The organism is Bacillus sp. PAMC26543 (assembly GCF_014250375.1).
Lineage (GTDB): Bacteria > Bacillota > Bacilli > Bacillales > Bacillaceae > Bacillus > Bacillus halotolerans.
Map to the genome: position 1 here is coordinate 2,713,606 of NZ_CP060193.1, position 56,455 is coordinate 2,770,060.

Sequence of the window (56,455 nt, forward strand, 5' to 3'; positions counted from 1 at the left end):
GTCAAATTCACTGCATACAGCGTTTTATGGCCGGTCTGCTCGTATGTTTCTTTCAAAATTTGTTTTCCCTCTGTAATTCTTGTTTCAAAAGGTGCTAAACCCGTCTCAAAGAAAATTTCATCGTCTTTGATTAAGTCAACCCCGCCTAGCGCCTGCTGCCTGAGCTGTTCTTTAATATCACTCAGGTCCCTTCCGATGACCCCTTTAAAAATGCTCATTAACAGCGGTCTTTCAAACTCTCCAAGCATCTTCCGGATGCCGTATACGCCAAACTTCGGGCCCGGAAGTGTTCGCTTAAACGCTTCAGAAAATTCGAGATCTATTAACTTGATTTTTCCGTCCAGCGACAGCTTGCCAAACACAGTTGTCAGCAATGCCGGAATATCCTGTGAGAAATTTACCTCGGGATAGGCAATTGTGATAACCGCTTGTTTTCCTGATGCAAGATGTCCCTCTCTCTCCTCGACCTTTACAACCCGTCCCTTATGCTTTTGCATCTGCTCCTGCTTCACCAGAGGCAGATCAGTCCAAGAGCCCACCGTCAATCCTGTTGCGATTTGTTCTGCTTTTTTCTCCGTGTCGGCTCCCGGCTCGGTCAGGAGATATGTTGCTAATAATTCACTCATGCCAGAGCTCCTTTCATTTTTTAACCCATATAAAAAACCTCTTCAAACAGCAATGCGTCTAAAGAGGTTTCGTTTCTCGTCCGAATCTTATCTCTCAGCCGCCAGCTGCAAGAATTAGCACCGTGCTTTACAAGTCGGTTGCCGGGCTTCATCGGGCTCGTCCCTCTGCCTGCTCTTGATAAGAAAATATAGATTTTATAAATTATTTTGAATTATCCCACCGTTAAAGAATCTTGTCAATGCTTTTTTGGGTAAACAGGTTTAGTTTGCCAATTCGATGAGCTGCTTCTTTAAGCCTAGCTTCACTCGTTAAGAGCCCCACTCTGACATACCCCTCGCCATATTTACCAAAGCCGTTTCCTGCTGCAACCGCCACATTCGCTTTTTCAAGCAAGAGATCTGAGAATTGCTCAGAGCTATAGCCTTCAGGCACCGGCAGCCACGCAAAAAATGAACCCGCAGGCGCTGTTACATCCCAGCCAATTTCCCTGCATGCTGCTATCCAAGCGTTGCGCCTGCTTTCATACCGGGCATTTTGCTCCGCTACGCATGTCTGCTCAGATAAAAGTGCCGCCTCGGCAGCCTGCTGGGTTGCTTTGAAAAGACTGACAAACATATGGTCTTGATAAAGATTGATCGCTTCTATGACCGAGGCGTTACCAACTGCAAAACCGACCCGCCAGCCTGCCATATTATATGTTTTGGACAGCGTGTAAATTTCTATTCCGATATCCTTAGCGCCTTCAGTCTGCAAAAAGCTTAAAGGCTTGTGTCCGTCAAAGCCCACTGCACCGTAAGCAAAATCATGGACCACACAGATTTCGTTTTCTTTCGCAAAACTCACCGTTTCTCTAAAAAATGCTGCGGTAGCGACGGCTCCAGTCGGATTATTCGGATAATTCAAGTACATCAGTTTCGCTTGTTCTCTTACGTCAGGGGAAATGCTTGCGTATTCAGGAAGAAACGCATTTTCCTTAGTGAGCGGCATCATTTCCATATTCGCTTTCGCAAGCGTGACACCGGACCAATAATCTGGATAGCCAGGGTCAGGAACCAAAATCGTATCCCCCGGATTTAGCAGGCATTGCGGCAGCTCGACAAGGCCGGCTTTCCCGCCGAATAATACGGCTACTTCAGTTTCCGGATCAAGCTGAACGCCGTATTCTCTTTTATAAAATGCAGCCGCTGCTGATTTAAGACTGTGCGAACCTCGAAATGAGGAGTATTTATGATTTTCAGGCTGAGCAACGGCTCGCTTCATTTCCTCAACAATATGCTCGGGCGTCGGCTGATCCGGATTCCCCTGCCCCAAATTGATGACATCATGTCCTTCCTTCAGCTTTAGGTTCACTTTCTGCACAAGAGAAGCAAAGAATTGTTTAGGCAGTTCCTGCAGCACTTGAGAATGTTCAAATTTCATCTGTTTTCACCTTCTAAAAAAATCTTGAAATGATAGTCCAGTATCATATATGGTTAAAAGAAAAAAGTAAAGAAAAATATGGGGTGTTATAAAATGAAATGGACCATATCTTGTCTTCAATTTGATATTTCATACGGAAAACCTTCAGAAAATATAAAAAAGGCTGAATCTTTAATTGAAAAAGAGAGTAAAAATGCTGACGTTCTTGTTCTCCCTGAATTATGGACGACTGGTTACGACCTTGCCAAACTTGATCAGCTTGCTGATGAAGACGGGCTCACTGCTCAAAGCTGGCTGCAAAAAACCGCAAAAAAACACGGGGTTCATATTGTCGCAGGATCTGTTGCTGTCAGAAAGGGTTCTGATGTTTATAATACAATGTTCATCGCAGATAAGGAAGGACGAATCATTAAAGAGTACAGCAAAGCCCATCTTTTTCAGCTGATGGATGAGCATGAGTATTTATCAGCCGGTTCCGAGGACGGATACTTCGAGCTTGAAGGCGTCAAAAGCTCAGGACTGATCTGTTATGATATCCGTTTTCCGGAATGGATCAGAAAACATACGACTAAAGGCGCTAACGTGCTGTTCATTTCTGCGGAATGGCCTCTGCCCCGTCTTGATCATTGGAAAAGCCTGCTTATTGCGAGGGCTATTGAGAATCAATGCTTTGTCGCTGCCTGCAATTGCACAGGATCTAATCCCGATAATGAATTCGCCGGGCACAGCATGATTATTGACCCTTGGGGACGCATATTGGCCGAGGGCGGCCGTGAAGAAGGCATTGTCAGAGCGGAAATTGACCTTCAAGAAAGCGTTGAGGTGCGGGGAAAAATTCCTGTTTTCGATGATATCAGAAAAGATTTATATTAAAAAATATATTGACAATTCAATCACACACCTGTTACTATGTTCATCAACTGATAAATTAGAATTGTTTAACAAATGAATATATTCTCTTATCGAGAGTTGGGCGAGGGATTGGCCTTTTGACCCCAACAGCAACCGACCGTAATTCCATTGTGAAATGGGGCGCATCTTCTTGGCGCCGAGACTGAGGTCTCGTAAGGCACGGTGCTAATTCCATCAGATTTGATCTGAGAGATAAGAGAGGCGGGACATGATTGTTAAGCCTCCTTCTCTCTGAGAAGGAGGCTTTTTTACGGCCATTCGCGGCACACATAACAAGATATTACATAACTGGAGGTAATGACGATGGCAGTCACAAAAACACCTTTATACGAAACGTTAAATGAAAGCTCCGCTGTCGCACTGGCGGTGAAACTCGGCTTATTTCAAAGCAAAAGCACGCTGACATGCCAGGAGATCGGCGACGGAAATTTAAACTACGTCTTTCATATTTATGACCAAGAAAATGACAGGGCTTTGATCATTAAACAGGCGGTTCCTTATGCAAAAGTTGTCGGGGAAAGCTGGCCGCTGACAATCGATCGGGCAAGAATCGAAAGCAGCGCACTGATCCGGCAGGGTGAACACGTCCCTCATCTCGTACCGAGAGTTTACTATTCAGATACTGAATTGGCGGTTACGGTCATGGAGGATCTTTCACATATGAAGATCGCTAGAAAAGGACTTCTTGAAGGTGAAAATTATCCAAATCTGTCACGAGACATTGGCGAATTTTTAGGAAAAACGCTTTTTTACTCTTCTGATTACGCACTTGAGCCTAAGGTAAAAAAACAGCTTGTTAAACAATTTACAAATCCTGAGCTCTGCGATATTACCGAAAGACTCGTATTTACAGATCCTTTCTTTGATCATGATACAAATGAATTTGAGGAAGAGCTTCGTCCATATGTTGAAAAGCTTTGGAAAAATGACAAGGTCAAAGTTGAAGCGGCTAAGCTGAAAAAGTCATTTTTAACATCTGCCGAAACGCTGATTCATGGCGATCTGCATACAGGAAGCATTTTTGCCAGCGAGCTTGAGACAAAGGTGATTGATCCTGAATTCGCTTTTTACGGACCAATCGGTTTTGATGTTGGTCAATTTATCGCCAACTTATTGTTAAATGCACTCAGCCGTGACGGTGCTGATCGAGAGCCATTATATGAACATGTAAAACAAGTGTGGGACACGTTTCAAACAACATTCAGTGAAGCCTGGGAGAAACACAGTCTCGATGTGTATGCCAAAATCGACGGTTATCTCGCTGATACACTCAGCCATATTTTTGAAGAGACAATTGGGTTTGCCGGCTGCGAACTGATACGCCGCACCGTTGGTCTTGCCCATGTGGCAGATCTGGATACAATCGTACCGTTTGATAAGCGAATCGAAAGAAAACGGCTGGCGCTGGAAACCGGTACTGCCTTCATCGAAAAACGTTCACAATTAAAAACCATAACGGATGTTATTGAATGTTTTAAGTTACTTGTAAAGGAATGATTCACCCATGACCAATTCATTTGCTGTTCCGCGTTCTGTTGAATGGAAAGAAACAGCCATTAAGATTTTAAATCAGCAAAAGCTTCCTGATGTTACGGAATATTTGGAGCTGACAACGAAAGAAGAAGTATTTGACGCGATTGTCTCACTTAAAGTTAGAGGAGCCCCGGCGATCGGCATTACGGCAGCATTTGGGCTCGCGCTGGCGGCAAAAAACATCGAAACTGATAATGTGGCGGAATTCCGCTGCGAATTGGATAACATCAAAAATTATTTGAACAGTTCAAGGCCGACAGCAATCAATTTATCATGGGCGCTCGAGAGACTAAGCCATTCAATTCAAAACGCCATTTCTGTAAATGAAGCAAAAACCACTCTTGTCCATGAAGCGATTCAGATTCAAGTCGAGGATGAAGAAACGTGCCGTATGATCGGCCAAAACGCGCTTCAGCTTTTCAAAAAAGGCGACAAGATTATGACAATCTGCAATGCCGGTTCTATCGCCACAAGCCGCTATGGAACCGCGCTTGCCCCGTTTTATTTGGCGAAACAAAAGGATTTGGGGCTTCATATTTATGCTTGTGAAACCAGACCGGTTCTTCAAGGGTCACGGCTTACTGCTTGGGAACTGATGCAGGGCGGTATTGACGTCACTCTGATTACGGACAGCATGGCAGCCCATACGATGAAAGAAAAACAAATTTCTGCCGTCATCGTTGGCGCGGACCGAATTGCAAAGAACGGAGATACCGCGAATAAAATTGGCACTTACGGACTTGCTATTTTAGCAAACGCCTTCGATATTCCGTTTTTTGTAGCAGCACCTTTATCTACTTTTGACACAAAAGTAAAAAGCGGGGCTGATATCCCGATAGAGGAACGGGACCCCGAAGAAGTCAGGAACATTTCCGGCGTCCGAACCGCTCCGGCTGAAGTGCCTGTCTTTAATCCTGCTTTTGATATTACACCACACCATCTTATTTCTGGGATCATCACTGAAAAAGGGATTATGACCGGTTCCTATGAAGAAGAAATTGAACAGCTGTTTACAGGCGAAAAGGTTCATTAAAAAACCGCTGAAGACTTTGCTCATATTGGGCCGAGTCAGCGGTTTTTTTTGTTTGCTCATATTCATATCGATTATTTCATCTTTTTGAGCGCTGGATAAGATATGCAGTTTTACAAGCAGCTCGGCAAAAACGGCAATTTTCTCAGAGCGGCTCGGCTTCAATTGCTTTGTCCTCCTCTTTCATCAGACCAACTTTTTTAACTTAGTAAAATCATATGTCGGCGGCGAAAAAAGGGAACGTGCCATATGTTTTATTTTTCTTTATAGGAGATTTGCTCGATGCTAAGCAAATAAGCTTTGATGTCAGTTTTACTTCCGGCATACCCTGTTAACGTGCTGTTTTTGCCGATCACTCTGTGGCACGGGACAAATATCGGCAGGTCATTTCGTTTATTTGCCTGTCCGACAGCGCGTACTGCTTTCGGACTTCCGACCGCTACGGCAATGTCAGCATAGCTTCGTGATTCGCCATACGGAATCATGGCAAGCGCCTCCCATACTTTTTGCTGAAAAGGCGTGCCCTTTTGGCTCAATGGCAGTGAGAATATCTTTCTTTCTCCCGCAAAATATTCGTGAAGCTGCTTTTTCGCTTCTGCCAAAAAAGCCGTCTCCAACTGCTCCGTATTCTCAACAGATTCTTTCCACTGCATCAAATCTTCCTTACTGAGGAAGAGACGGGTGATGCTGCCTTCTTCCTCGACAATCGCGAGCTCCCCGAGCGGCGTTTCCGCTGTCGTATAGTAATTCATTCGTCTAACCTTCTTTCTTCAAAATTCTGCCTGACGGGAAGTGTAAGATGGAAAACAGTCCCCTTTCCTTCTTCACTTTCCACCATTATTTTACCTTGATGTTCTTCAATAATTTTATAGCTTACCATAAGCCCGAGTCCAGTTCCCCGTTCCTTTGTTGTATAAAATGGTTCTCCTAGACGCTTTAATTTATCCTCTGTGATTCCGACTCCTTCGTCTTTCAAAGATATAAGAATATGATCTTGATCAGCTTTTTTGATCGTCACATAAATATTGCCGCCATCAGGCATGACTTCGATGGCGTTCTTTAATATATTGATAAAAACCTGTTTCAGCTGATTCGGTTCACAGTATATCGGCGGAATGTCTCCGACTAAATCCAGATGCATTTGTACGTTGCTGAGATTGGCTTGCGCGTTAAGAAGATCTAATGTGTCTTTCATAATTTGTGTCACATGTTTTTCCTCATACATGATAGCCTGGGGCTTGGCTAAAATTAAAAACTCTGTGATGATGGATTCGATGCGCTTTAATTCTGAGGTGATGACGTTGAAGTAAAGAGAATAGTCTCCCTCCACACTCCCTTTCAGGAGCTGAATGAAGCCTTTAAGAGCTGTCATTGGATTTCTGATTTCGTGAGCGATGCCGGCAGCAAGTTCTCCAACGACATGGAGAGTATCAGATTTGCGAAGACGCTCTTCCAGTTCTTTTCGCTCTGTGACATCTTTAAAGATAGCCAGGTTCATATTTTGAATAATATTTCGTTTAAACGAAAATTCTAGTTTTCGATTATCATTGCTGCTCAGCAAAAATGGAATCTCATTGTCCATTTCATCGAAATTAATCTGCCTTGCCGGCGATGCCAGATTTTCTATTTCATAGGAAGAAATAATATCAAGCAGGCTGTGTTTTTTCAGTTCTTCATGCGGCAGGCCCAAAATATTGCTCGCTAACGGGTTGGCGTCGATGATTCGGTACTGATTGTCGAATAATACGTTGCCGTCCATTGAGCCGTTGAACACTTTTCTGAATTTGAGCTCGCTTTCCCGAAGCTCCTTTTCCATCCGCTTTCGGTCACTGACATTTCTTAAAATTGTTAAGTGCTGGTTTTCAAGTATTGTCCGCTTTGAAGTGAATTCAAGCTCTTTGAACTGCCCGTTGCCCATTTGAAACAGCATCTCTTCTCTGATCTCACCGTATTTTGCATATTTTCTCTTCGTCAAGCTGTATTTCTGCTGAGAGTCTACGAGAAAATCACACAGCTTTCTTTTTAACAGCAAATTCATCGGCAGCTCAAAAATTTTACAGGCTGACTGATTGGCCTTAACGATTCTTCCGTCATTCGACCAGATGATAATGGCGTCCATGGCGTTTTCAAAAATTTCTCTGAAGCGCTCCTCACTTTTAAATAGCTGGAGCTCCATGGACCTCTTCTCTGTGATATCCCGCATAATCGACATATAAAAACCGCTGATGATATTAGACGTAATCGTAAATTCAAACAGCTTCTGATCTCCTGAACGAAGCCTGACAGGCAGCTCGCCTTTTGCTTTTCCCTTTCGATAAAGCGTGTGCCAAGTATTATCGAAATCTTTTCGCGATCCGCTGTCTATGAATTGATACAGCGACAAATGTGACAGCTCATTCTGGTCGATTTCAAAGCTTTTGCAAAAGGACAGATTGGCATCAATAAAGCCGCCGTCTTTATCAAATAAGACGATTCCGTCGACAGCTCTGTCAAACAAGTCCTTAAAAAGCTGTTCATTCATGGAAAATTCCCGCTCCAAAATTTTCTTTGAAGAAATGTCTCTCATAACGACAAAAAAGAAATCCTCGCCAATCCCTCTTTTGGCAAGAAACTCAATATATTTTGTCGCTCCGCTGTCCAGCCTGATCGGAACCTCCTTCCACAGAAAACCTTTCTTAAAAAACTTCTTCACGGAAAGGTCCAGCTCATCCTTTGGAATAGAAAACAAAAAATCAAAAACGGAACGCTTTTTCAAACCTTCCGCATCTACTTGAAGCATTCTCGCTGTTGCTTCATTTGCCTGCACGATTTTCATTTCATTATCACATATAAAAATAGCATCGAGCGTATTGTTCACAATCACTTGATGCTGATGTAATTCCTTTTTCAGCCGATCATTTTCTTGTTTGAGGCGCTTCAGTTCCTCTTTCAGATCTGAATTTGTCTCGACATCGAGAGTTTCCATGCGTAAACACTCCTTCTTCAAAACCTATCCCTCAATATTTCTACATATTGCATGAACTTCCTTCATTCGCCCTATACATTTCAGAAAATTTCAGCGTGATTACATAAAGAAGACATTTTCAACGATCCTTACCGTCACTTTACATCGTCCTAACAATCAGACGTTTTTTCAAATCCTTTTTGATCTTTTATTTTAAAATAAATACCAACAGGGAATAATCTTTTAGTGACTGATTTAAAGAGAAGGTGATGCTATGAGTAAATCGCGAGACAGTTATTTTGACAATGCAAAATTCTTATTGATATTCCTTGTTGTTTTCGGTCATATTCTTCGATCTTTTATTCATGATAACAATTTTATGCTCTACCTCTACAAGTTCATTTACACGTTCCACATGCCTGCCTTTATTCTTGTATCCGGTTATTTCGCCAAAGGTTTTAAACGCGCCGGATATGTGAAAAAGCTGGCGGTCAAGCTGATTATTCCATATTTGATTTTCCAAAGCATCTATTCCGTCTTTTATTACATTATTCAAGACGAAAGCATGACAAATGTGAATCCGATTGATCCGCAATGGTCGTTATGGTTTCTGGTAAGCTTATTTTTCTGGAATATCCTGCTCTATCCTTTTTCAAAGCTTTCTAAGCATTGGGCGCTGTTTGTCAGCTGCGGCATCGCCGTGCTGATCGGCTATCTCGACTTTGTCAGCAGCACACTGAGCCTGTCTCGGACATTTGTATTCTTGCCGATGTTCCTTGTCGGATTTTACTCGAATAAACATCACTTTGATTTACTGAGATCAAAACGAGGCAAACAGATTGCGCTCGGTGTGCTCGCCGCCGTATTTGTCATCTGCTGGGGCATCGATTTTGACTATTCATGGCTGTTCGGCTCTAAGCCGTACTCATCATTTGGCGATGTCACCTTGGCAAGCGGCCTCTCCCGAATCGGCTGGTATGTACTTGCCTTTGCGGCAACCTTTAGCTTTTTAGCGCTTGTTCCGCAAAAACGCTATTTCTTTACTAAGTGGGGAACAAGGACATTTTACGTATACCTGCTCCATGGATTTATCATTAAAACACTCAGGCAGGTCGGGCTTGAGGATGGACTCACTGACTATCAAAACTTAGTCATCCTGCTGCTCTTAACTGCAGCCCTTACCTCCATTCTCTCAAGCAATTTCGTCAAAACGGTTGCTCAGCCGTTCATTGAACTGAGAATGACTGGCTTGCTGCAGCTAGTCAGAGGAAGCAGCAAAAATGCCTATTTAAAATAGCATAACACCTCTTAAGCGGCATGCCGCCTAAGAGGTGTTTTTTATTTTTGTTTTTTCTCTTTTTTCTTTTTCGGCTTTGTTACTTCAAGGGTTTCAATGATTTTCCCGGCGTTATAATCCCCAAGCTCACTTGAGAATTCTTCCTCAAGCACCTTCTTATTCATCGGCTTTTTATGATTCTGCATGTCTTTGCTATGCTGGTTCTTTTTCATGATCACGCGCCTCCTTGCTGACCTTGTTTGGAATTGCGATTGGCCCCTCGGAAATTCGGGTCGTCGTGATATTGAGTCTTATATGCATTTCTGTCCATACTCTCAGTCGGTGTATTGTTATTTTTTATGGCTTCATTGACCTCAGCCTTACGTTTCATAGAAATCCTCCTCGCCAGTATTTTCTAATTTTTATTTCGCTTGAAAATGCAGGCCAGCTATTAACTGCAGCTGTTTATGTTAGGTTCTCCAACTGGTCCCGGGTCACACATCTTTTTTTTGGCAATAAAAAAACACCGCAAATGCGGTGTTTAATTATCCGATAATCACTCTTTCCTTCGGATAATGGTAATTTGCTTCAATTTCTTTTCTTCCGATCAGATAAAGGAAAGTCAATATTCCGATCCGCCCGATAAACATTACGATCATAATGACACATTTTCCTACGTTGCTCAAATCAGCGGTAATGCCAAGGGACAGACCAGTCGTTCCAAAGGCCGAACATACCTCAAACAAAAGCTCCAGCAGAGAATGCTTTTCTGTCACTGTTAGGATCAGTGTCGCTCCAAAAACGAGCAAAATCGCCATCATTGTGACAACAAGAGACTTCATCAGATCTGCTGGGTGCAGCTCCCGTTTGAATACTTTTACCGCTTTATTGCCGCGTGCAAAATGAAACAGCGCAAGCAGATTCAAGGCAAAAGTTGTTGTCCTTATGCCTCCCCCGACTGAGCTTGGTGACGCACCGATAAACATCAGCGCGCACATAAAAAACAACGTGGGATCCGACAGCTGGCTGATATCAATTGTTGCAAGACCGCCGCTTCGGGTAGCTGTTGATTGAAACAAGGATAGAAACAAAATATCATGCCATGCCTTTCCTGCAAACGAGTGGCTTGCTTCCAGCGCATAGATGCCGATGGCGCCAAACACTACGAGTGAGCCAAACATAATGGTCGTGATTTTTGTAAAAAGCGTAAACGGATATCTCCGATGCTTTGAAAACAAGAAGTCCTTTACTTCGACAAGCACCGGAAAGCCGATCGCTCCGAATATGATCAAAAGCATCGTAATAAACTGCACAAAATAATCATGGCGGAATGGAACCATGGAATTTCCTGTTATATCAAACCCGCCATTTGTGGTAGCGCTGACACTTGCAAAAAACCCGTGTAAATAAGCTTCCTGAAAGGAATCATAGTAGGTTAAAAAATAAGTGCCAAGTATGATTCCTCCAAAAAATTCAATCCACAATATAAGAAAAAGAACCTGCTTCATTAAATTGACAATACCCGAAAACTGGGATTGGTTTTGGTCTACCATAATCAATTTCCGTTCTTTAAGGCCGATTCTTTTTCCCATGATCAGCCAAATAAACGTTCCGAGCGTCATAATCCCGATTCCGCCAAATTGCAGAACGAATGCCAAAATAAAAATGCCTGTAGTGCTGAATGTATCAGCTGTATCCACAACCGTCAGCCCCGTGACGCTGACTGAACTGACAGCCGTAAAAAGCGCGTCAATAAAAGTCCAATCCGCTCCCTGCTTATGGGCAGCCGGCAGGCTCAGCAATATCAGGGCCACAGTTACTGCGAGAAAGTAATATAATGCAATCAGCTGGGCCGGAGATAATGCCTGTATCAATTTTCCAAGCTTTACTCTCATGTGAAATCCTTCTGCCTCTCTTTTAAAGTACGGTAATTATTCTAAAGATATTAGATCCATTTTTAAAGGCTTTTGCGAAACATTTTCTTAACTTGCATATTTTTTTATTATTTTAGTCAAAGTGAAACAGAAAAAAAACCTCTGAGGGTTCTCAGAGGAAGGATGTTTTTATTTTATTTTGCTTCTAATCGTCTGATTCTTTCATCTAAATCAGGGTGAGTAGAGAAAAGCGATGACCGCTTCTTGCCATTAATCTTTAGTGTTTGGACAGCTGTCTGATCTTCTTCCATGATGCGGGAAGAATAGCTCTTAAGCGTTCGAAGAGCATGAATCATCTTATCCTTGCCGGCAAGATCCGCTCCTCCCCGGTCAGCATGGAATTCACGGTGGCGTGAATACGCAAAAACAACGAGGCTTCCGAGAATTGAAAAGACAATCTGAAATACAATCATTGCGATAAAATGAACAATCGGAGCAAGATCTTCCTTAACAAAGCGGCTCGCGATCCATGCAGCGATCCGTGATAAAAAGACGACAAAGGTATTCACAATACCTTGTAAAAGTGTCATTGTTACCATATCACCATTTGCAATATGAGCGACCTCATGGGCAAGCACGCCTTCAACCGCAGCATCATCCATTTGATCAAGCAGGCCTGACGACACAGCGACAAGAGAGCGGCGTTTTGAAGGGCCAGTCGCAAACGCGTTCACTTCGGATGAGCGGTAAATTCCGACCTCCGGCATCTTCGTTAAGCCGGCAGAGCGGCTTAATCTATAAATACGGTCAACCAATTGCTGCTCTTCATGGCTAAGTGTATGTTTCTCCGGATTCAGCACTCTGACGCCCATCATTGTCTTTGCCATCCATCTCGACATCGCAAGAGACGTAAAGGAACCGACAAAACCGACGACTAAACTGAATACAAGAAGCGCAATAGGATCTATACCGCCATCAGCTGTAAAGTACGTCCCAACTCCAGTGACAGAGCTTATGACAGATAAAACAATTCCGATCGTTGTAAGCACCAAAATATTCGTTAAAATAAACAGAAAAATTCTTTTCGCCATAATAACCTCCGTTATTTTTAAGATCAAATGAACCTGTATATTTAAATTATAAAACATCTGTTTGAAAATGCAAGGATTTAGACGTATGATGTTAATGTATTGCTGACGCTTTAATAGTGCATTTATACATAGAGATTATATCCGCGTCAAATTGTCTTGAAGAGGTGAACAATGAATATTTTTAAACTCACTCGAATTGAGATGGTACGGCTGCTCTATTCCCTTAAAGGCCTGGGAGACATTAGCCCGCTCGACATCCTCGTTAAATCGGCAAATATGTCAGCGGAAGAAGCGGCAAGCCATCTTCAAATTCCAGAATTTCTTACAAGATATGAACGAAAAAAACAGAAAAAAGAATACGGCCTGTCAACCAACGAAATCGTTGAGCTTGGCAATTTATGCGAGCTGACTTCGTTAAAGTCAACCGCGATTCAAAATTGGGTGAAACGCGATATCAAAGACCTCATTGGCCATCCTGAGCTGGGTAAAAAGTATTCAGTTGAACAGGCAGTGATTCTTTTAATTGTACGTGACCTAAAATCCATTTATGACTTTGAACACATACGAGCTATCTTAAAAGTTGCTTTTAACACCATCTCAGACAGATCGGATGATGTCATCAGCCCGTTAGCGTACTATGAAAGCTGCGCGCATGTGCTGCATGCCATTTATCACCAAGATACTCCTTCCATGAAGGAATCAAACCTCCAGCAGATTGTCGAACAGGAAACAGACCTTCTTCGTCACCATTTTGAAGAGCTGAGTGACGCCCAATGGGTCAAAATCAGGCAGATTATTGCCATTACAGTTCTCTCCATTTTGACGTTCCATATTCAGGCGACCGCGAACAAAATGACCGCTGACATACTGTAATCAGGAGGTACCCCCGGCAAATTGCCGGGGGTTTCTTATTCCCCCACAACAATTGCCAGCATAAATAAACCTCGTACATTTCAAACTAAATACGCGTTAAGAATTTCTTAATAGAAAAAGGAGATGAAAAAAGATGGCGAGCAGAAATAAACTCGTTGTTCCAGGGGTGGAGCAGGCACTAGACCAATTTAAACTTGAAGTGGCTCAAGAATTCGGTGTGAACCTTGGTTCTGATACAGTTTCACGCGCTAACGGCTCTGTAGGCGGGGAAATGACAAAGCGTCTGGTTCAGCAGGCACAATCACAGCTAAATGGCACAAATAAATAAACTCAGGACTCTATTCGCCGGGGGCACTCGGCGAATCTTCTGTTTGAGCTGATTCATTATTGCTGCTGTAGCCATTTGGGTTACGGTGGTAAGAAGCATTATCCCGATTAGATGAGGAATGATCCTTTCCTTTTTCACCGTTATTCCAATTTTTGCGATTTTTGCTATTCTGTTCACCATTGTCTTCTTCTTCATTTCCGTTATCTTGAGGAACTTGTGTAGGGGTTTGCTCAGTATCCCCATCTTTTTCAACTTTCGTGTTTTCATCTGATTCCTTTACATCTTTATTCTGTTCACTATCATCATTCTGCGTGTCAGTTGTATCTTCTTTCTGTGAATCCGTATCATCCAGCTGTTCATTTTCTCCTTGTTTGCTGTCCTGATCGTCTGTCTGATTCGTGTTTTCTTCCTCGTTGCCGGTATTTTTTTGATCCTCTTCCCCGGATTTTTGGGAATCTTCATTTGGATCTTTCATGTTATTCTTTTCATTCGATTTTATGTAGCTGCCTGTTGATACGCCTTCCTTTTTTGCTTTTTCTCTCGTTTTCATATCTGTTTCGAGAGATTCCATGCGGTATGTCGTTTTATATTTTTCCGTTACATCATTCAGCTGTTTTTTTACTCCTGATTTATATGTATCGTCATCCGTATTTTCATAAACAGTGGAAATCAATATTTCTTTCGATTCCTTTACATATCCATGCTCGCTGCAATCCGTAATAATATCGTCTATCACCTTTTTAAAATCAGTCTCCTCCCAATCATCGATGTCACTGATAACCTTCTTGCCGTCATCATTTAAGGGCGTCAGTTCGATCACTTCGTAATCGCTGTTTAACGCCATTTCGAAGCTTGGATTGATATCTATTGTCATATACGCATAGGCCTTGTCATTAGAGAAAACGGGGAGAATAATAAAAATAAAAAGCATAATAGCAGTCATCGAAAAAATCCCCATTTTGAAAGGGCGCAGTCTTAAAACATCAAAAAAGCTGGCCCTTCTGCCCATGCGTGTCTCACTCGGAAGCATGATTTCTTCTCCGATTTCATATGTTTGGCGATCATTTTTTGCTTTTAAAAATTGTCCGTCAGGGGTCAGCAACGTGACGAATTTTTTATTTTTCTCTACTATGATCCCTCTTCTCATGAGTGCAGCACCCCTTTAAGATAATCTTTTAAATAAATATAATCACCGGTAATGATAATGCACATTGCAATGATATATTTTCTGTTTCGCTCAATCGTTTTTCTGCTTACTGAAACGAGCTGTTCGAGCTGTTTAACAGGAAGCTGTTTCTTCGTATAAAGAATCGCAGCTAATTCTTCATGCTCGACAAGGGTGAGCGCCACCTTTATGGCGTTTTGCCTTGCGTCCGCATGCTTTGGAGAATGTTCAAGCAGCTCTTGAAATGAAAGACCGTAGTCTCTGAGCTGCTTTTGAAAATACAGAATTTCCTCCCGCCTCTGTTCCTGTTCTATCTGGCGGCGGTATTCATCAATAGAAAGCTCGGCTTCAATCAGGCTTTGAGAGGATTCCTGATCGTCACCCTCCTGTAAATCCATATTAATATTTTGAGCGGTTCTTGCTTCTTTTCTAATGTAATCAATGACTTTTCTTTTTATAATAAGCTCTGCGAATGCGAGCAGCGAATTTCCTTTTTCAGGTGAGTACTTTTCAATAGCTTCGTTAAATGCAATCAGTCCGATGCTGAACTCATCGTCTTTTTCATCTATATATCGTTTACAAACGGATGAAACCGTTTTTGCGATAAATGGCTTATATTGCTGTATCAACTCGTTTTGCAGATCTTTATTGCCTTTTTGTATGCTTTCAACAGATTTTTCAAGCGTTTGCTTCTTTTTTCCCAATTTAAACAAAAGGCTAAGCACTGGTTTCACCTCAGTTTCTCCCTATAACTACTCATTAATGATAGCTAATTTGATAGGGAATCGCAAAGGAGAAAAAGAAATATTGATTTCCAATGTCTCAATTATGACAATCCATTCTCACGTACTATACAGGATTTCGTGCCTTTAAAGAGAATTTTGGGGGTTTTAAAAGAGGTTTTTGTAACAAAGCTGTTATAAAAATGTTATTTTATTTCGTCTGTGAAAACGCTTCAAACATGAAAAGACTCTGCTTTTCAGCAGAGTCTTTATGATTAAGCCCTTTCTTGGCTTCTGTTATTTTGTTCGTTTTGTGCGTCTTCTGCCTGTTTTTTTGAGCCTGACATAAACCAGCCGCAAACTGCGATCGCCGCTAAGACACCCCAGAAAATCAGCTTCCATGTCCCTGAGTGGATAAAGTGCGAGGACACTAAGGCGATGTCATCATGTGCGAGTGTATATAAAGCAAGCTTTACCCCGACCCATCCGACAATAACAAAAGCTGCTGTTTCTAGGCTTGGACGTTCCTTTAAAAGCTTAACAAACATCGATGCCGCAAACCGCATAATCACCAGTCCGATAATGCCTCCGGCCAAAATAACGAAGAATTGTCCTCCATCAAGTCCGCCGATCTTTGGAAGTGAAGTTCCCGGCAGCGTAACGGCCAGAGCGACTGCCGCTAAGATGGAGTCAACAGCAAAAGCGATATCTGCCAGTTCAACCTTTAATACAGTCGGCCAAAATCCGCTTTGCTTCGTCACCTTATGATTGTCTTCTTTCTTAAATACATATCTTTTGAGCAAGTGGCTTGCTGCAATATACAGCAAGTAGATCGCGCCAATGGCTTGAACCTGCCATACGTTCACCAAAAAAGAAATAGCGAATAAAGAGCCAAATCGCAGAACAAAGGCGCCTGCCAGCCCATAAAACAATGCCTTCTTTCTTTGCTCCTCCGGCAAATGTTTTACCATAACCGCCATCACTAAAGCGTTATCGGCGGCTAAAATACCTTCCAGCCCGATCAAGACGAGAAGAACCCAACCATACTCCAATAATAATGCTGCATCCATAAATGATACCCTCCCAAAAAAGTTGTTTTCTTTCTCTTCATCCGATCTTATGCCGGCCGGACATGCAAAAAAGACCTTTGCCGACATAAGGCAAAGGTCTTGCTAGACATGAATTCAGGCATGCCAACAAAGCCGATGGATATCACTATCCATGAAATGACGACTTTGTTTCCGGAACATTCCGGACGCTACTCCCCTTTGGGATTTCAAGAAATATCATATTATATGTCAATGATATGCGGAGCGAGCTTATTTGTCAACGCTTATTTTTTAAAAAAACTGAAAAATGTTCAGACTGCATTCGTTTTTTCCTCTTCTTTATCAGTAAATAAAGAACAAACAAGATCAAAATGGCGATCCCGATCGGAAGCATATATTGGTCTAGAATAGAGCCAACGTCTTTCCAATTTTCTCCGAGCTTCACACCGAGATATACATAAACAAATGTGATCGGCAGCATGGCGATAAACGTGTAGAGAGAAAACACCCAGACATTCATTTTTGCGATGCCGCATGGTATGGAAATCAGTGTGCGGATCCCTGGCAGGAAGCGGCCGCTGAAAGCGACAAAACCGCCATGCTTTTTAAAAAAATCATCCGATTTGTCAAGAGCCTCAGGCTTTATAAAGAGGTACTTTCCGAAACGTTCAAGGAACGGCCTGCCTCCATAACGCCCGATCCAATACAGGGTGAGCGGACCGGCGACTCCTCCTAATGATCCTGCCAGAACAGCGCCGGCAAGCGTCATGTCACCTTTCGATACCCAATAACCTGCAAGCGGAAGGACAATTTCGGCCGGAATAAATTCAATACAGAGCGCCAGAAAAATTCCGAAATAAGATAAGCTTTTAAATGCTTCTATCCAGGACATAACCAATTCTTCGATCATCTTCACTTCCCTTTTCCCTGATCTATGTATACACATTTTTGTTTTTCACTCAAAACATCAAAATGATTTTAACATATTTTTGACGGTCAGCAGAACTAAAAACAGAGAATCTTCATTTCAAGCGTTTTTCTGACAATTTCTCCAGGCATATAGACTGAAATTCTTTAGCTGACAGCCGATATTAAGGAGAGTCAACAAGACTGGAACACACGGGGGAATCTCCATATGGAATTACACGCAACGTATAATACAACACTCATATGTTTATCTATTCTTATTGCTTGCGCAGCATCGTTCACCTCCCTTGAACTTTCAAGAAAAGTCACCATTCATACAGGATTAAAAAGCAAGGTATGGCTGATTGCAGGCTCTATCATTATGGGCTTTGGGATTTGGTCCATGCATTTTATCGGCATGATGGCTGTTCATACGGAGATGCCGATGCATTATGAACTGGCGCCTTTAGTTGCCTCGATTGCAGCTGCTGTTTCTGGATCATTTGTTTCTTTATATATCGTCAGCCGTTATATCCTAACCTTTTACAGGCTGCTTACAGGATCGGTGGTGCTGGGTGCATCGATTTCGTCTATGCATTATATCGGAATGTCTTCCATTTCCCGGGTAATGATGATGTATGAACCGCTGCTTTTTACATTATCCATTGTCATTGCCATTGGAGCTTCTTTCGTCTCACTAAAGATTTTCTTTGACTTGTCCATAAAAAAACCTGCAGACCATTTGCTGATTTATAAAATAATCAGTGCCTTAATAATGGGAATTGGCATATCGGGAATGCATTATACAGGAATGATGGCCGCTACATTTTATGAGGATGTTGCACCTCCCGACCATCATATGGAAGTCCATACATTCGATTGGTCTATTCTGATTGCCTTAATCGTCTTCTGTATTCAAACGTTATTATTATTCAGTTCTCATGCTGATCGAAAATTCATGAAACAAAATGAACGCATGAAGGATAACGAACAGCGGTTTCAATCTTTAATCATTCATAATATTGATGCGATCTTTATCCTGTCATTAAAAGGAGATATTATTTCTTCTAATCATGCTGGTGAGGATATGATGAATAATTTCGGCCTAAACCATCAAAATTGGAATCATTATATGTCGCCAAAAATCAATGCGCTTTTTAAGCAGGTCAAAAGCGAAAAACAAGCCATTAACAGCGATACCAATCTTATGACGGACAAAGGCCAGTTTCATTTGAATATTACGTTTATTCCTGTTGAGGTGAACCAAGAACTGGACAGCATATATGTCATCTGTAAAGATGTGACAAAACAGTACAGGGCCGAAAAAAAAATCCATAGAATGGCTCATTACGACTCACTTACAGATTTACCCAACAGAAGACATGCGATCTCCCATTTAACAAAGGTCTTGAATCGCGAGCATGCCTTGGATTATAACACCGTGGTATTTTTCTTAGATTTGAACCGGTTTAAGGTGATAAATGACGCATTAGGCCATAATGTGGGCGATCAGCTGCTCCAGCTCGCGGCTAAACGGCTTTCATCCGTTATACCGGATAATGGATTTATCGCACGGCTTGGGGGTGACGAATTCATTATTATTATGACTGACGCCAATACCGGAACGGGAGAAGCCGATGTGTTGGCTAAAAAAATCATTCAGCAATTCAAAAAGCCATTTAAAATTCAGGAACACACCCTTATTACATCCGTCAGCATCGGAATTGCGATTTCTCCTAAAGACGGAACAGACGGCCCTGAATTGATGAAAAAAGCAGATATGGCAATGTATGCGGCCAAAGAGCGAAACAAAAGCAAATACAGATACTACTCTTTCTCAATCGGCAATAAAGAAACCGTCAAGCTTAATCAAGAAATGGAGCTGAGGGAAGCGATTGATAACAAAAGATTTGTCTTGCACTATCAGCCGCAATTCAGTACAAGAGATCAAAAAATGACAGGTGCTGAAGCGCTCATACGCCTTGTCACTCCCGACGGCAATCTGCGTCCGCCTGGAGAATTCATCGGTGTTGCCGAAGAAACTGGCCTTATTATTGATATTGGAAAGTGGATTATTGATGAGGCGTGCAGGCAGGCAAAAGTGTGGCACGACAAAGGATTTGATCTTTCTGTCGCCATTAATATTTCCGCCAGACAGTTTCAATCGGAGGAACTGATTCCGCTCATCAAAAATACACTTTCTAAATACATGCTTCCCCCTCGCCTTCTTGAAGTTGAAGTAACAGAAAGCATGACTATGGATAATCTTGACCACTCCAAAAAGGTTCTATCTTCTTTAACCAAATTAGGCATCAGGATCAGCATTGACGATTTTGGCACGGGGCATAGTTCTCTAAGTTATTTAAAGGACTTTCCGATCCACAGGCTGAAAATCGATAAATCATTCATCGATGATATTCAGACACACCCAAAATCAGAACAAATTACAGGTGCCATTATTGCCATGGGCCATCAGCTGTCTTTACAAGTCATTGCCGAAGGCGTGGAAAACTCCGGTCAAAAACAGCTGCTTGACGAAAAAGGCTGTGACCATTTACAGGGCTTCTTTTTCAGCAGGCCGATACCGCCCGAACAGCTTGAACACTTGATATTGAACCAGCCGCCGCGTTAACAGCGCTGGCTGTTTTTTTATACCCATAAGTTACTACACATGAATCCCCCTTCTCATCTCCACAATAATGAAAAAAAGGGGTTCATCGATATGCATACAATGTGGAAGGGATCCATCAGCTTCGGTTTGGTGAATATCCCCATCAAGCTTTATGCCGCCACAGAAGACAAAGACATCAAACTGCGAAGCCTTCATAAAGAAGATCATGCGCCAATTAAATATGAAAAAATGTGCACCAACTGCGAAAAAACGCTCAGCCCTGACGAAATTGTGAAGGGATATGAATACGTAAAAGGAAAATATGTCGTGCTGACTGATGAAGATTTAAAAAGCTTAAAGCAGGAGCATGAAGAGAAAGCGGTTGAAATTGTCGATTTTGTTCAGCTGCAGGAAATTGACCCGATATATTTTAACCGCTCCTACTTTGTCGGACCCGGAGATAACGGCACGAAAGCCTATACTCTTCTTCGCGAGGCGCTTCGATCCACCGGAAAGATCGGTATCGCCAATATGACGATCAGGTCGAAACAGCAGCTTGCCATTCTCCGCGTATATGAAAATTGCATCGTAATGGAATCCATCCATTATCCCGATGAGGTCCGTAGTGCTGCCCACGTACCCGGAGTGCCTGATCAATCAAATGTAAATGATAAAGAATTGCAAACCGCCATTACTCTGATAGATGAGCTGACAACTGAATTTCAGCCGGAACAATATGAGGACACGTATCGAAAAGCCTTGCTGCAAAGAGTCAATGATAAGCTGGAAAATAAAGAAACAGCCGTCACTCCTGACAAAGCGCCTCCTCGTGAGGATGTGATCGACCTGGTCAGCGCACTTCAAGCCAGCATCGATCGAACCAAAAGGCCGAATCGGGAAAAACCAGCGGCAGCACCAGCCGAAGGCGGAGAACCGAAAGGAGCCGGAGAAAAAAAGCAGAAAACCACTAGAAAAAAAGTCTCCGGCACATCATAACCAATGGCGTTTACCATGCAGCCCGTCCTTACTGCGTCACCTCCAAAAGGAGCGGAATGGCGTTACGAAGTAAAATATGACGGGTTTCGCTGTATTCTCCGCATTAATACGTCAGGCGTGACATTAACGAGCAGAAATGGCTTAGAGCTTAACAGCACCTTCCCTGAAATTGCTAACTTTGCCGAAACTGCTTTTCAGCATATAGAAAAGGAACTTCCATTAACACTTGACGGAGAAATCGTGTTTTTGGCGAATCCATTCCGTTCAGATTTTGAACATATTCAAGTGCGGGGACGTTTGAAAAGGCCGGATAAGATACAGGAATCCGCAAACTCTCGGCCTTGCTGCTTTCTCGCATTTGACCTTTTGGAACGAAGCGGACAAGATGTATCGACTTATTCCTATACTGACCGAAAAACATCGCTGCATGAGCTGATGTCTGCTGCAAAGCTTCCGGCTGAGCCAAATCCTTATGCAAAGGAAACCATTCAGTATATCCCCCCCTACCAGCACTTCGATCCGATTTGGGAGAAGGTAATAAAGTATGACGGAGAGGGAATTGTAGCAAAAAAAATCAACAGCAAATGGCTCGAAAAAAAACGGTCATCTGATTGGCTGAAATATAAAAACTTTAAACATGCCGATGTTTGTATCACAGGATTTAATCCTCACAATGGATTTCTGACGGTTTCTGTGTTAAAAAACGGTGTAATGACGCCTGTCGCCTCTGTATCACATGGGATGAGCGAGGAAGAAAAAAATGCAATACGCGCGATTATGGAACAGCACGGACATAAAACAGCATCAGGTGAATATACGCTCGAACCATCGATCTGCGCTACTGTCCAGTACTTAACGATTTTACAAGGCACGCTTCGAGAGGTTTCGTTTGTCAAATTTCAATTTCAAATGGACTGGACCGACTGCACCTTTGCACAGCTTGTGCGCCGCTCAAAGCCGGTTCATCCAAAACTGCAGTTTACAAGCCTGGATAAAATCATATTTGAAAAGCATAAAAAAACAAAAGAAGATTTCATCCAGTATATGATTGAAATCAGCGACTACCTGTTCCCGTTTCTCAAAGACCGTGCTGTCACGGTTATTCGCTATCCGCACGGATCAAGGGGCGAATCCTTTTTCCAAAAAAATAAGCCGGATTATACACCGGACTTTGTCCAATCCTTTTTTGACGGTAGCCATGAACATATTGTCTGTAAGGACCTGTCCACCTTATTGTGGCTTGCCAATCAGCTCGCTTTAGAGTTTCATGTTCCTTTTCAAACGATTGCAAGCAGAAGGCCGGCAGAGATTGTCATTGATTTAGATCCCCCGTCCCGAGATGACTTTCTGATGGCTGTTCAGGCAGCAAATGAACTCAAACGGCTCTTTGAATCCTTCGGCATCACATCGTATCCGAAGCTTTCCGGCAACAAGGGGATTCAGCTTTACATTCCCTTGTCACCAGAAGCATTTACGTACGAGGACACACGCCAATTTACACAGCTGATTGCCGAATATTGTACCAATGCATTTCCAGACCTATTTACAACCGAACGCCTGATCAAAAACAGGCATGGAAAATTGTATCTCGATTATTTGCAGCATGCTGAAGGAAAAACGATTATCTGCCCCTATTCCACCAGGGGAAACGAGCTTGGCACCGTAGCGGCGCCGCTGTATTGGCACGAGGTGCAGCCATCTTTGACACCGGCGATGTATACAATCGATACCGTCGTTGACCGGGTCAAGAAACACGGATGCCCGTTTTATGAATTTTACCGCATTCCGCAGGATGAACCTCTTGCCGCTATTTTGAATCAGCTGAAGAAAAAGAGCTGACTTATCCGGTCAGCTCTTTTTGTTGTTTCAACTGTATTTTTTCTCCAAACGCTCACTTTCCTGGCGCTGCAGCGGGCTCAAGGGTTCATTATACAAATCGATATCCACCGCATATTTCGGCCGTCTTTTCACTTCAGAGAAAATCGTTCCGATATATTCGCCGATAATCCCGATTCCCATGAGCTGCAATCCGCCCAGAAACCAAATAGAGATGATGAGAGACGCCCAGCCCGCATTTGTGTGGCCAAGCATTTTTTGAATGACTGCGCCAATCCCCGCCATGGCGCTTACCAAAAATAATAGAAAACCCAAAAGCGTAAAAAAGCGAATCGGGGCCACACTGAAGGATGTGATTCCGTTAAATGCGAATGAAAGCATTTTTTTCAGCGGATATTTCGTTTTTTCCGGCAAAACGTTCTTTGCGGTCATACAAAACTTCGGCTGACCTGAAGCCGATCATAGGAACGATGCCCCTTAAAAACAAATTGGCTTCCGGATAGCGCGCGAGTTCTTCAAGCGCCCTTTTATTCATTAAGCGAAAATCGGCATGATTGTAAATTAACTTAATCCCAAGCTTATTCATGAGCCGGTAAAACCCTATAGCGGTCGTCCGCTTAAAAAAGGTATCGGTTTTCCGGCTGCGGCGCACGCCGTACACGATTTCAAAACCATCGTGATATCTCAGCATAAATTCTCTGATAACAGAGATATCATCCTGCAGATCGGCATCAATCGAAATCACGCAGTCTGATTTTTGCTTTGCTTTATGCAGACCTGCTAAAAGCGCTTTTTGATGTCCGACATTGCAGGCTAATTTTAATCCGGTTACCTTCTTGTTTTTCACACTTTCCATGGCAATCAAAGACCAGGTGCGGTCTTTGCTGCCGTCATCAACAAATAAAATTTTACTGTCTTCGGATATCATTTTTTCTTCCATTAAGCTGTTTACAACCTCCGTCAGCTGACGGCTTGTCTCTTTAAATACTTCCTCTTCATTGAAACACGGAACGACGATGGTTAACACTGGCTGTGGCTGTTTCAATCGATATCCTCCTTATTTTGTTTCGTATAAATAAATGCGCCAGGCGGAATCTTTATGGTCAAATGTTTTCACGAGCGCCAGGTGGTTTTGGTCAGCGTTCATGATGGGAACCGAAGAAAAAATATATTGTCCGCCCATTTGTTGAAACACATCTGTATTTAATTCAAGATGATTGATTGTTTTTTTCGAATTCTTTTTAAAGTCATATCGTTTGCCAAGCTCATCGACGAACAGATAGCAGCGGCTCCCCCATTCATCAAAGTATCGTTTCAATTGGGCGTTTTTTTCTAGCTCTTTTTCAATGATTTTTCTAAATTCATATTTATATGAGAGCGGGTACAGGTTGTTATATGTATCTAAGGTGTAAAAACCGTTGTATTGGGCAATAGACGGATGCAGACCGATACTCGCCACCCTGTACGAATCTTGCGGGCGCCCGATATACTCCTTAATTTCTTTAAATTGGTCAGACGCGTAAAATTCACGAAACGTCGGCGCGTTGTAGTGAACGCCATACGTATACTCCTCATTAAAAGGCGCAAGGACCATCAGCTGCGCAGTAACTGCCGCATACACAAGCCATCGCCACTTTTTCCCCATCCGCCAGATGAGGTACAAAGCGAGCGCAAAACTCATGTAGATCACCAGCGGGCGCAAAAAATGAAAACGGGCAAAATTAAATTCGGCTAAAAATGCAAATTTCTGCTTTGGAACAGCCCATATTTTGTTGAACCAAAACGCATACCACAGTGACAGCGCATAATTCAGCACGCAGAGAAAAAGATAAACGTTTTCTTCCCTTGTCCGATTTCGTTTGAACAGCACAGCAAAAAAGACGAGTAATAAGATTGGAAGAATCACAACGGTATGAACTGTCATGACATGGTTATGTCCGTAGACAAAGTTTTTGACGGACAAACGCAGAGAGTGCCAAACATCATGCCTTGAAGAAATAAATTCAATCCGGTGCATCGGCGCGTGTGAAATCAACATCGAATAGACAAGCCGGTACTCGACAAATAGATAAATACTTGTCATAAAAGCGATGCTGCCTAAGAAAATGAAATTCCATTTTCTTTTTGTGATGACATCATACAGCCAGAAGCATGCCATCCCAGCCAAGAAAAAGAAGAAGCCTAATACAAAGCTTGAATACAACGGCAGCAAACCGAGCGTCAGCCATTCTCTCCATGAGATATCCCCTTTTCGGATATTCAAAAAAGCCCACAGCGCCAAAGGGTATCCAAGCGTGCTCAGCATTCCAGAAGGCCAAAAAGGCGTTAAAGCAAATGCGAGCGATACGCCAATTCGGATCAATGCCGCTTTCTGTTCGGGAATCACATGTTTCTTCAGCAGCACATACATTCCGAAGAAAGCGACAACTCTCGTAATGGTCTGGCTTACCGCATAGGCGGTCATAGAAGAAAACAACGCGTGCAGCCAAACAATTCCGCTCCACTCAGTGCCGAACGCATCCCGTGGCAGTCCGTTAATGATTTGCGGAATGGCAGCATCAACTTTGCCGATGATTTCTCCGCTGTCGGCCAGCACCTTGTACCAAGCGATATTGGAATCCAAATTATCGTGTACGCGAATATGGGCGTCTTCCTTCAAAATAAAAAGCGGGGAGACATACAGCAAAAGGAGAAATAAAGCCATCAAAAGATAATATGTTTCTTTTTTGTGTTGTCTTAATCGTAACATCCCTAACACATCCATCTGTTATTCTGACTTCTATTGGGCATGATCTGCCTCACCTGTCAAAATTTATTATCCCTTTTCCCTTCTAAAACATTCATCAAATGACAATCCTTTCTGCATTTTTCAAACTGGTCTTCAACCCATTAATTCCCGCTATCCATAAGGCTGGATCACTTACTATACTGGTAGAAGGGAGGGGATACATGTGTTCATCTTACTTTCATTGGTCATACTTGCTGTTATGCCATTTATATATAAAGCAAACCGCAACACAAAAGATGTGAAGGTCAACACGATTTCAATTGATCAGCAAGACGGCCTTCCAGCAAGAAAAAAACTGAATATCCTTCATTTATCGGATCTTCATTTAGAAAACATTTCTGTATCGCCTGATGAGCTGTATCGTTTAACAAATAATCAACCTGTAGACATCATTGCGCTGACCGGAGATTTTCTTGACCGGAAACGAAATATTCCAAAGCTTGCCGGCTACTTGCAGGCACTGCAACAACTGAAGCCTGCTTATGGCATGTACGCGGTGTTTGGCAATCATGATTATGTATTAAAAGATAAGGACTTTCAAAGATTAAAGCGAGTGCTGGAGGAAAATGGCTGCATTACGCTGCAAAATGAACATGTTCACATCAATACTGATGCAGGGCCTGTTAATATTATCGGAATTGACGATTACAGTACGAATCGCAGTAAAATCACAAACTCTTATAAAGGCCTTCAGAATGGCTATTACCTTGTATTGACACATGATCCAAACATTATTTTAGAGATGCAGGATATTCATTTTGACTACCTGTTATCAGGCCATTTTCACGGAGGGCAAATCCACTGGCCAAAGCCGTATCATTTGGTGAAAATGGGCAAGCTTGTACGCATGAATATGATTAAAGGGCTTCATTATCATCACGATAAACCGTTTTATATCAGTGAAGGTTTAGGACAAACTGGCGTTAATATCCGTGTAGGAAGCCGCCCCGAAGTGACTTTCCATCAAATTTAAAAAGACTGTGCTGACCATGGCATCAGTCTTTTTTTTGATAGGTGTGCTGAAGCTTTTCTTTCGAGATAAACAAATAGGATGAATTCGGCAGATTTCGCAAGCTCACTGGCTTTGACGTTAAATATAAAATCGGCATATGAGTGATTTTTTTAAAGGATCTGTAAAAAGGATTGACCGGGGTTACCACGTCAAAGCCGAGCCTTTCTACCCCTTTATCAAGCATTGTAATGCCAATGATTCCTTTGATTTTTTCGCTTTTTTTATGATTGTTGATATACTCCAGCAGCATCGGCATGGATTGATATACTTTTTGATAAATAATGATTCCTTTTCTGACTGCGCTCTCAATGCTTTGCAGTTCCCTGATCAGCTTGATGTTGTGCAGATGGATTTTAACGAGCACATCGTTTTTTCTTATATGCGTTCCGTCACTCAGCACGACATGATGCCCTTTGTATTTCGTCAGTCTGACTCGCAAGACGCATTTTCGCTCATCTTCAATCAAAGTCAGCCTCGAAAAAAAGAAATAAATCGGGTCAATCACTCTCCAAATGGAAAGGAAACAGGTTTTCATCTCTTCACCTTCCTTATCATCAAAAAAACACCCTTATATTTTGTGATGATTCTCCTCAAAATATAGTTGCCATATTTTTAAGGAGGACGGACATGACAAACATTCTTATTTTTCCTTTTTTAAGCATTTCCACCGGGCATCATCATGTTGCTGATGCCCTAAAGGCTGATCTGGAATCTAAAGGGCTGCATTCAGAAAAAATTGATATCTTTTCACATACGTATAAACACTTAGAACAACTGTCCTCCTCAGCTTATTTAAAATGGATTCAATATTTCCCGAAAACGTACAGCGGAATATACAAGCTTCTCGCTTGCGGAGAGTGTAAAAATGTCAAACGCTATGCCATGTATGAATGGCTGTTTATGCAAAGCATGAGACAGATTCTCAAAGAAAAACAGCCTGATATCGCCTTCTGCACACACGCCCTGCCTTCTTACCTGCTAAACCGGCTGAAACCGGAATATCCAAACATGGCCATTGTAAATGTCTACACGGATTTTTTTGTGAATCAGGTATGGGGGCGGAAGAACATTGACTACCACTTTGTCCCGATCATGGATATCAAGAAGCAGCTCATGACCGAAGGAATCAGCCAGGAAAAAATATTTTTGACCGGCATTCCCGTTCACCGGGCTTATGAAACAGGAACCGCAGACCCCTGTCAGCATCGTCCGCCTTATACCGTCATGATTACAGGCGGCAGTATGGGAGTCGGAGGTATTTTTAAGCTGGTCCAGGAGCTGTCGCCAGGCGGAAACATCTTATACAAAATATTATGCGGCAGAAACGAAAAGCTCTACCGCTATGTCAAAAGTTTACAACATCCTTTTATCGAAGCGATCCCATACCTTCACAGCAAAGCAGAAATGAACAGTTTGTACGCACAAGCCTCAGGCGTCATGACAAAGCCAGGAGGCGTAACCATCAGTGAATGCTTAAAGAAAAGGCTTCCGGTTTTTATCTATCATGCGCTGCCGGGACAGGAGGAAATGAATGTGAACCTGTTAAAAGAACGGCAGCTTGTCACAGATATAAGAAACTGGGATATGAAGCGGGCAGAGGAACGCATTTCCGCATTTTTTCAATCGAATGAACGGGCAGCAGCAGAGAAGCAAGTCAGGGAGTATCTTGGCCAAATGTGTGACCGGGAGATTGGGGAGGTTTTAAAAAGGATATTAGATGAATGTGAACATAAAAAAACACCCTCCTGAAAAGAGAGTGTGGAATGACTAACGAAACAGTAAATGCTGGCTGTGAATACCTGCTTTCTTCAGCAGGAGGATCAGCTGGTCCTGCTCATCAGACGAAAGGCCTGAAAACGCTCTCGCTATACGGAGCGCATGGATTGGATAAATTTTATCCAAATACTCATTCCCTTTATCCGTGAGATGCGCGTAAACGGAGCGTTTATCTTTCGGGTCCTGCTCCCTGACTAAAAACCCGTTTCTTTCTAGCTTGTCAATGACATATGTGACGTTTCCGCTTACAAGCAGAAGTCGCGACCCAATTTGCTGTAATTTTTGCGGGCCTCTCGTATACAAAAGTTCCAGTACGGCAAATTCTGTGGGATTAAAGCCGTGCTCTTTGCTGTCACGGATGCTGTGTTCAGACACACTTTTGAAAGCCCTTGCAAAAACTCTGTACAAATTCATCGCACGCTCAACTTCTTCTTCGTTAAACGATAATCTCATCATATCTACCCCGTATATAGAATTTTTATAAAAAAATAATGAAAACCCTTACATATAATAAGAGTTTAATGCCCTTATTATTTTTATTCGCTATAATTCGAGAAATTCCTTTTTAGGAAACAAAAAAATCCTTATACTCGTTATTTTGTATAAGGATTTTTTTGGTGATATGGTATGCTGCGAAAGAAATATGCGTATTCCTTCCGCAGTTCAGAAAGTGTCATTTTGTTCATTACTTCTTTATTATAAACTCCGATTTGAAAGAGTTTTTCTGAATAATGGCTACGTTCTTTTTCTAATGCAGTTTTCAATAAATTACTCATAGCGTCCTCCTTCATTTTAAGGTATCCTCTAAATAAGATACTCTTTTTAAATGAATGTGGTGTGAATCTAATGTAAAGAATTTATGTTTACGAAGATTTTCGGTAAAGTCCGTTTTGAACTGATCTTAAAAGCTGAAAAGCATGTTCTCCGGCAAGCTGCATAAACGTTTCAAGCATTTCATCCCGTTTCATATCCAACTCGATTATTTCCTTTGCCAGTGAGACCGCTTTTTCTTCCTCCATGATTATCCTTCCTCCTCATTTAATCGTTACATAAAGGATAAAACGCGCTTATAGGTTACGCATCATTCTTGTTAATTTTTCTGCCGTATTTTTTCAAAAATCTGCTATTTCATGTTAGAAAATATAACAAGCGTCAGGTTTTTTCTCTATGTTTTTTATATACTATTATCAAAAGACATCCAGGGGTGGAAAAATGACCACAGAAGATCATTCTTATAAAGACAAAAAAGTGATTTCAATCGGGATTGTCAGTGAATTGACAGGGTTGTCCGTAAGACAGATCAGGTATTATGAGGAGCGTAAGCTGATTTATCCGCAGCGTTCTTCAAGGGGAACGAGAAAATATTCTTTTGCCGACGTCGAGCGGCTGATGGATATCGCCAACAAACGCGAAGACGGCGTGCAGACAGCTGAAATTTTAAAAGATATGCGCAAAAAAGAACAAATGGTAAAAAACGATCCGCAAGTCCGAAAAAAAATGCTGGAGGGGCAGCTTAATGCTCACTTTAGGTACAAAAACCGTTAAACGATAAAAGTCCGCCTCGCAATCTGAGACGGACTTTTATCGTTTATAATGAGTGAATGAATGCAGTCGCAATACCAAAGTAAATTAATAATGACAAAATATCATTTAACGTCGTAATGAGCGGGCCTGACGCAATGGCCGGGTCTACATTCAGTCTATGCAGAATAATGGGGATGATTGTTCCGGACATCGTGCCGATAATTAAGGTCAGCAGCAGTGAAGAGCCGACAACAAATCCTAAAAGCACATTTCCCTGCCATATAATGGCGATCACCGTAATTAAGACAGAACAGACGGCACCGATATAAATACTCGTTCTGAGCTCCCGAAAAATCAGTTTCACAATCGTTGTTTTATTCATTTCTTCTTTAGATAAACCTCTGATGACAACCGCGAGAGACTGTGTTCCTGTATTCCCTGTCATCCCTGACACCATCGGCATAAAGAATGCCAGCGCCACGACCTGCTTCAGCGTATCTTCAAAATAGCTCATGATGCTGCCTGAAATCAGCCCGATGAACAAAAGCAGGATCAGCCATGGAAGGCGGCGGTATGCTGCAACATATGCTTTTGTATCGAAGGTAATGGCTTTACCTGATGCGGCGAATTTTTCGTAGTCCTCATCGGCTTCCCGAATAACGACGTCGATGATATCATCGACCGTCACGATCCCGACAAGCACATTGTTTTCTTCCACAATCGGAATCGCTAAGAAATCGTAACGTTCAATCAGCCGCGCCACTTCTTCCTGATCTTGAAGCGCGTCTGCTGCAATGACACGGGTAAACATCAAGTCTTGTACCTTTTCTTCCGGTTCCCCGAGAATCAAATCGCGATATGACAGAACGCCGACAAGCTGCTTACTGTCATTTATAACATATAAGTAGTTGATAGACTCTGCGATTTCCGCGAAACTTTTTAGTTTGACGACCGCGTCTTTTACCGTGTAATGCTGAGGAATCCACACATAACGGTTGGTCATCATGCGCCCCGCTGAATCAGCCGGGTAATTCATAAGGAGCTGAACAGCTTTTGACTCTGATGCTTCCATGCTGGATAAAAGCTGTTCCTTCAGTTCTTCATCCATTTCTTCAAGCAATTGAGCGAGGTCATCGTTGTCCATTTTGTTCATGGCGAGTGTTGCTTTTGTTTTTCCGACTTTATTTAAGACGGCTAGCTGAAATTCCCGTTCCAGTTCGCCGATCATATCAGTAATATCATCAACAGTTAAATAAGATAAATAGCGGGCGCGGTGTTTTTCCGGCATTTCTTTAAAAATAAACGCCATATCATAGGGCTGAAGCTCATCAATAACACTTCTGAAATCCCTGATTTTTCCGTCTCGCAATAATATAATGATGCGTAAAATGAGTTCGTCATAGGTCATGTTTTGAACCATCAGGACTCGTACCTCCTCTACGGAGACGTGCCGGCCTCGCCAGAAGGTGCGGCAGATCGTCTCCTCATCGTGTAATCAATTGTCTTGCTGTCATAGTATATGGGTACTTCTTCAGATTGACTCGAATGGGGAGAATCCATACTCCGCACCTCCTTTTTGTTCAACATTTCGTTTTCAAGGCATAAAAAAAGCCTTCTGGATTGAAGGTGAAAGAAGCACGGCAAAAAAAGCGTGCGGGCGCCTTCAATCGTAGAGCTTTAGCACTGTATGGCATAGGAGCAATCATCCAGCTGCATTAAAAATCACCTTATGTCGATGATTTCTGTTGACCCATTGGCGTCTTTGGACATTTTTGGGCAGCAGCGTATCTCCATACAGGAGCCTCACCTAACGAAGTTCGTAATTGAATTGACACACTGAGATTACAGAAAAAAACAAGCTATGTCAACTTAAAAAAGTTATTTATGCGTTTACATCTCATCAGATGAAATAAAATAAGGGCCTTAGCCCTTATTCTGTTGCTTGCGTCTCATCATCTTCTGAAAGCAAATGATAGGTTTCATGAAGAAATAAGGCGTATTCCCCTTCCTTCGTCGGATGTGGAACATACTCAGCCTGATTGATGTATTGTTCTTCTTTCTTTTCCAAGCGCTTCGCCTCCTTTTCTTATTAGATTGTCCAAAAAGCGGCTCGTTATCATGAAAAAAACCCCGCGGGTGCGGGGTTAGTCGTCTAATTCCTGTTTCATAATACGTCCGTCCTTTGCAGAGATGTCAAATTCTGCTTCAGTCCCTTGTTTCGTTTGGACTTCAATTTCGTAGATATAAGCACCGTCGTCTTCATCCAGCTTGCTTTCTGTGACGGTTCCAGCTGTTTTCTTTAGAGCAATCTGTTCTGCTTCTTCTTTTGTCAAAACAACTTGCTCTTTTTTCTCTTTTAACGGGTCATTGAGCGCTTGTTTGGTCTTGATATCCACATAAACATCATAATCTTCACCGTCTTTTTCGATTTCAACTTCATAAGCTTCTTTGCCATTATAGATGTCTCTGTCGATGTCATCCACTGTTCCGTCAACAACTGTTTTGGCAATGGACTCCGCTTCTTGTTCAGTAAGTCCGCCAGTTTCAGAAACAGACTGTGTTTGTTCATTATTTTCTTTCGCAAACGCGTTGTAGCTGAACCCTCCGGCCGCTAAACACCCTGCTAATAAGCCAATCATCCATCTTTTCTTCAGCATATGTGATTCCTCCCTTGTTCGTTATGAGATCAGTTTACACACTCAACATGAAAGGAAAACGAGAGAAAGATGAGAATTTGATGAGAAAACCATTAGTCTTCATAGATAATATTAGAAACTTTGCCGGTATAGGCGTTTATTTTCACCGTAGCTTCCTTGTCATTCGGGAGATCAACATCTACTTCAAACAGGAGAGTGCCTTCGCTTTCTTCCAAATCGGCGTCATCCGCTTTTCCTCCAGCCTCACGCTCTGCAATGGCTTTTGCCTCTTTTTCAGAAATTGTTGTCTTTTGTTTGTCTTTGCTGGTGATTTTATCAGCGGACACCACCTCTTTTGTCTTCATATCTACCTTCACTTCGTATGTTTCCCCATTATTTTTTTGAATGGTATACGACGCAACTCCGTGTTTTCGCGTGTGTTTTTTGACGGTGCCCGGCACCCGCACCAGAGCGAGCTGCTCAGCTTCTTTTTCTGTCATCTCAGATGTGTTCGTCTTTTTCACTCTGTTCATTGACAATATGTCGCCCGATTTAGCATCAGCTTTTAGAAAATAAATTCCTTTTGGATTTTCCAGAGTCATATCATACGTTTTTTTATCATTGGATTGCGTCACTTTTGTGATGTCGCCTTCATAGGAGGTTTCTACTTTTTTTATGACTGCCTCCTTTGACAGCACGTCCTCATGGGTTTGCTGAATGATAAGAACCGCGCAGATGACAATGGCTAAAACGGCTGCCGCAGCAGCAGCTCCTGTTTTCATTCGTTTTGTCATAGCGCTCCCCCATTCTGTTCTTTAAATTGCATCGTGACATTTGTTCCCTGTCCCGGTTTGCTTTTTACAGACAGGTCAATACCATGCTCATCGGCAATATGTTTGGCAATGGATAGACCTAAACCCGTTCCGCCTGTTTTGCGGTTACGCGCCTCATCCGCCCGGTAAAAACGTTCAAACAGGCGCGGGATATGATCTTCAGGTATGCCGATTCCTTCATCCCTTACGGACAAAAACGGACGTCTGTTATTGGTTCCTGCGGAAATCACAATGGCCTTGTCACTATACTTTATGGCATTATCAAGCAAAATCGTCAGCAGCTGCTTTATGCGTTCTTCATCTGCCGTTACAAGCAAATTCTCCTTGTCCGTCTCGAGAAGGATGTCGCGTTTATAAACCGGCTGGAGTGTTTGTATGACGGCGCGCGACACTTCGATCAGGTCAACCGTTTTCAGATCAAGCTCCAGTTCTTTATGGGTCTTGGCCAGCGTAAGCAGCTGATTGGTCAGTTTTTTCATATGGACCGCTTCTGAATGAATAGCTTCAATGGATTCCTCAAGCACTTCAGGCTTTTTTGCCCCCCAGCGTTTCATCAGATTGCTGTAGCTTTCAATAATGGTGAGCGGGGTTTTCAGCTCGTGTGAAGCGTCTTGGACGAATTGCTGCTGTTTATCGTAGTGCTCTTTCAGCATGCTCGCCATCTCATTAAAGGTCAGCCCCATTTGATACAGTTCGTCATGCGACTGTCCTTCCAGAGAAATTGTTTTGAATGCTTTTTCTCTTTGTATGTCTTTCATTGTTGTCACCAATTGTCTGATTGGATTGGTGATATGGCGGGCGAGTAAGCTGCCGGCAAAGAAGGAAGCGATACAGACAGCCGCGCTGGCCGCAATTAAGATGATTCTTAGCAGAAGAAGACTCTCTTCTGTATGCTCCAGCCTTTCCACGAGCTGAAGCGATACGACTTGTCCGTCTGTCCAAATGACCGGGACAGCTGCTGCTGCAAACAGTTTGCCTTCATGCTTTGTCACGTCTGTCGTTTCTCCGCTGTGAAAAGAAAGAGGGAAGTCTTTATATGCTTTTTCCTTTGTGATGGTCATGACGGCTTTCCGATCCGCACTCACTACCCGCACCATTCCATTTGCCGGAAGATAGGCCTGCAGCATATCCTGCAAAGCCACTCCTTGTGTTTCGGCGGTATGAAGAGCTTCGGCGATATTGTCCGTTTCATCGGCAAGACGGGCCGCATCCTTTGAGGTGAGTGCCGATGAAAAAATGAGATAGACCGCAGTATGAACCAATACTAATAAAATCAACAGCCAAATGGATGTATAAAGATGAATCTTTGTCTTCAGCTTCATCATTTACCCCTTAATGGTATAGCCGACCCCGCGTACGGTATGAATCAGCTGTTTTTCGTAAGGATAGTCCAATTTTTTTCTGATATATCTTATGTACACGTCGACGACATTTGTATCACCGATGTAATCAAACCCCCATACAGAGCTGAGAATTTGCTCTCTCGTCAGCACTTGCTGCGGATGCTTCAGCATATAGACGAGCAAATCAAATTCCCGGGGCGTTAATTCAACCTCTTTGTCTCCCCGTCTGACTTCACGTGTTTTCTCGTTCACCTGCAAATCGTCATATGTCAAAAATGTGCCGATATCCTCTGTTTTGCTTCCGGTTTGGCGGAGTGCCGCTCTGATTCTGGCAAGCAATTCTTCAATTTCAAACGGCTTGGTGACATAGTCATTCGCACCGATGTCAAGCCCCGTTACCTTATCTGGAACGCTGTCGCGGGCTGTTAATAAAATAACCGGTGTCTCTTGATCCGTTTTCCTCAGCCGACGCAGCACTTCAAGCCCGCTCAACCCTGGCAGCATGACATCGAGCAGCAATAGGGAATACGAACCTTCCGTGGCCGCGTTAAGTCCTTCAGAGCCATTATGTTTGATGGTGACGCTGTATCCTTCATATTCCAATTCAAGCTGAAGGACCCTCGCGATTTTTTCTTCATCTTCCACAATTAATATGTGCCCTTTTTCCAATTCCGATCATCCTCTCATGTTCCTATATGAAAAAAATGATTTCATTGTTTACAAAATGATTCTTATCATCTATTATGATGTCAAAATAAAAAATTGTATACGGAAAGCACTAGGGGTGCTGTTATGGCTGAGATAAAGCGCGCAAAAACGGGCTTTGATCCCTTATGACCCGATCTGGATAATACCAGCGTGGGGAAGTGCAGGTTGACCGAAAGGTGTATTTTTTCGTGCGCTTACTCGATCTATGACTGCATATTCCCTAAGAATATGCAGTTTTTTATTTTACCAAAAAACAGGAGGTCAGAGAAATGGACAACTTATGCGGTACAAGCAGAATCGCCGGATTTCGGTTCTCTTTATACCCGATGACAGATGATTTTATCAGTGTGATCAAGTCTGCGCTGAAAAAAACGGATACGTCAAAGGTTTGGACAAAGACCGATCATATCAGCACAGTTTTGCGCGGATCGATCGAGCATGTATTCGACGCCGCCAAAGCCATCTACCTGTATGCAGCAAATAGCGAAAAGCACATTGTCATGAACGGGACGTTTTCCATCGGCTGCCCCGGCGATACACAAGGAGATACATATCTGATAGCAGATGAAAAGCGTGTCAACGAAGAATCTGTTCACGACCTGAAAGCAGAGGCTCCTTGCCAATTTGCGCTTTATCCGATGAATGAGCCGAATTATATGGACATTATCATGAAAGCTGTTGAAATCGCTAAGGCTGACGGCACCTTTGTACAGGGTGTTCATTACGCAAGTGAGGTAGACGGAGATGCACACGACGTGTTCCGGACACTGGAAGCCGCTTTCCGCATGGCAAATCAGCAAACAGCCCATGTCACCATGACCGTGAACTTCTCGGCAAACAGTCCATCAAGAAAACAGAAAGCAGGGATAAAATGAAAAGCTGGAAAGTAAAAGAAATTGTCATCATGTCTGTTATCAGTATTGTTTTTGGCATTGTGTATTTAGTATTCACCCATTTCGGAAACGTACTTGCAGGGATGTTCGGGCCCATCGCTTATGAACCGATTTACGGCATTTGGTTTATCGTGTCGGTGATTGCCGCGTACATCATTCGTAAACCGGGCGCGGCCCTTGTTTCAGAAATCATCGCAGCTCTCGTTGAATGTTTGCTGGGAAATCCTTCAGGCCCGATGGTTATCGTTATCGGCATTGTTCAAGGTCTCGGAGCAGAAGCTGTATTTCTTGCGACACGCTGGAAAGCTTATTCCCTTCCTGTGCTGCTTCTGGCGGGTATGGGGTCTTCGGTGTCCAGCTTTATTTATGATTTCTTTGTTTCCGGTTATGCGGCGTACTCACCGGGCTATCTGCTCATTATGCTTGTGATCCGTCTCGTTTCAGGTGCGGTCCTGGCCGGCCTTCTCGGAAAAGCTGTCAGCGATTCTCTCGCATATACGGGTGTCTTAAACGGAATGGCACTCGGAAAGGAACTGAAAAAGAAACGGAAACGGGTATCAAATCATGCAAGCCTATAACAAGTTGCTTTCGGTTGACCGGCTTAGCTTTTCATATGAAGAAAACGAGAAACCGATTTTTCAGGATATAACGTTTGAGCTCCAAAAAGGAGAATGTGCTTTATTGTTAGGGCCGAGCGGGTGCGGAAAAAGCTCGCTTGCCCTCTGTTTAAACGGGCTTTACCCTGAAGCTTGCGACGGGATGCTGTCTGGGCATGTATTCTTATTTCAAAAGCCGATCACTGACGCTGAAACCTCTGAAACAATCGCTCAGCATGTCGGAGTCGTCTTTCAGGACCCTGATCAGCAGTTTTGTATGCTGACAGTAGAGGATGAAATCGCCTTTGGATTGGAAAATCTGCAAATCCCCCAAGAAGAAATGGTGAAGAAAATTGATGACGTTCTGGAAAAATTACACATCACTCATGTAAAGGAAAAAACGATTTCCACTCTGTCAGGGGGACTGAAGCAAAAAGTCGCGCTCGCCTGTATTTTGGCGATGGAGCCTGAGCTCATTATTCTGGATGAACCGACTTCCCTTTTAGACCCTTATTCAGCACGGGAATTCGTTCAAATGATCAAAGAGCTTCAGCAGGAAAAAGGCTTCGGCCTTCTCGTGATCGAACATCAGCTTGATGAGTGGGCGCCTTGGGTTGAAAGAACAATCGTACTGGATGGAGCAGGCAAGAAAGCCTTAGACGGGCCGACTAAGGATATGTTTCAGCATCACTCAAACATGTTAAGAACAATGGGAATCGCTGCGCCAAAAATTTGTGGCTTACAAGAAAACGTGAGCATACCGTTTACATTGTCAAAAGAAACGCTGTTCAAGGAACCCTTCCCTGCTGGGCCTGCTGAAGAAGCGGCGGTTCTTTCTGCTGAACACGCAGTGCAGGTCCAGAGCTTATCGTTTTCAAGAGGACAGCAGACCATTTTCAAAGACATCAGTTTTTCATTGCGTGCAGGCTCTTTGACGGCACTTGTCGGGCCAAACGGCACAGGAAAATCTACGCTGTTGTCTGTTCTCGCCCGTTTGCTCAAACCGAAAAGCGGCAAGATTCTTCTGCATGATAAGCCGCTGGAGTCTTACAAAGAAAAAGAGCTTCGCAAACAAATGGGATTGGTTTTCCAAAATCCAGAGCACCAGTTTGTGACTGACACAGTATATGATGAGCTGCTGTTCGGCCATGCGGCAAATGCCGAAACCGAGAAAAAAGCGCAGAACCTGCTGCAGCGTTTCGGCCTTGCACATTTGGCGGACCACCATCCGTTTGCGATCAGCCAAGGGCAAAAACGGCGGCTGAGTGTCGCCACAATGCTGATGCACGATGTAAAGGTTTTGCTTTTAGACGAACCGACCTTTGGCCAAGACGCCAAAACAGCCGCTGAATGCATGGAAATGATTCAGCATATCCAGACAGAAGGCACCGCTGTCCTCATGATCACACACGATATGGAGCTTGTATCTTCATATGCTGACAGCGTGCTTGTGCTTCACGGCACACATTTGGCCTTTGAAGGAACACCGGAACAATTATTTTCCAGGGAAGCCGAGCTCGTCCAAAAAGCAAAGCTCACCCTCCCCCTTCGATATGAATGGATGACATACCAGCAGGAGGTGCGTAATGAAGCAGCCGTTACATCTCATTAACCCGGCAGTAAAAGCAGCGGCGGTTTTTTGCTGTGTCGTCATGCTGTCGTTTATTTACAATCCTTACACACCGGCGTGCTTTTATATCATGATTGTTGCGGGAGTCTTGTTTGCGGCCAGAATACCGCTGAAAAAATGGCTTTTGTTCACGATTCCGTTTTTGATTTTAGCATTCGGCTGCGTATGGACAGCCGCTGTTTTCGGCAAGATTCCGACGACCGCAGATAATTTTCTGTTTCAAGCCGGCCCTTTTTCGATCAACAGTGAAAATGTGGCTGTCGGCATCTCGCTCGGGTTTCGGATTTTGTGCTTTTCTGCCTTATCAATGATGTTTGTTTTTACAACCGATCCGATTTTATTTATGCTGAGTCTTGTGCAGCAGTGCAAGCTGTCCCCGAAGCTTGCATACGGCGTCATTGCCGGATTTCGTTTTCTCCCTCTGTTAAAAGAGGAGGTCCAGCTGATCCAGCAGGCACATAAAATCCGAGGCGGAGCGGCGGAAAATGGATTAAAAGAAAAAATCAGCGCGTTAAAGCGCTATACCATCCCGCTATTAGCAAGCGCGATCAGAAAAGCGGAACGAACAGCTCTTGCGATGGAATCAAAAGGATTTACAGGCAGCCGAAACCGGACATATTACCGGTCGCTTACCGTCAGCCCGCGCGACTGGCTGTTCTTTTTCCTCATTCTCTTGTTATTCGCAGGATCTTTTCTTGTGTCTTTATGTTTTACCTCATAGAAAAAGCCGCTATGTTGAATAGCGGCTTTTTTATTATTGATGATAGTTCAATGCTTGGGCAAGATTGGTTTTAATATTAATGTTCGTAAAATCAATTCCAAGCTGTACAGCGGTTTGCGCAATTTCTGGTCTGATTCCAGACAATGTGGATCTGACACCGATTAAAGTAAGCGCCTCAATCAATTTAAAGATTTGGTGCGCCACCATTGTATCAACAACGACGACACCTGAAAGATCGATCAACAGATGCTCAACGCGTCTTTTCGCACATGCATTAAGCGTGTTCTCAAGAATAAACTTTGCCCGTTCAGTATCAATATCACCGACAAGCGGCAGCAGAGCTGTCGTTTTGCTCAGAGTAATGACAGGCGAGCTTAATTCCAGTATCATTTCTCTCTGGGCATTTAATTGCTGTTTTGCATTCGATTCAGCGTGATCGACGAATGTATAAATGGTAAAATCAAAAACTTTCACAATCAAATCGGCCCATTTTTGTTTCTCTCCCGGTCCAAATGCCGACTCGTTTTCTTCTGCGAACTTCTCAAAATACTTCGTATATAATCTTCGGTTTCTCATAAACTCACGGATGACGTATTGCACCGGGGTATCGAGATGTTTTTGATCATTCGTCAGCTCAATAACCCATTGTTGAAATTCATCGAGAAATTGTTTTTCCGGTAAAACATACATGTAATTCAGATGCCGGTAGAACTCTCTGTCCTGCTCTTTCAGCTCCTCGGTTACAGTTGCATTATGTAAGGCATAAATCGAATTCGGATCGCTTTCCTCCATTGTGTCAATCCATTCCTCGGCCATTTGTTCTACATGCTCAGAAAAAAACGCAAATATTTTTTCATTCAGTTTCATCACACTGCTCCTTTCCCAACTTCTATTATAACTTGACTGACAGCTGAATCCCAGCCATACACGCTAGAGACATCCATTATTTTGAAAATTACTAATCCATTGGATTGTATCCTATTTTTTCAAAATGCTTCAAACGACACTGTCCGAGCGGCTGCTTTTTTCATATAATGTGAGATAACACCCTTGTATCCACTTGCAAGCATAAAAAAGGAGGGCTTTTTTATGAATGGTGAAATCCGCTTGATCCCGTATGTGACGAATGAGCAGATCATGGATGTGAACGAGCTTCCTGAGGGTATTAAAGTGATTAAGGCGCCAGAAGTGTGGGCAAAAGGGGTTAAAGGCAAAGACGTAAAAATTGCTGTATTGGACACCGGCTGCGATACGAGCCATCCCGATTTGAAAAACCAAATCATCGGCGGAAAGAATTTCACAGATGATGACGGCGGCAAGGAAGATGCCATTTCCGACTACAACGGACACGGCACACACGTTGCCGGAACGATTGCAGCTAACGATTCAAACGGCGGCATCGCCGGGGTTGCGCCTGAGGCAAGCCTTTTAATTGTAAAGGTGCTTGGCGGTGAAAACGGCAGCGGAAAGTACGAATGGATTATTAACGGCATTAACTATGCTGTTGAGCAAAAGGCTGATATCATCTCAATGTCCCTTGGCGGACCTAGCGATGTGCCTGAACTGGAGGAAGCGGTCAAAAACGCCGTCAAAAACGGAGTGCTAGTCGTTTGTGCCGCGGGAAATGAGGGTGACGGCGACGAACGCACAGAGGAGCTTTCCTATCCTGCTGCGTATAATGATGTAATTGCGGTTGGATCTGTTTCAGTAGCGCGTGAATCGTCAGAATTTTCAAACGCAAACAAAGAGATTGATCTTGTTGCACCAGGTGAAAACATTTTATCCACTCTTCCCAACAAGAAATACGGGAAACTTACCGGCACTTCAATGGCTGCCCCTCATGTCAGCGGAGCGCTTGCTTTAATTAAAAGCTTTGAAGAAGAATCTTTTCAAAGAGAGCTTTCAGAATCTGAGCTTTATGCGCAGCTGATCCGCAGGACACTTCCGCTCGATATCGCAAAAACATTGGCCGGGAATGGATTCCTGTATTTAACCGCTCCTGATGAGCTGTCAGAGAAAGCAGAGCAGTCACATTTACTGACCCTATAATATTATTTTTCTCATATAATATATACCGTAAATTGTAAAAAAAATTTCAAAATCTTTGTTGACAATGAATTTGAATTGCTGTTAAGATTACCAACAAATGATTCAACTTTTCAAAAAATTAATAACATTTTCTCTTATCGAGAGTTGGGCGAGGGATTGGCCTTTTGACCCCAACAGCAACCGACCGTAATTCCATTGTGAAATGGGGCGCACTGATTTTCGCGCCGAGATTTATATCTCTTAAGGCACGGTGCTAATTCCATCAGATTGTTTCTGAGAGATGAGAGAGGCTGTATGTTTTGCAAAAAAGCCTCTTTCTCTCATGGGAAAGAGGCTTTTTAGTTGTGAGAAAACCTCTTAACAGCCTGTATCCGCGGGTCAACAAGAGTGTTTTACATATAAAGGAGGAGAAACAATGACAACAATCAAAACATCAAATTTAGGATTTCCAAGAATCGGACTGAACAGAGAATGGAAAAAATCGCTTGAAGCGTATTGGAAAGGAAACAGCGATAAAGATACGTTTTTGAAGCAAATCGATGAATTATTCTTATCCGCAGTGAAAACGCAAATTGACCAGCAGATTGATGTTGTGCCTGTTTCTGATTTCACACAGTATGATCATATTCTTGACACTGCGGTCAGTTTCAACTGGATCCCGCAACGCTTCAGACACCTGACTGACAGTACAGATACATACTTCGCCATCGCCCGCGGAATAAAAGACGCCGTATCAAGTGAAATGACAAAATGGTTTAATACAAACTACCATTACATCGTGCCGGAATATGACGAGAGCCTAGAGTTCCGCCTGACAAGAAACAAACAGCTTGAAGATTACCGCCGTATCAAACAGGAGTACGGCGTTGAAACAAAACCTGTTATCGTCGGCCCTTATACGTTCGTCACGCTTGCAAAAGGCTACGAGCCATCTGAAGCTAAAGCAATTCAAAAACATCTCGTGCCGTTATATGTACAGCTTTTAAAAGAGCTTGAAGAAGAAGGCGTAAAATGGGTTCAAATTGATGAACCTGCGCTTGTCACCGCTTCAGCTGAGGATGTACGCGGCGTAAAAGAGTTATTCGAGAGCATCACAAATGAGCTTTCTTCCTTGAATGTACTTTTGCAAACGTATTTCGATTCTGTTGATGCTTATGAGGAGCTCATTTCTTATCCTGTACAGGGCATCGGGCTTGATTTCGTTCATGATAAAGGCAGAAACCTGGAACAGCTTAAGACACACGGCTTTCCGAAAGATAAAGTGCTGGCAGCCGGTGTCATAGACGGACGCAACATTTGGAAAGCGGATCTTGAAGAACGCCTGGATGCCGTGCTTCATATCCTCAGCATTGCACAGGTTGATGAACTGTGGATTCAGCCTTCCAGCAGCCTTCTTCATGTTCCGGTAGCGAAACACCCAGATGAGCATTTGGAACAAGATCTGCTGAACGGATTGTCCTACGCGAAAGAAAAACTGGCAGAGCTGACAGTTTTAAAAGAAGGCTTAGTATCAGGCAAAGCCGCCATCAGCGAGCGAATTCAGCAAGCGAAAGCGGACATCAAAGCTCTCAAGCAATTTGCAACAGGAGCCAATTCTGAACAAAAGAAAGAGCTTGAACAATTAAGCGATAAAGACTTAAAGCGTCCGATTCCGTTTGAAGAACGCTTAACCCTGCAAAATGAATCTCTCGGACTCCCGCTTTTGCCGACAACAACAATCGGAAGCTTCCCGCAGTCTGCTGAAGTACGCAGCGCACGCCAAAAATGGCGGAAAAACGAGTGGTCTGATGAACAATACCAAAACTTTATCAATGCGGAGACGAAAAGATGGATTGATATTCAGGAGGAATTGGATCTTGATGTTCTTGTTCACGGTGAATTCGAACGGACAGACATGGTTGAATACTTTGGTGAAAAGCTGGCCGGCTTCGCCTTTACGAAGTACGCCTGGGTTCAATCATACGGTTCACGCTGTGTACGCCCGCCGGTCATTTATGGAGATGTAGAGTTTATTGAACCGATGACAGTGAAAGATACTGTATACGCTCAATCGTTAACATCCAAGCATGTAAAAGGAATGCTGACAGGTCCTGTTACGATTTTAAATTGGTCCTTCCCTCGGAACGATATCTCGAGAAAAGAAATCGCATTCCAAATCGGACTCGCCCTCCGCAAAGAAGTAAAAGCGCTTGAAGACGCGGGCATTCAAATCATTCAAGTCGATGAGCCAGCCCTGCGTGAAGGCCTTCCGTTAAAAACCCGTGATTGGGATGAATATTTGACTTGGGCTGCCGAAGCATTCAGATTAACAACCTCTTCCGTGAAAAATGAAACACAAATTCATACACATATGTGCTACAGCAACTTCGAAGACATCGTCGATACGATCAATGATCTTGACGCTGATGTCATTACGATCGAACACAGCAGAAGCCACGGAGGATTTTTGGATTACTTAAAAGAGCATCCGTATTTGAAAGGGCTCGGGCTTGGTGTTTATGACATTCACAGTCCACGTGTCCCGTCAACTGAGGAAATGTACAACATTATCGTTGATGCGCTTGCTGTATGTCCGACTGACCGTTTCTGGGTAAATCCTGACTGCGGTTTAAAAACAAGACAGCAGGAAGAAACAGTCGCAGCCTTAAAAAATATGGTTGAAGCGGCGAAACAGGCAAGAGCTAAGCAGACACAGCTTGTATAATACGAAAACCATCTGCAAATGCAGATGGTTTTTTCTTTTAGAAAACGGGAATCGGTTTTCGATGCTCCCCATCCCCTTCTTTTAGTATTTTGGCTGTTCCATTTTTATCAAATGCCACAAGGCTCAATGATGTATCATGTATGTAAGCAGAATTCCATATGTCATGAATGCCTCTTCCCTTTATGATATTTAACAGCATTAATATAAAGACAGAATGGGTAACCAGAAGAATATTCCCGGAAGAATGGCTGTCTAAAATCAATTGGAGAGCCAGCCTTGCCCGGCTTTCGAGGTCAAAAAACGTTTCACATCCCGGCTGGCGATATGCTTCAGGATGATGAAAATAAGCATGAAAAAGATCAGGTTCATCTCTTTCAATATCCTCTTGTTTTTTCCCTTCCCATGGCCCCAGCGACATTTCTCTGAATATACGATCTTTCGCCAGCGGCAGGCGGCGCGGTCCCAATATAGCTTTTGCCGTCTCTTCTGTCCGCTTGCTCGGGCTGATGTAAACCTGATTGAATTTAATATCCTTCAGCCGTTCTCCAAGAGCTCGGGCATTGTACAGCCCAAGTTCTGTTACACCAGAATCCAGCCAGCCCTGCATTCTTTTTTCTACGTTCCAATGTGTCTGTCCATGCCTGGCGATATACAAATGCAGCATATGCTCCCCCTCCCTTTTTTCATCTTAGCAAATCCCCCAAATATTTTGTTTATTTTTCATTCTTTTGAGAATGTTTTTTGCACTTCTTTTCGGCTATACTTATATCATTCGATCGACTGGGAGGGTATGGGATGAATCATGAAACGTTTTTAAAGCGGGCTGTCGAGCTTGCTCGTGAAGGAGTGATTGCTGGAATCGGCGGGCCTTTCGGAGCCGTTATCGTGAAGGACGGAGCCATTATAGCCGAAGGACAGAACAACGTTACTACAAGCAATGATCCGACTGCCCACGCTGAAGTAACTGCTATTCGAAACGCCTGTAAAGCGCTTGGGACATACCAACTGGATGACTGCATGTTGTATACGAGCTGCGAGCCATGCCCAATGTGCTTAGGCGCCATCTACTGGGCCCGGCCGAAAGCCGTTTACTATGCTGCTGAGCATACAGATGCTGCTGAAGCCGGTTTTGATGATTCATTCATTTATGAAGAAATCAATAAACCTGCTGAAGAAAGAACGATCCCCTTTTATCACGTAACTCTCACGGAGCATTTATCTCCGTTTCAAGCATGGCGGGATGTTGACCATAAAAAAGAATATTAAAGGATCAGGCATGTGCGGCCTGATCCTTTGTTAATTCACTGAGCAGCTGCTGTGCCTGAGTACACCTCGGGTTTGCTTTCAGCGCTTTTTGCAAATATAAAACTGCTGTCATATGTTGATGCAATTCAGCGTGACAGACGCCCAGCCAGCAAAGGGATCGAAAATCAGCGGCTCCTTTAACCTGTACGTACTGATGGTTTTCACCTTGCGTTTGCAGACAGGATTCAAATGCTGTAATCGCTTCTCTGACTTTTTTAAGCTGATACTTCATTATCCCTTTGTAGTAGTAAAGGGTGCTGTAATCTGGATAATGCCGCAGTGCTTCATCAATATCCCGCTCAGCTTCTTCATACCGTTCAGAATCAATGAAGAGTTGAAACTTGATATAATATAAAACCGCTGGAGGAATTTGCTTTTTGCTGTTGCATTCATTTATGCACTTCATTGCCAGGCGGATGGCTTTGCTCTGTTCACCGCCTCTGTCGTACTCAGCTGCTTTCTGATAAATGAGAAGCGGGTCGGCATATGACGTCAATAATTCTGTATTCAATGTGCTTAAATTACGTTTATGCTTACACTTTGCCTCCTGCTCCAGATAGCCGTAATGGTGAATAACACAAGGGAGAGAGAAAGCGCCGCTTGCCTCCTCACCCACGGGCTTTTCGCAAATTCTTCCCTTAAACGTTATCTTCCGCTGATTCCGTATCAGCCTGATCTGCATTTGTTCAAATGCTTCGTTTTCATCCCATTGCTTTCCCGTATAGTTTATAACCTTTACGTAACCAAGGGACTGCCTGCAGTCATTCAGCAGTGAACGCAGCAAGCTTCCCGTATCCACGTCTAACTCTTCATCTGCATCCAAAATCAAAATCCACTCACCCTTGGCATGCTGTAAACTGATGTTTCTTGCCTGCGAATAATCCTGTGTCCATTGATGATGATAGACCTGAGCATGAAAACTTCTGCAAATTTCTACGGTTTGATCGTTTGATCCGGTATCAACGACAATGATTTCATCAGCAATATGCTGCACGCTTTCTAAACAGCGGACAATATGACGTTCTTCATTTTTGACAATCATACAAACTGACAGCTTCGGTCTTTTCATTCGCTCACCTTTTCTCTAGTCTGAATCCACCTATACTACATGTATTCACACTTCGAAAAGATCATAACCAATCCGTTCATATCAAAAAAACATCCTGAGAACTCTCAGGATGCTGCAAATTATTTTAATTCCAATTTTACATCAACATTTCCTCTTGTCGCTTTAGAATAAGGACAAAATTCATGAGCAGCCTCGACAAGCTCTTGGGCTTTATCCCGATCCAATCCCTTTGTATTGACGACAAGTGTAACTCCGATTTTAAAGCCGCCGTCACTTTCATCCTTCATGAGGCTGACCTGTCCTTCAATTTCTGAATCAATGTCAATATTTTGTTCTTTGGCCACGTGTTCAAGCGCGCCGCCAAAGCATGCTGCATAACCTGCGGCAAAGAGCTGTTCCGGGTTTGTTCCGGTTTGTCCTTCTTTTTTTGCATTGGGCATAACAATGTCAAAATCGAGTACCCCGTCATCTGATTGAATATGTCCTGCACGTCCGCCGCGAGCGGTGGCTTTTGCTGTAAATAGTGCCATTTGTTTTCAGCCTCCTTATTTGTCTTTAGTTGTTATATTTCCCATACACATCTTTTTAAACATGTTTTGTTTGCCGAGAATAGGAAAAGTGATGTTTTTCAGCTACAATAGTATGTAATGTCAGAAAGAGTTGGTGAACACAGATGGAAAATGAATTTGACCATATGAAATTGGAGAATCAGCTTTGTTTTTTGCTTTATGCGAGTTCGCGGGAGATGACAAAGCAGTACAAGCCGCTGCTTGAAAAGCTGAATGTGACATACCCTCAATATTTGGCTTTGCTTTTATTGTGGGAACACGAAACACTTTCCGTCAAAAAAATGGGCGAGCTTCTGTATTTGGATTCCGGAACGCTGACACCGATGCTGAAACGGATGGAGCAGCAGGAATTGATTATAAGAAAAAGATCTGAAGAGGATGAGCGGTCGGTGATGATCAGCCTGACAGAGAACGGAAAGCTCTTAAAAGAAAAAGCGGCTGATATTCCGGGAACAATTCTGACACTCTCAGGCCAGTCCGGCGAGGAATTGAAACACTTAAAATCGGCTCTATATACATTGCTTGAAACCCTGCACCAAAAAAAATGAGGATGCCCTATGTGAGGCATCCTCATTTTTTATTCAGCGATTTCCAATGTAACATCGATATTGCCGGAGGTTGCTTTTGAATAAGGGCAGACACCGTGCGCTTTTTGCACAAGTGCCTGTAATTCTGATGCACTGACTCCTTTTCCTTTCACCTGCAGCGTCACACCCAGTTTGTAGCCCTGATCTGCTTCATCCTTTAACAGGCTGACATGCGCTGTAACCTCCGTCTCCACTTTCACTCGTTCTGTTCTTGCTACAAGCTGAAGTGCGCTGTCAAAGCAAGCTGCGTAACCTGCCGCAAACAGCTGCTCCGGATTTGTCGCTTTTTCTAATTTCTTTGCTCTCGGTGTTCCCGGCATTGCGACATCGAGCTCGAGAACGCGGTCTGATGAAATTACCTTTCCTTCTCTTCCTCCTATCGCTGAAACGGATGCTGTAAATAATGGCTGACTCATATTGTATTCCTCCTCTTTTGTTTTACACAATTAAATTGTAAACAATTAAATTTAACGTGTCAATTTTTTATTTATAAAAAAAGCTTACCTCCTTGAGAGATAAGCCTTTTAATACATCGTGCTATTCGCGAATTTGTCCTGTTCCTTTAATGATATATTTTGTAGAAGTTAATGCAGGAAGCCCCATCGGTCCTCTTGCATGAAGCTTTTGTGTACTGATGCCGATTTCTGCTCCGTAGCCAAATTCAAAGCCATCGGTAAAACGGGTCGACGCGTTATGATAGACCGCGGCGGCGTCTACAGCCGTTTGAAAGTAAGCCGCATGCTGATCGTTTTCAGTTAAAATGGCTTCAGAATGATTAGTGCCGTATTTCTGGATATGCTGCACAGCTTCCTGTACACTTTCAACCGTCTTTACACTGATGACAGGCCCTAAGTATTCCGTTCCCCAATCTTCTTCTGACGCCTGTTTGCTTGAAGAATGAAGCCCGCATACGAATTCATCGCCGCGGATTTCGACTCCCGCTTTTTCCAGCTGCGTCAGCAATTCTTTTCCGTGCTGCTCTGCCCATGCTTTGTGGATCAGCAGTGATTCAATCGCGTTGCACACGGAAGGGCGCTGCGTTTTGGCGTTTATGACAATCTTTTCAGCCATTTGCTGATTTGCCGTTTCATCTATGAAAATATGACAGTTGCCGGCTCCGGTTTCTAATACCGGGACTGTTGATTCTCTTACAACGAGATCGATCAGTTTTTTTCCTCCACGCGGAATCAATACATCCAATCCGTCATTTAACGTAAAGAGTTCTTTTGCTGTCTCTCTGCTGGTATCCTCAATCAGCTGCACAGCGTTGATTGGAAGCGCTGATTGCTCAAGCGCTCTGTGAATAACACTGACGAGTGCTTTGTTGCTGTGAATGGCCGAGGAGCTCCCCCGCAGGACAACCGCATTTCCTGTTTTCAGGCAAAGGGTAGCCGCATCAACTGTGACGTTTGGCCTCGCCTCGTAAATCATTCCGGCAACACCGAGCGGCACACGGATTTTTTCAATAAACAGGCCGTTCGCTTTTTCAATTGTTTCAAGAGATTCGCCGACTGGGTCAGCCAGATCAATCAATAGCTCTACCGCGTCCGCGATGTCGCGTATGCGTTTCTCATCCAGCGTGAGACGGTCAATGACATCGGGTGTTAACCCATTTGCTTTTCCGTTCTCAATGTCTTTTGCATTTTCCGATAAGAGAAAATCCAATTTTTTACGGAGTCCATTTGCAATGAGACTGAGCGCCTCATTTTTTTCAGCCGTTGTTTTCATCATCATTTCAGCTGCTGCTTCTTTCGCCAGCGTCGATTTTACAGAAACTTCACTCATTTTTCCGCCCCCTAGTCTTTTAAGTTGACCCAGTCATTCCTGTGAATGACCTCAAACGTTTTGTCAAAATCAAGCTCATTGCTTCGTTTTCCTTTTGCCTCCATAATCTCCTCAGATGAATAATGGGTCTGGCCTTTGCCGATCACACCGCCCGGTCCCCGGACTTCCACGACAGCCCCTTTTGGAAAGCTTCCGTTCACGCCCACTACGCCAGCCGGTAAAAGACTGCTTCCGTTATGAACCATCGCCTCTTCGGCACCCGCGTCAATGACGATTTCCCCTGATATCGGCGAGTGGAATTGAATCCATTGTCTCGTATTGTTGACTGAGGATAGCTCCTTGTCGCCGATATAAGTCCCATCTCCCCTGCCATCTAAAATATCCGCCAGCTTTTGTTCGCCGCTGCCTGTTCCGATGAATACTTTGACCCCAAGAGACAGTGCGGTTTGTGCAGCTAACAGCTTTGATTTCATACCGCCCGTGCCGACCCTTGATCCGGCTGAACCCGCGTATCCCAGCAATTCAGGGGTGATCTCCGGCAAATAATCAAATCGTTTCGCATCACGATTTTCATTTGGATTGGCATCATACAGCCCGTTAATGTCAGTCAGGATCATGAGCTGGTCTGCATGAATTAATCCGCTGACCAAAGCAGAGAGCATATCATTGTCGCCAAAAGTCAATTCTTCAACAGACGTAGAATCATTTTCATTAATAACCGGGATAACACCGCGCTCCAGTAATTCCATAATCGTTGCATACGCGTTTCGATACCGCTCTCTCTTCGAAAAATCATTTCTCGTCAAAAGGATTTGTCCCGGGGTAAGTGAGTATTGTTTAAATTGATTCATGTATTGCTGCATTAACAGTGTTTGTCCGACCGCGGCTGCCGCCTGCTTTCCCTTGAGGGTAACAGGACGGGACGGATAACCGAGACTGGAAAACCCCGCCGCTACTGCTCCCGAGGTAATCAAAATCATTTCATGCCCCGCTTTTTTCAAAAGAGAAATTGCCTGAACGTGTTCTCTGATTTTTACCTCATCAATGCTTCCTTTGCTATTTGTAAGCGAACTGCTTCCTATCTTCACTACTATTCTTTGTTTTTTCATTTATTCTCCTCCGCGGCTCTTCGCCAGCCAACTTACAATAAAAAACCCATTTCATCCTCATTAATAAGGACGAAATGGGTTTCCGTGGTACCACCTTGTTTGAACGCACTTCAGCACGTTCCGCTTCCCTGTAACGCCAGGTTATGCGCCTAGGTTTTCCCCCTAAGACTCCGAGGCAGGTTCGGCAGGTTTCATGCGGCAAAATGTTTCAGCTACTCATTTTGCTCTCTGTCACAGAAAGGTCTGCTTACTAATCCTCTTCAACGCTCAATGATTTTTTTATATTATGCAAAGAAAAAAGCCTCTTGTCAAGGTTTTTTCCACATCAAAAAAGCCCGCATTGCGCGGGCGTCTGGCAGTCTAGTTAAAGACAATGGTTTTATTTTCGTGAACGATCACGCGGTCTTCCAGGTGCCATTTCACAGCGCGGGCAAGAACGCTGCGTTCAATCGTTCTGCCGATATTTTTCAGCGCGTCGGCATTATCGCGGTGGTCAACACGCTCAATGTCCTGTTCAATGATCGGCCCTTCATCAAGGTCATTTGTGACATAGTGAGAAGTTGCGCCAATTAATTTGACCCCACGCTCATAAGCCCGTTTATACGGATTGGCACCGATAAAAGCAGGAAGGAAGGAATGGTGGATATTGATGATACGATTCGGATGAGCCGACACAAAATCAGGCGTTAAGATCTGCATGTAGCGAGCAAGAACGATCACATCAATATCATATTGCTCCAGCAGTTCAAGCTGCTGTTTCTCAACTTCCGCTCTGATATCTTTGTTCGCTTTTAAATAGTGGAATGGAATGTTCAGCGGTTCAACAAGGTCTCTCGCATCTTCATGGTTGCTGATGACAACCGCGATTTCCGCCATGAGATTGCCTGTTTGCCATTCCCAAATGAGCTCATGCAGACAGTGAAGCTCCTTTGATACAAAAATAGCGACACGCTTCAGCTCGCTGGCCATCGTTAAGCTCCACGTCATGTCAAAGGTATCCGCAATAGACGAAAACGCGTCCTGAAGTTTTTCTTTTTTCTCCTGAATGCCTTCACAGTCGAAGTCAATTCTCAGGAAAAAACGCCCGCCTTCAGGATCTGTCGTATATTGATTGGATTCAATAATATTGGCGCCATGTTCTAATAAAAACGCAGAAACCGCAGCAACAATTCCCGGCTGATCGGGACAGCTGACCAAGAGACGCCCTTTATCTTCATTTCCGTCACGGTATTCTTTTAACCGCTGGGTCATATATGATTTCATGAATAATCCCTCTTATCTTTGTAAGTCTAAACTAATTATCCATTATACTGAAGATTTGATAAAAATCAATTTATGACAGAATTTTTAAACCGACGGCCGAGCACAAGATTAAAGCGATAAAGAAGATCCGTTTGGCGTCTTTCGGCTCATTGTAAAAGAGAATGCCGATAAGCGCCCCGCCCGCGGTGCCGATTCCTGTCCAAACGGCGTAAGCGGTGCCCATCGGAATGGTTTCCATAGCAAAAGATAATAAGGAAAATGAGGCGGCAAAACCGATAATGATCAGCACTACCCATTTGGGGCTTTTTTCTTTCGCAAATTGATTCATAAGTGCGACGCCTGCCATTTCCAAAAATCCCGCGCCTAATAAACTGATCCAATGAAGCATTATGCCTCGCCTCCTTTTTCATCAGCCTCATCCTGTGTCACAAGCTTCAATCCGATCACACCGATTAAGAGCACGCCGATTAACAAAAGCTTCGGCAATCCGACCGGTTCGTGAAACAGAAACATTTCACTCATCACCGTTCCTGCCGTGCCAAGGCCTGTAAAGACGGCGTATACGGTACCGACCGGCAGGCTGGCTGTCGCCTTCATTAACAAATAAAAGCTAACTATGATACCGACGGCAGTTCCGCTCCATGTTAAGACTGAGTCAGCATGCTTTAAGCCCACAACCCAAACAACCTCAAACACGGCGGCTAGCACAACCAATCCCCATTTCATATCACATCATTCCTTTCTATTTATGCAATAAAATTCTCCGAAAACAAAAAAACCCCGGACAGTCGACTCATAATGAGCTTGACTCTCCCGGGCTTTTTTCCCTCCGTGTGCATATGCGCTGTTATGATGCGCATATGTGTTTTCTCTCGGACCAGTCCATGTTAATTAACATGCGGAACCCTAGAAAACTTTATCTGGTCTTATGATACTACACCTCGACGCTGTCTTCAATTGTAAGATTTTCTTTCATACACAGCGATCGGTTTATTCCATTTTCTGATCGTCCGGCTGTAAAGCATGCCGATTTTCTCTGCCACCCGTAAAGACGCTTTGTTATCCGGGTCAATCAAAGCCGCAATTTTGCCGTACTGCCGCTCCTTGAAACCATAGTCCAGGCAGGCTTTGGCCGCTTCTTGCGCATAGCCGTTTCCCCAGTGCCGGCGGGCAAACATATAGCCGATTTCCATTGCCGTTTCATTTTCGGTTTGCTGAGGCACGATTCCGCATTGGCCTAAAAAATCCCCCGTCTGTATGTCTTCGGCGATCCAGAGACTGACCCGGTACCCTTTTTCATTTCTTTTGTTCCAAGCAATCCACTCGCGGGTTTGCCGTTTATCTTTTAAACCGGAATAATATTTCATCACTTCAGGGTCGCTGAAAAGCTCAAGTAAAGATTCTTGATCCCGGTCCTCCATACAGCGCAAACGAATCCGTTCGGTCACAAGCTTCGTTTCAGCGCGCATTTTTGATCATATCCTGCTTCCATTCTTTTTTAAGGGCTTCAATATGAGCTTGATGATAGCGATTATGATCCGCCATATGCCATATCCCCCATCTTACTGTTGCCTTGTCACCCTCGTAAGAAAGCGTCTGATGCAAATCGTTCTCCGTCAAGGTCTTACATACCGATTTCAGCTCGTTTATGACATGTTGATGTCTTGTCAAAAGTTCTTCTAAACCCAGCTGATTCTTTGGTTCAGGCAATCGTCCGCTTTCATCTGTCATCGGGCCGTAAATGTCTTCAATATGTTCTGGGACCCGATTCTCCTTTATGCGCCACACCCATCTGATATCAACATTTGCGATATGCTGCATCAGCTGTGCCGTGCTGTTTTTTGTTTGACAGCACCCCTTATAATATAGCTCTCTGTGAGTCATGCGGCTAACAATGGATGCCAGACGGAGGCTGTTTTCTTCCACTGCGGAATACAGCAGACTGACTGTCGGCGCCATGTCTTTTCTAATGAATAAGTCCCTCATGTTCCATTCCCTCCTTACCTATGTGTACATTTTGACGTAAGGGGGAACATTTCCTTTGCAGAAGGCACAATCTAATCTATCAAAAAAGCGCCGAAAGAATGTCGGCAGCACATTTAATTGTTATTCCCAGGCTTGTACAAATACGGATCATGGTGCGCATCGTTGGATGTATTCAAATCGAGTGAGATGTCACCGCGGTCATTTAACGTGCCGAGCGTGACCAAAGACAGCTGTTTTGGGCTGTGTCCTTTTTCCTCAAGCTTTTCAAACAGCCAGCTTCGGTTTTTTTGAAGGTACTTCAAATTGTGATCAAGGATCTCACCGTCCAATATGAGGGGAATCGGGATAAAGTTCCGTTCAGCCTCCATATTCAAATCCCGCACCTGCACTGCTCTCGCTTCTTCTGTCGGGATCACGCTTACTTCTCCCGTTTCTTCAATGATGGCAAGATCAATATCAGCCGGATCAGCATAGCCTTTTTCTCTCAGTTTTCCGAGCAGCTCATTGACGGTCAGTCTCTCTTTTTTGAGTCCACGCTCATCGATATCCCCGTTCCGGATTAACACTGTCGGACTGACCACCAGCAGCCATCTCCACTTATTAGAAAGAGCAAGCTTGCTCATCAGAAGATAAAGCAATAAAAAGGCGCCTGCGTAATAAATAGACATTGGCAGCTTGGATGTGAGGATCGGCTCACTGATGATGGTTCCGATTGCAAAGGTCAAAAGCAAATCAAAATTGTTCATTTGTGATACGGCTTTTTTTCCGGCAAGCCGAAACAAAATATAAGCAATCGAAAACACGATAACAGGCTTGAATAAAAATGCCCATACCATCCATAACACTGATCATTGCCCTCCATCCGCTAGTCATAATGAATATATTGTTCCCTGTAACTGAAACGCTATGCATATCTTACCTCTTCATCCAAATAGGCGAACGTGCAGAATGCAGGCACATAACATAGTAGAAAGTCATGTTATTGGAGGGACAGCATGAAACATCAGCATAAGAGTGCCAATTGGCACTATGAAAGCATACAGTCAAAATCCGCAGCCTATCAGCCATACCATACAGCTGACAGGCTGGCCGGTTTAGAGCTTAAAATGGAGCATTTGATCAGAGCCATCGAGGTGAACAATGAATTGCTGAGAACGATTCAAGAGCAGCAAAATCGCGTATGCACAAATGGAGGCGGATCAGTCATTGTGCGGATGTAGAAGAAGGCGCTCGTCCGCCTTCTTCTATTTTCCTAAAAAAAGCCCTTCTCATATAAGAGAAGAGCTGCGTGTATTAAGAAATGGACTGTGCGATGCTTAATTGAGGACCGAACAGTTCGTAATGAATAGACTCTGGCGCTGACCCGAGCTCCGATACAAGCTTATGCATTTGAGTGATAAATGACGGTGAACCGCAAATATAATAATCCGCATCTGTATTGGCGATCAGGCTTTTGAGGAACTGCTGGTCAATTTGACCTTCATGAAATTGAATGTCACCCGCGCGGTCTTCTTCTGTCGGCTCGCGATACACAAATGCCGTTTTAACAGAAGAATGCTCTGCTGCCTCTTCTGCTTCATCGCGCAGCGCGTGGTATTCACTATTTTTCGCGGCATGGATAAACAGAATCTGCCGCTCAGGCTGTTTGGAAACTGATGTTTTCAGCATGCTGATCATCGGTGTGATGCCAACTCCGGCACTAAGCAAAACGAGATCTTTGCGGGATGAAGAATCTAAAACAAAATCTCCTGCCGGTGCACTGATTTCTAATGAATCCCCCTCATGCAGCCCTTCGTGTAAATAAGAAGACACAGCACCGTCTTTCTTAACTGAAATTCGATAATAGTCTTTTCCCGGCATATCAGACAAGCTGTATTGACGGATATGCGTATATTCAGAATCAGGAATCCGGACTTTAATGCTGATATACTGCCCTGCTTGAAATTCAGGTAACGGCTTGCCGTCTTCCGGTTTCAAATAGAAGGATGTTATTTCTTTGCTTTCACGCACTTTTTTCGCAACGACGAAAGACTTATACTCCTTCCATCCGCCAGTTTGGTGTTCCGCTTGTTCATACATTTCTTCTTCAATTCCGATAAAAGCGTCAGCTATAACTCCATACGCTTTCTCCCACGCCTGCATAATGTCAGGGGTCGCTGCATCTCCCAAAACATCTTTAATCGCAATCAGCAAATATTTGCCGACAATCGGATAATGTTCAGGCTTAATACCGATACTGCGGTGTTTATGGCCGATTTGTTTGACGACCGGAATGATATTGCCAAGCTGGTCAATATTGGCTGCAGCTGCAATAACGGCATTTGCCAGAGCGGTACGCTGTGTTTTTTTCTTTTGATTTGTTTGATTAAAAATGTTT

Annotated in this window: 58 protein-coding genes, 3 pseudogenes and 6 riboswitches (2 of these 67 running past the window's edge); of the genes and pseudogenes, 21 read left to right on the forward strand and 40 right to left on the reverse strand. The window is 43.4% G+C overall.

Translation table 11 applies throughout. The features are described from left to right. Together mtnW and H7F27_RS13590 are read right to left on the reverse strand one after the other, a co-directional pair. A protein-coding gene (gene mtnW / locus H7F27_RS13585) for a 2,3-diketo-5-methylthiopentyl-1-phosphate enolase (protein ID WP_185848013.1) crosses the window boundary here: on the reverse strand, positions 1-626 show its 5' portion. It extends 592 nt beyond the left edge of the window; the window shows 626 of its 1,218 coding nt (coding positions 1-626); its start codon is at positions 624-626; its stop codon lies beyond the left edge, outside the window. 84 nt (positions 627-710) lie between these two features. Then, positions 711-811: riboswitch (SAM riboswitch) on the reverse strand. 38 nt (positions 812-849) lie between these two features. Then, positions 850-2,046 (reverse strand): pyridoxal phosphate-dependent aminotransferase, encoded by a 1,197-nt coding sequence (locus H7F27_RS13590; RefSeq protein ID WP_024121162.1) that lies wholly within the window; start codon positions 2,044-2,046, stop codon positions 850-852. A 93-nt stretch (positions 2,047-2,139) separates the two neighbouring features. On the opposite strand from H7F27_RS13590, the gene H7F27_RS13595 reads away from it, so the two are divergent. The 3 genes from H7F27_RS13595 (at position 2,140) to mtnA (ending at position 5,524) form a co-directional block, all read left to right on the forward strand. Next, the gene (locus tag H7F27_RS13595; RefSeq protein ID WP_095713439.1) at positions 2,140-2,919 is read left to right on the forward strand and encodes a carbon-nitrogen family hydrolase; all 780 of its coding nucleotides are present in this window, start codon (positions 2,140-2,142) and stop codon (positions 2,917-2,919) included. Between the two features lie 83 nt (positions 2,920-3,002). Next, positions 3,003-3,157: riboswitch (SAM riboswitch) on the forward strand. A gap of 104 nt (positions 3,158-3,261) precedes the next feature. Continuing rightward, the gene (mtnK, locus tag H7F27_RS13600) at positions 3,262-4,455 is read left to right on the forward strand and encodes an S-methyl-5-thioribose kinase (protein WP_185848014.1); all 1,194 of its coding nucleotides are present in this window, start codon (positions 3,262-3,264) and stop codon (positions 4,453-4,455) included. A 7-nt stretch (positions 4,456-4,462) separates the two neighbouring features. After that, positions 4,463-5,524, forward strand: coding sequence for an S-methyl-5-thioribose-1-phosphate isomerase (mtnA, locus tag H7F27_RS13605; protein ID WP_101860639.1), 1,062 nt, complete (start codon positions 4,463-4,465; stop codon positions 5,522-5,524). Between the two features lie 45 nt (positions 5,525-5,569). On the opposite strand, the pseudogene H7F27_RS13610 reads toward mtnA, so the two are convergent. From H7F27_RS13610 to H7F27_RS13620, 3 genes and pseudogenes are all read right to left on the reverse strand, one after another. Continuing rightward, positions 5,570-5,686, reverse strand: a pseudogene (locus tag H7F27_RS13610) (hypothetical protein); the annotation flags it as partial. A gap of 89 nt (positions 5,687-5,775) precedes the next feature. Further along, complete coding sequence (locus tag H7F27_RS13615; protein ID WP_024121157.1) at positions 5,776-6,273, reverse strand: methylated-DNA--[protein]-cysteine S-methyltransferase; 498 nt, start codon at positions 6,271-6,273, stop codon at positions 5,776-5,778. Further along, entirely contained in the window at positions 6,270-8,486 is a 2,217-nt protein-coding gene (locus H7F27_RS13620; RefSeq protein ID WP_185848015.1) for a PAS domain-containing sensor histidine kinase, read from the reverse strand. The genes H7F27_RS13615 and H7F27_RS13620 overlap by 4 nt, the downstream gene beginning before the upstream one ends. Before the next feature lie 253 nt (positions 8,487-8,739). Between H7F27_RS13620 and H7F27_RS13625 the strand changes: the two genes are divergently transcribed. Beyond that, entirely contained in the window at positions 8,740-9,762 is a 1,023-nt protein-coding gene (locus H7F27_RS13625; protein ID WP_059292898.1) for an acyltransferase family protein, read from the forward strand. Between the two features lie 41 nt (positions 9,763-9,803). Here the strand turns inward: H7F27_RS13625 and H7F27_RS13630 are convergent, their stop codons facing one another. From H7F27_RS13630 to htpX, 4 genes are all read right to left on the reverse strand, one after another. Then, positions 9,804-9,974: a hypothetical protein gene (locus H7F27_RS13630; protein WP_024121154.1), complete on the reverse strand. Its 171-nt coding sequence runs from the start codon at positions 9,972-9,974 to the stop codon at positions 9,804-9,806. A 2-nt stretch (positions 9,975-9,976) separates the two neighbouring features. Continuing rightward, positions 9,977-10,132, reverse strand: a complete 156-nt coding sequence (locus H7F27_RS13635; protein WP_010333992.1) for a hypothetical protein — start codon at positions 10,130-10,132, stop codon at positions 9,977-9,979. 154 nt (positions 10,133-10,286) lie between these two features. After that, positions 10,287-11,636, reverse strand: coding sequence for a Ktr system potassium transporter KtrD (ktrD, locus tag H7F27_RS13640; RefSeq protein ID WP_095713444.1), 1,350 nt, complete (start codon positions 11,634-11,636; stop codon positions 10,287-10,289). Between the two features lie 173 nt (positions 11,637-11,809). After that, positions 11,810-12,706, reverse strand: coding sequence for a protease HtpX (gene htpX, locus H7F27_RS13645; protein ID WP_185848016.1), 897 nt, complete (start codon positions 12,704-12,706; stop codon positions 11,810-11,812). Between the two features lie 171 nt (positions 12,707-12,877). Here htpX and H7F27_RS13650 point away from each other — a divergent pair, with 171 nt between their 5' ends. Further along, the gene (locus H7F27_RS13650; RefSeq protein WP_024121150.1) at positions 12,878-13,579 is read left to right on the forward strand and encodes a DUF1836 domain-containing protein; all 702 of its coding nucleotides are present in this window, start codon (positions 12,878-12,880) and stop codon (positions 13,577-13,579) included. Between the two features lie 133 nt (positions 13,580-13,712). After that, on the forward strand, positions 13,713-13,907 hold the full coding sequence (gene sspD, locus H7F27_RS13655; protein WP_010333988.1) for an acid-soluble spore protein SspD: 195 nt from the start codon (positions 13,713-13,715) through the stop codon (positions 13,905-13,907). A gap of 10 nt (positions 13,908-13,917) precedes the next feature. Here sspD and H7F27_RS13660 read toward each other — a convergent pair whose 3' ends face one another. From H7F27_RS13660 to H7F27_RS13675, 4 genes and pseudogenes are all read right to left on the reverse strand, one after another. Further along, positions 13,918-15,054 (reverse strand): anti-sigma-I factor RsgI family protein, encoded by a 1,137-nt coding sequence (locus H7F27_RS13660; protein WP_185848017.1) that lies wholly within the window; start codon positions 15,052-15,054, stop codon positions 13,918-13,920. Continuing rightward, a complete protein-coding gene (gene sigI, locus H7F27_RS13665) occupies positions 15,051-15,806 on the reverse strand; it encodes an RNA polymerase sigma factor SigI (RefSeq protein ID WP_024121148.1) in 756 nt (251 codons plus the stop codon). Before sigI ends, H7F27_RS13660 begins: the two co-directional genes overlap by 4 nt. Before the next feature lie 263 nt (positions 15,807-16,069). Further along, a pseudogene (locus H7F27_RS13670) lies at positions 16,070-16,986 on the reverse strand (TerC family protein). A 134-nt stretch (positions 16,987-17,120) separates the two neighbouring features. Then, a complete protein-coding gene (locus tag H7F27_RS13675; RefSeq protein WP_185848019.1) occupies positions 17,121-17,789 on the reverse strand; it encodes a DedA family protein in 669 nt (222 codons plus the stop codon). Positions 17,790-17,978: 189 nt separating this feature from the next. Between H7F27_RS13675 and H7F27_RS13680 the strand changes: the two genes are divergently transcribed. From H7F27_RS13680 to H7F27_RS13690, 3 genes are read left to right on the forward strand one after another with little or no spacing between them, the layout of a single operon-like run. Continuing rightward, on the forward strand, positions 17,979-20,381 hold the full coding sequence (locus tag H7F27_RS13680) for a bifunctional diguanylate cyclase/phosphodiesterase (protein ID WP_142367101.1): 2,403 nt from the start codon (positions 17,979-17,981) through the stop codon (positions 20,379-20,381). Positions 20,382-20,420: 39 nt separating this feature from the next. Further along, positions 20,421-21,356 (forward strand): non-homologous end joining protein Ku, encoded by a 936-nt coding sequence (locus tag H7F27_RS13685; RefSeq protein ID WP_081638290.1) that lies wholly within the window; start codon positions 20,421-20,423, stop codon positions 21,354-21,356. Positions 21,357-21,359: 3 nt separating this feature from the next. Next, the gene (locus H7F27_RS13690; RefSeq protein WP_185848020.1) at positions 21,360-23,195 is read left to right on the forward strand and encodes a DNA ligase D; all 1,836 of its coding nucleotides are present in this window, start codon (positions 21,360-21,362) and stop codon (positions 23,193-23,195) included. Positions 23,196-23,222: 27 nt separating this feature from the next. On the opposite strand, the pseudogene H7F27_RS13695 reads toward H7F27_RS13690, so the two are convergent. Together H7F27_RS13695 and H7F27_RS13700 are read right to left on the reverse strand one after the other, a co-directional pair. Next, a pseudogene (locus H7F27_RS13695) lies at positions 23,223-24,237 on the reverse strand (glycosyltransferase family 2 protein). Between the two features lie 12 nt (positions 24,238-24,249). Next, complete coding sequence (locus tag H7F27_RS13700) at positions 24,250-25,941, reverse strand: DUF6044 family protein (RefSeq protein WP_024121141.1); 1,692 nt, start codon at positions 25,939-25,941, stop codon at positions 24,250-24,252. Between the two features lie 238 nt (positions 25,942-26,179). Between H7F27_RS13700 and H7F27_RS13705 the strand changes: the two genes are divergently transcribed. Continuing rightward, positions 26,180-26,953: a metallophosphoesterase gene (locus H7F27_RS13705; RefSeq protein ID WP_267476670.1), complete on the forward strand. Its 774-nt coding sequence runs from the start codon at positions 26,180-26,182 to the stop codon at positions 26,951-26,953. 22 nt (positions 26,954-26,975) lie between these two features. Here the strand turns inward: H7F27_RS13705 and H7F27_RS13710 are convergent, their stop codons facing one another. Then, positions 26,976-27,527 (reverse strand): YkoP family protein, encoded by a 552-nt coding sequence (locus H7F27_RS13710; protein ID WP_185848021.1) that lies wholly within the window; start codon positions 27,525-27,527, stop codon positions 26,976-26,978. Positions 27,528-27,619: 92 nt separating this feature from the next. Between H7F27_RS13710 and H7F27_RS13715 the strand changes: the two genes are divergently transcribed. After that, complete coding sequence (locus tag H7F27_RS13715) at positions 27,620-28,741, forward strand: MGDG synthase family glycosyltransferase (protein WP_103671594.1); 1,122 nt, start codon at positions 27,620-27,622, stop codon at positions 28,739-28,741. Positions 28,742-28,759: 18 nt separating this feature from the next. Here the strand turns inward: H7F27_RS13715 and H7F27_RS13720 are convergent, their stop codons facing one another. The 3 genes from H7F27_RS13720 to H7F27_RS13730 form a co-directional block, all read right to left on the reverse strand. Further along, a complete protein-coding gene (locus tag H7F27_RS13720) occupies positions 28,760-29,224 on the reverse strand; it encodes a MarR family winged helix-turn-helix transcriptional regulator (protein WP_081638289.1) in 465 nt (154 codons plus the stop codon). A gap of 137 nt (positions 29,225-29,361) precedes the next feature. Continuing rightward, positions 29,362-29,544, reverse strand: a complete 183-nt coding sequence (locus H7F27_RS13725; RefSeq protein WP_024121137.1) for a hypothetical protein — start codon at positions 29,542-29,544, stop codon at positions 29,362-29,364. Between the two features lie 87 nt (positions 29,545-29,631). Then, positions 29,632-29,787, reverse strand: coding sequence for a hypothetical protein (locus H7F27_RS13730; RefSeq protein ID WP_010333974.1), 156 nt, complete (start codon positions 29,785-29,787; stop codon positions 29,632-29,634). Positions 29,788-29,980: 193 nt separating this feature from the next. Here H7F27_RS13730 and tnrA point away from each other — a divergent pair, with 193 nt between their 5' ends. Further along, positions 29,981-30,313, forward strand: coding sequence for a MerR family transcriptional regulator (gene tnrA / locus H7F27_RS13735; protein ID WP_003239028.1), 333 nt, complete (start codon positions 29,981-29,983; stop codon positions 30,311-30,313). 43 nt (positions 30,314-30,356) lie between these two features. Here tnrA and mgtE read toward each other — a convergent pair whose 3' ends face one another. From mgtE to ykoG, 7 genes are all read right to left on the reverse strand, one after another. Then, a complete protein-coding gene (gene mgtE, locus H7F27_RS13740) occupies positions 30,357-31,712 on the reverse strand; it encodes a magnesium transporter (RefSeq protein ID WP_024121136.1) in 1,356 nt (451 codons plus the stop codon). A 17-nt stretch (positions 31,713-31,729) separates the two neighbouring features. Beyond that, a complete protein-coding gene (locus H7F27_RS20915) occupies positions 31,730-31,852 on the reverse strand; it encodes a hypothetical protein (protein ID WP_010330178.1) in 123 nt (40 codons plus the stop codon). 95 nt (positions 31,853-31,947) lie between these two features. After that, positions 31,948-32,114, reverse strand: a riboswitch (M-box (ykoK) riboswitch). A gap of 108 nt (positions 32,115-32,222) precedes the next feature. Further along, complete coding sequence (locus tag H7F27_RS13745; protein WP_185848022.1) at positions 32,223-32,360, reverse strand: transcriptional regulator SplA domain-containing protein; 138 nt, start codon at positions 32,358-32,360, stop codon at positions 32,223-32,225. Between the two features lie 76 nt (positions 32,361-32,436). Beyond that, positions 32,437-32,949, reverse strand: a complete 513-nt coding sequence (locus H7F27_RS13750; protein WP_024121135.1) for a PepSY domain-containing protein — start codon at positions 32,947-32,949, stop codon at positions 32,437-32,439. A gap of 92 nt (positions 32,950-33,041) precedes the next feature. After that, on the reverse strand, positions 33,042-33,722 hold the full coding sequence (locus tag H7F27_RS13755) for a PepSY domain-containing protein (protein WP_185848023.1): 681 nt from the start codon (positions 33,720-33,722) through the stop codon (positions 33,042-33,044). Beyond that, a complete protein-coding gene (locus H7F27_RS13760) occupies positions 33,719-35,083 on the reverse strand; it encodes a sensor histidine kinase (protein ID WP_095713457.1) in 1,365 nt (454 codons plus the stop codon). The genes H7F27_RS13755 and H7F27_RS13760 overlap by 4 nt, the downstream gene beginning before the upstream one ends. 3 nt (positions 35,084-35,086) lie before the next feature. Then, positions 35,087-35,773, reverse strand: coding sequence for a two-component system response regulator YkoG (gene ykoG, locus H7F27_RS13765; RefSeq protein ID WP_024121132.1), 687 nt, complete (start codon positions 35,771-35,773; stop codon positions 35,087-35,089). A gap of 101 nt (positions 35,774-35,874) precedes the next feature. Beyond that, positions 35,875-35,986: riboswitch (TPP riboswitch) on the forward strand. Between the two features lie 95 nt (positions 35,987-36,081). Between ykoG and H7F27_RS13770 the strand changes: the two genes are divergently transcribed. Genes H7F27_RS13770 through H7F27_RS13785 form a run of 4 tightly spaced genes read left to right on the forward strand, consistent with a single transcriptional unit; the run spans position 36,082 to position 39,652 of the window. Further along, positions 36,082-36,687, forward strand: a complete 606-nt coding sequence (locus tag H7F27_RS13770) for a YkoF family thiamine/hydroxymethylpyrimidine-binding protein (RefSeq protein WP_095713459.1) — start codon at positions 36,082-36,084, stop codon at positions 36,685-36,687. Continuing rightward, positions 36,684-37,283, forward strand: a complete 600-nt coding sequence (locus H7F27_RS13775) for an ECF transporter S component (RefSeq protein ID WP_101860626.1) — start codon at positions 36,684-36,686, stop codon at positions 37,281-37,283. Before H7F27_RS13770 ends, H7F27_RS13775 begins: the two co-directional genes overlap by 4 nt. Beyond that, complete coding sequence (locus H7F27_RS13780; RefSeq protein WP_185848024.1) at positions 37,270-38,913, forward strand: ABC transporter ATP-binding protein; 1,644 nt, start codon at positions 37,270-37,272, stop codon at positions 38,911-38,913. Before H7F27_RS13775 ends, H7F27_RS13780 begins: the two co-directional genes overlap by 14 nt. Then, complete coding sequence (locus H7F27_RS13785) at positions 38,888-39,652, forward strand: energy-coupling factor transporter transmembrane component T family protein (protein ID WP_095713462.1); 765 nt, start codon at positions 38,888-38,890, stop codon at positions 39,650-39,652. The genes H7F27_RS13780 and H7F27_RS13785 overlap by 26 nt, the downstream gene beginning before the upstream one ends. Before the next feature lie 33 nt (positions 39,653-39,685). On the opposite strand, the gene rsbRB is transcribed toward H7F27_RS13785, so the two are convergent. Further along, on the reverse strand, positions 39,686-40,519 hold the full coding sequence (gene rsbRB, locus H7F27_RS13790; protein ID WP_024121127.1) for an RsbT co-antagonist RsbRB: 834 nt from the start codon (positions 40,517-40,519) through the stop codon (positions 39,686-39,688). A gap of 222 nt (positions 40,520-40,741) precedes the next feature. Here rsbRB and isp point away from each other — a divergent pair, with 222 nt between their 5' ends. Together isp and metE are read left to right on the forward strand one after the other, a co-directional pair. Next, complete coding sequence (isp, locus tag H7F27_RS13795; protein ID WP_024121126.1) at positions 40,742-41,701, forward strand: serine protease Isp; 960 nt, start codon at positions 40,742-40,744, stop codon at positions 41,699-41,701. Between the two features lie 131 nt (positions 41,702-41,832). Continuing rightward, positions 41,833-41,988, forward strand: a riboswitch (SAM riboswitch). A 128-nt stretch (positions 41,989-42,116) separates the two neighbouring features. Continuing rightward, positions 42,117-44,405 carry a 5-methyltetrahydropteroyltriglutamate--homocysteine S-methyltransferase gene (gene metE / locus H7F27_RS13800; RefSeq protein WP_185848025.1) on the forward strand — a complete coding sequence of 763 codons (2,289 nt, stop codon included), beginning with the start codon at positions 42,117-42,119 and terminating at the stop codon, positions 44,403-44,405. A 37-nt stretch (positions 44,406-44,442) separates the two neighbouring features. On the opposite strand, the gene H7F27_RS13805 is transcribed toward metE, so the two are convergent. Further along, positions 44,443-45,069, reverse strand: a complete 627-nt coding sequence (locus H7F27_RS13805) for a histidine phosphatase family protein (RefSeq protein WP_185848026.1) — start codon at positions 45,067-45,069, stop codon at positions 44,443-44,445. 131 nt (positions 45,070-45,200) lie between these two features. On the opposite strand from H7F27_RS13805, the gene H7F27_RS13810 reads away from it, so the two are divergent. Continuing rightward, entirely contained in the window at positions 45,201-45,671 is a 471-nt protein-coding gene (locus H7F27_RS13810; protein WP_106020425.1) for a guanine deaminase, read from the forward strand. Positions 45,672-45,675: 4 nt separating this feature from the next. On the opposite strand, the gene H7F27_RS13815 is transcribed toward H7F27_RS13810, so the two are convergent. Beyond that, positions 45,676-46,779, reverse strand: coding sequence for a glycosyltransferase family 2 protein (locus H7F27_RS13815; RefSeq protein WP_185848027.1), 1,104 nt, complete (start codon positions 46,777-46,779; stop codon positions 45,676-45,678). A gap of 119 nt (positions 46,780-46,898) precedes the next feature. After that, positions 46,899-47,309: an organic hydroperoxide resistance protein OhrB gene (locus H7F27_RS13820; protein WP_024121122.1), complete on the reverse strand. Its 411-nt coding sequence runs from the start codon at positions 47,307-47,309 to the stop codon at positions 46,899-46,901. A gap of 143 nt (positions 47,310-47,452) precedes the next feature. Here H7F27_RS13820 and H7F27_RS13825 point away from each other — a divergent pair, with 143 nt between their 5' ends. After that, on the forward strand, positions 47,453-47,896 hold the full coding sequence (locus tag H7F27_RS13825) for an organic hydroperoxide resistance transcriptional regulator OhrR (protein WP_185848028.1): 444 nt from the start codon (positions 47,453-47,455) through the stop codon (positions 47,894-47,896). Positions 47,897-47,925: 29 nt separating this feature from the next. Here H7F27_RS13825 and H7F27_RS13830 read toward each other — a convergent pair whose 3' ends face one another. From H7F27_RS13830 to H7F27_RS13870, 9 genes are all read right to left on the reverse strand, one after another. Next, positions 47,926-48,351, reverse strand: coding sequence for an organic hydroperoxide resistance protein (locus H7F27_RS13830; protein WP_185848029.1), 426 nt, complete (start codon positions 48,349-48,351; stop codon positions 47,926-47,928). 121 nt (positions 48,352-48,472) lie between these two features. Next, positions 48,473-49,720, reverse strand: a complete 1,248-nt coding sequence (proA, locus tag H7F27_RS13835; RefSeq protein ID WP_185848030.1) for a glutamate-5-semialdehyde dehydrogenase — start codon at positions 49,718-49,720, stop codon at positions 48,473-48,475. 11 nt (positions 49,721-49,731) lie between these two features. After that, a complete protein-coding gene (gene proB / locus H7F27_RS13840) occupies positions 49,732-50,829 on the reverse strand; it encodes a glutamate 5-kinase (protein ID WP_185848031.1) in 1,098 nt (365 codons plus the stop codon). Between the two features lie 360 nt (positions 50,830-51,189). Further along, positions 51,190-52,092: a formyltetrahydrofolate deformylase gene (gene purU, locus H7F27_RS13845; RefSeq protein WP_185848032.1), complete on the reverse strand. Its 903-nt coding sequence runs from the start codon at positions 52,090-52,092 to the stop codon at positions 51,190-51,192. A 70-nt stretch (positions 52,093-52,162) separates the two neighbouring features. Then, the gene (locus H7F27_RS13850; protein WP_024121116.1) at positions 52,163-52,480 is read right to left on the reverse strand and encodes a DMT family transporter; all 318 of its coding nucleotides are present in this window, start codon (positions 52,478-52,480) and stop codon (positions 52,163-52,165) included. Continuing rightward, the gene (locus H7F27_RS13855; RefSeq protein WP_024121115.1) at positions 52,480-52,818 is read right to left on the reverse strand and encodes a DMT family transporter; all 339 of its coding nucleotides are present in this window, start codon (positions 52,816-52,818) and stop codon (positions 52,480-52,482) included. Before H7F27_RS13855 ends, H7F27_RS13850 begins: the two co-directional genes overlap by 1 nt. Positions 52,819-52,900: 82 nt before the next feature. Then, positions 52,901-53,013, reverse strand: a riboswitch (guanidine-I (ykkC/yxkD leader). Positions 53,014-53,045: 32 nt separating this feature from the next. Continuing rightward, entirely contained in the window at positions 53,046-53,561 is a 516-nt protein-coding gene (locus H7F27_RS13860; RefSeq protein ID WP_095713471.1) for a GNAT family N-acetyltransferase, read from the reverse strand. Beyond that, positions 53,551-54,078: a DinB family protein gene (locus H7F27_RS13865; RefSeq protein WP_185848033.1), complete on the reverse strand. Its 528-nt coding sequence runs from the start codon at positions 54,076-54,078 to the stop codon at positions 53,551-53,553. Before H7F27_RS13865 ends, H7F27_RS13860 begins: the two co-directional genes overlap by 11 nt. Positions 54,079-54,191: 113 nt before the next feature. After that, positions 54,192-54,923 (reverse strand): DUF421 domain-containing protein, encoded by a 732-nt coding sequence (locus tag H7F27_RS13870; protein WP_024121113.1) that lies wholly within the window; start codon positions 54,921-54,923, stop codon positions 54,192-54,194. Between the two features lie 150 nt (positions 54,924-55,073). On the opposite strand from H7F27_RS13870, the gene H7F27_RS13875 reads away from it, so the two are divergent. Further along, positions 55,074-55,298, forward strand: a complete 225-nt coding sequence (locus H7F27_RS13875) for a hypothetical protein (RefSeq protein WP_106020431.1) — start codon at positions 55,074-55,076, stop codon at positions 55,296-55,298. A gap of 73 nt (positions 55,299-55,371) precedes the next feature. Here H7F27_RS13875 and hmpA read toward each other — a convergent pair whose 3' ends face one another. Further along, positions 55,372-56,455 carry the 3' portion of an NO-inducible flavohemoprotein gene (hmpA, locus tag H7F27_RS13880; RefSeq protein WP_185848034.1) on the reverse strand. Its footprint extends 119 nt past the window's final position, so 1,084 of the gene's 1,203 nt are visible here — the last part of the coding sequence; the start codon falls outside the window, past its right edge; it ends in the stop codon at positions 55,372-55,374.

Coding starts and splice junctions, on each gene's coding strand:
- H7F27_RS13590 (WP_024121162.1), bottom strand. CDS start 2,046: ATGAAATTTGAACATTCTCAAGTGCTGCAGGAACTGCCTAAACAATTC.
- H7F27_RS13595 (WP_095713439.1), top strand. CDS start 2,140: ATGAAATGGACCATATCTTGTCTTCAATTTGATATTTCATACGGAAAA.
- mtnK (WP_185848014.1), top strand. CDS start 3,262: ATGGCAGTCACAAAAACACCTTTATACGAAACGTTAAATGAAAGCTCC.
- mtnA (WP_101860639.1), top strand. CDS start 4,463: ATGACCAATTCATTTGCTGTTCCGCGTTCTGTTGAATGGAAAGAAACA.
- H7F27_RS13615 (WP_024121157.1), bottom strand. CDS start 6,273: ATGAATTACTATACGACAGCGGAAACGCCGCTCGGGGAGCTCGCGATT.
- H7F27_RS13620 (WP_185848015.1), bottom strand. CDS start 8,486: ATGGAAACTCTCGATGTCGAGACAAATTCAGATCTGAAAGAGGAACTG.
- H7F27_RS13625 (WP_059292898.1), top strand. CDS start 8,740: ATGAGTAAATCGCGAGACAGTTATTTTGACAATGCAAAATTCTTATTG.
- H7F27_RS13630 (WP_024121154.1), bottom strand. CDS start 9,974: ATGAAAAAGAACCAGCATAGCAAAGACATGCAGAATCATAAAAAGCCG.
- H7F27_RS13635 (WP_010333992.1), bottom strand. CDS start 10,132: ATGAAACGTAAGGCTGAGGTCAATGAAGCCATAAAAAATAACAATACA.
- ktrD (WP_095713444.1), bottom strand. CDS start 11,636: ATGAGAGTAAAGCTTGGAAAATTGATACAGGCATTATCTCCGGCCCAG.
- htpX (WP_185848016.1), bottom strand. CDS start 12,706: ATGGCGAAAAGAATTTTTCTGTTTATTTTAACGAATATTTTGGTGCTT.
- H7F27_RS13650 (WP_024121150.1), top strand. CDS start 12,878: ATGAATATTTTTAAACTCACTCGAATTGAGATGGTACGGCTGCTCTAT.
- sspD (WP_010333988.1), top strand. CDS start 13,713: ATGGCGAGCAGAAATAAACTCGTTGTTCCAGGGGTGGAGCAGGCACTA.
- H7F27_RS13660 (WP_185848017.1), bottom strand. CDS start 15,054: ATGAGAAGAGGGATCATAGTAGAGAAAAATAAAAAATTCGTCACGTTG.
- H7F27_RS13675 (WP_185848019.1), bottom strand. CDS start 17,789: ATGTGTATACATAGATCAGGGAAAAGGGAAGTGAAGATGATCGAAGAA.
- H7F27_RS13680 (WP_142367101.1), top strand. CDS start 17,979: ATGGAATTACACGCAACGTATAATACAACACTCATATGTTTATCTATT.
- H7F27_RS13685 (WP_081638290.1), top strand. CDS start 20,421: ATGAATCCCCCTTCTCATCTCCACAATAATGAAAAAAAGGGGTTCATC.
- H7F27_RS13690 (WP_185848020.1), top strand. CDS start 21,360: ATGGCGTTTACCATGCAGCCCGTCCTTACTGCGTCACCTCCAAAAGGA.
- H7F27_RS13700 (WP_024121141.1), bottom strand. CDS start 25,941: ATGTTACGATTAAGACAACACAAAAAAGAAACATATTATCTTTTGATG.
- H7F27_RS13705 (WP_267476670.1), top strand. CDS start 26,180: ATGCCATTTATATATAAAGCAAACCGCAACACAAAAGATGTGAAGGTC.
- H7F27_RS13710 (WP_185848021.1), bottom strand. CDS start 27,527: ATGAAAACCTGTTTCCTTTCCATTTGGAGAGTGATTGACCCGATTTAT.
- H7F27_RS13715 (WP_103671594.1), top strand. CDS start 27,620: ATGACAAACATTCTTATTTTTCCTTTTTTAAGCATTTCCACCGGGCAT.
- H7F27_RS13720 (WP_081638289.1), bottom strand. CDS start 29,224: ATGATGAGATTATCGTTTAACGAAGAAGAAGTTGAGCGTGCGATGAAT.
- H7F27_RS13725 (WP_024121137.1), bottom strand. CDS start 29,544: ATGAGTAATTTATTGAAAACTGCATTAGAAAAAGAACGTAGCCATTAT.
- H7F27_RS13730 (WP_010333974.1), bottom strand. CDS start 29,787: ATGGAGGAAGAAAAAGCGGTCTCACTGGCAAAGGAAATAATCGAGTTG.
- tnrA (WP_003239028.1), top strand. CDS start 29,981: ATGACCACAGAAGATCATTCTTATAAAGACAAAAAAGTGATTTCAATC.
- mgtE (WP_024121136.1), bottom strand. CDS start 31,712: ATGGTTCAAAACATGACCTATGACGAACTCATTTTACGCATCATTATA.
- H7F27_RS20915 (WP_010330178.1), bottom strand. CDS start 31,852: ATGGATTCTCCCCATTCGAGTCAATCTGAAGAAGTACCCATATACTAT.
- H7F27_RS13750 (WP_024121135.1), bottom strand. CDS start 32,949: ATGCTGAAGAAAAGATGGATGATTGGCTTATTAGCAGGGTGTTTAGCG.
- H7F27_RS13755 (WP_185848023.1), bottom strand. CDS start 33,722: ATGACAAAACGAATGAAAACAGGAGCTGCTGCTGCGGCAGCCGTTTTA.
- H7F27_RS13760 (WP_095713457.1), bottom strand. CDS start 35,083: ATGAAGCTGAAGACAAAGATTCATCTTTATACATCCATTTGGCTGTTG.
- H7F27_RS13770 (WP_095713459.1), top strand. CDS start 36,082: ATGGACAACTTATGCGGTACAAGCAGAATCGCCGGATTTCGGTTCTCT.
- H7F27_RS13775 (WP_101860626.1), top strand. CDS start 36,684: ATGAAAAGCTGGAAAGTAAAAGAAATTGTCATCATGTCTGTTATCAGT.
- H7F27_RS13780 (WP_185848024.1), top strand. CDS start 37,270: ATGCAAGCCTATAACAAGTTGCTTTCGGTTGACCGGCTTAGCTTTTCA.
- H7F27_RS13785 (WP_095713462.1), top strand. CDS start 38,888: ATGAAGCAGCCGTTACATCTCATTAACCCGGCAGTAAAAGCAGCGGCG.
- rsbRB (WP_024121127.1), bottom strand. CDS start 40,519: ATGAAACTGAATGAAAAAATATTTGCGTTTTTTTCTGAGCATGTAGAA.
- isp (WP_024121126.1), top strand. CDS start 40,742: ATGAATGGTGAAATCCGCTTGATCCCGTATGTGACGAATGAGCAGATC.
- metE (WP_185848025.1), top strand. CDS start 42,117: ATGACAACAATCAAAACATCAAATTTAGGATTTCCAAGAATCGGACTG.
- H7F27_RS13805 (WP_185848026.1), bottom strand. CDS start 45,069: ATGCTGCATTTGTATATCGCCAGGCATGGACAGACACATTGGAACGTA.
- H7F27_RS13810 (WP_106020425.1), top strand. CDS start 45,201: ATGAATCATGAAACGTTTTTAAAGCGGGCTGTCGAGCTTGCTCGTGAA.
- H7F27_RS13815 (WP_185848027.1), bottom strand. CDS start 46,779: ATGAAAAGACCGAAGCTGTCAGTTTGTATGATTGTCAAAAATGAAGAA.
- H7F27_RS13820 (WP_024121122.1), bottom strand. CDS start 47,309: ATGGCACTATTTACAGCAAAAGCCACCGCTCGCGGCGGACGTGCAGGA.
- H7F27_RS13825 (WP_185848028.1), top strand. CDS start 47,453: ATGGAAAATGAATTTGACCATATGAAATTGGAGAATCAGCTTTGTTTT.
- H7F27_RS13830 (WP_185848029.1), bottom strand. CDS start 48,351: ATGAGTCAGCCATTATTTACAGCATCCGTTTCAGCGATAGGAGGAAGA.
- proA (WP_185848030.1), bottom strand. CDS start 49,720: ATGAGTGAAGTTTCTGTAAAATCGACGCTGGCGAAAGAAGCAGCAGCT.
- proB (WP_185848031.1), bottom strand. CDS start 50,829: ATGAAAAAACAAAGAATAGTAGTGAAGATAGGAAGCAGTTCGCTTACA.
- purU (WP_185848032.1), bottom strand. CDS start 52,092: ATGAAATCATATATGACCCAGCGGTTAAAAGAATACCGTGACGGAAAT.
- H7F27_RS13850 (WP_024121116.1), bottom strand. CDS start 52,480: ATGCTTCATTGGATCAGTTTATTAGGCGCGGGATTTTTGGAAATGGCA.
- H7F27_RS13855 (WP_024121115.1), bottom strand. CDS start 52,818: ATGAAATGGGGATTGGTTGTGCTAGCCGCCGTGTTTGAGGTTGTTTGG.
- H7F27_RS13860 (WP_095713471.1), bottom strand. CDS start 53,561: ATGCGCGCTGAAACGAAGCTTGTGACCGAACGGATTCGTTTGCGCTGT.
- H7F27_RS13865 (WP_185848033.1), bottom strand. CDS start 54,078: ATGAGGGACTTATTCATTAGAAAAGACATGGCGCCGACAGTCAGTCTG.
- H7F27_RS13875 (WP_106020431.1), top strand. CDS start 55,074: ATGAAACATCAGCATAAGAGTGCCAATTGGCACTATGAAAGCATACAG.